Raw genomic sequence first — 57,671 nt, forward strand, 5'->3', positions numbered from 1 at the left:
CACCCTTGATGGTGAGCCATCGACGCTGGACGGCGTGAAAGTCACCTTGAGCCCTACCCGCGTGCTGATCGAAATAGCCGCTGCGGATGCGGATGCGTTGAATGGGGATGATTCGCTGGAGATCATTCACAGCACCGATGCGAGTGACCTGGCGGAAGTGGAAGAAACGTTGCAAAACATTCTCAAGGGAACTGGCACCTATATAAGCCGACTATGAATTTCAGCGCCTGTGCCGGCCTCATCGCGAGCAAGCTCGCTCCCACAGGGGATCTCCAGCGGGTGCAAAACGTTCATCCGAGACAATTCCAATGTGGGAGCGAGCTTGCTCGCGATGAGGCCCGAGAGACCACCGCCCTACCCCCGCCCTACAGATTTCAAACAATTTCGCTAATCAATTCCCACACTTTGCACAAAATGCCGTTAGTCGCCGCCCCCTGCGATGGATTAAAGTAACGCCCCCAGCCCTGGCGTTATTCGAACGTCTTCGGTCACCCTTTCCAGGAACAGTCATCGATGGAACATCGTGAAGCGCTGCTCGCGCTGCGAACCTTTCTTTCAACGCAGATTCTCGGCCAGGAAAAACTCATCGAGCGCTTGCTCATCGCCTTGCTCGCCGACGGCCACATGTTGGTCGAGGGCGCACCGGGCCTGGCCAAGACCAAGGCCATCAAAGAACTCGCCGAAGGCATCGAAGCCCAGTTCCACCGCATCCAGTTCACCCCCGACCTGTTGCCTGCCGACATCACCGGCACGGAAATCTATCGCCCGGAAACCGGCAGTTTCGTGTTCCAGCAAGGCCCGATCTTCCACAACCTGGTATTGGCGGACGAAATCAACCGTGCCCCGGCCAAGGTCCAGTCGGCGCTGCTCGAAGCCATGGGCGAGCGTCAGGTCAGTGTCGGGCGCAGCACCTACGAGCTGTCGCCGCTGTTCCTGGTGATGGCCACGCAAAACCCGATCGAGCAGGAAGGCACTTACCCACTGCCCGAAGCGCAGCTGGACCGATTCCTGATGCACGTGAAAATCGGTTTTCCGGACGCGGCGGTCGAACGGCGCATCCTGCAACAAGCCCGTGGCGAAGCCTTGAACGGCGAAACCAAACCCGAGCGCCGGGTCAGCCAGCAGGCCATTTTCGCCGCACGCAAGGAAATCCTCGGTCTGTACATGGCCGACGCCGTGGAGGAATACCTGGTGCAACTGGTGATGGCCACGCGCACCCCGGCCAAATTCGACCCAGAGATGGCCGAGTGGATCGCCTACGGCGCCAGCCCGCGCGGCTCGATCGCACTTGATCGGTGCGCCCGCGCCCACGCCTGGCTGGCCGGTCGCGACTTCGTCAGCCCGGAAGACATTCAAGCGGTGCTGTTCGACGTGTTGCGCCACCGCATCATTCTTTCCTTCGAAGCCGAAGCCGCGGGCATTGACCAGGACCGGGTGGTCCAGCGGATTCTCGACGTCGTAGCCGTCGCTTGACCCCGATGAACGCTTTCCTGCCGCCCGAACCGGGCATCCGTGTCAGCCTCGCCGAGCTGATCGAGATGCGCCATCGCGTGCGTGAAGTTCAATTGTTCTCCACGCCGAGCCAGCGCAGCCCGCTGATCGGTCTGCACCACTCCAAACTGCGTGGCCGTGGCGTCGACTTCGATCAGGTGCGGGTCTATCAGGCCGGCGACGACGTGCGAAGCATCGACTGGCGGGTCACCGCCCGAACCCAGGAACCTCACACCAAGCTGTTCCACGAAGAACGCGAGCGACCGATTTTCATCATGGTCGAGCAAAGTCGCCGGCTGTTTTTCGGTTCAGGGCTGATGTTCAAATCGGTGCTCGCTGCCCAGGCCGCCAGCCTGATTGGCTGGGCCGCGCTCGGCCATAACGATCGGGTCGGCGGGCTGGTGTTCGGCGACAACGAACACTACGAAATCAAGCCACGGCGCAGCAAACAAAGTCTGCTGCAGTTGCTTAACCGACTGGTACGCGTCAATCAATCGCTGCACACCGAAAGCGAGCAGAACCGCGATGCCCTCAACCTCGCCCTGCGCCGCGCCCGGGAAGTGCTGCGCCCCGGCAGCCTGGTGATCGTGATCTGCGACGAGCGCGCGTTGACCGAGGGCTCCGAGCAGCAACTGAGCCTGCTGTCCCGCCATTGCGACCTGCTGCTGTTGCCGCTGTCCGACCCACTGGACCACGCCCTGCCCGCTGCCGGCCTTTTGCGCTTTGCCGAACGCGGTGCGCAACTGGAACTCGACACGCTGAATTTCGACCTGCGCCAAACTTACCGCGCCCAGGCCGAAGCACGCATCGCTCACTGGGAACTGCTCGCGCAAAAGCTTCGTGTATTGCTAATGCCCCTGAGCACCCAGAGCGAGATGGTCGAACAACTGCGCGAGTACTTGAACCCGCAGAAACCGGGGAAAGGTCGATGAGCAGCCTCGATCAACTGCAACCGCTGATTTCGCCGCCACCGATTGGGTTCTGGCCCCCGGCGCCGGGCTGGTGGTTACTGCTGTTGTTGCTGCCGTTGATCGGCTTCGGCCTTTGGAAGGCGCGGCATTTGCTGCTCAACAAGCGCCCTGTCGTACGCACCGAACAGCCGCTGGACCCGGTGCGCCTCGCCGCACTGGCCGAACTGGCGCTGATGCCCAAACCGTACGACGGCGCACCGGCCGGTGCCTGGCTGCAGCAACTCAACGGCTTGCTCAAACGCCTGTGCCGCAACCATTATCCCTACAGCCAGAGCCACACTCTCAACGGACGCAAATGGCTGGCGTTCCTCGACAACCGCTGCCCGGCCGCCGGACTGACGCGCTGGATGGTGCTGGTGGAAGGCGCCTACAAACCCGAATGCAAACTCGACGACAAAGCCATCGCCGGCCTGACGCAAGCCGTCGACACGTGGATTCGCAAACATGTTTGAGTTCGCCTGGCCATGGATCTTCACCCTGCTGCCGCTGCCCTGGTTGATGCGCGTGGTGCTGCCAGTGGCCGACAGCGGCGAACCGGCGCTCAAAGTCAGCTTCCTCAGCGACCTCGAAGGCCTCGCGCGGCGCCGTGCTCGCGCCAATCTGCCTGCCTGGCGCCAGCAAGCGCCGTTCATGCTGCTGTGGCTGTTTTTGCTGATCGCCGCAGCGCGCCCGCAGTGGCTCGGTGAACCGTTGCCGATTGCCGCCAGTGGCCGTGACCTGCTGGTGGCGGTTGACGTTTCCGGCTCCATGGATTTTCCCGACATGCAGTGGCAGGACGAGGAGGTCAGCCGCCTTACGCTGGTTCAATATTTGCTCGGTGATTTTCTGGAAAGCCGTGAAGGCGACCGTGTCGGCTTGATCCTGTTCGGCAGCAGGGCGTACCTGCAGGCGCCGCTGACGTTTGACCGGCGCACCGTGCGTGTCTGGCTCGACGAAGCACGCATCGGTATCGCCGGCAAGAACACCGCCGTTGGCGACGCCATCGGCCTCGCGCTCAAACGCCTGCGCATGCGTCCAGCGCAAAGCCGCGTGCTGATCCTGGTCACTGACGGCGCCAACAACGGCGGCGAAATCGATCCGCTGACAGCGGCGCGGCTGGCAGCCAAGGAAGGCGTAAAAATCTACCCGATCGGCATTGGCGCCGATCCCGAGCAAAGCGGCACCCCGGGATTCCTGGGTATCAACCCGAGCCTGGATCTCGACGAGCCTGCGCTGAAGGCCATCGCCGCCGCCACGGGTGGACAGTATTTCCGGGCCCGCGACGGCAAGGAATTGCAAGCGATCAAGCAAACCCTCGATCAACTTGAACCCGTGACTCAGCAACCGACTCAGGCCCGCCCGGCGCAGGCGTTGTATCACTGGCCGTTGGCGGTGGCGTTGCTGTTGAGCATGCTGCTGGTCGTGCGCGAACGATGGCCGGACATCCCGTTGCTGCGCCTGTTTACCAAGGATCTGTTCTTGCAGACGCCACTGCCTGACTGGCGCCAACGGCTCAAACGCCTGCGCCTGCGGAGGCGCCGATGAGTGCACTCTGGCCGTACTGGTTCCGCCCGTGGTGGCTGCTGTTGTTACCGCTGCTCGGCTGGTTGCTCTGGCAACTCTGGCATCGACAGAAACGCGCCGGGCGCTGGCAGATGATTCTGCCGCCGGCCTTTCATTCCGCGTTGCTCAGTGGTGGAAACGGTCGCGACAGCAAACTGCCGTGGGTCGCGCTCGGTGTGGCGTGGCTGTTGACGATACTGGCGCTGCTCGGACCGAGCTGGGAGCGCGTTGAGCAAACCAGTCAGAAACCGGCTGATCCGATGGTGGTGATTCTGGAGCTGACTCCGGAAATGCTCGCCACCGACGTGACGCCAAACCGGTTGGAACAGGCCCGACGCAAGCTGTTCGACCTGCTGCAAAACCGCAGCGACGCCCAGACCGCCATCGTCGTCTACGCTGGCAGCGCGCACACGCTGGTGCCGCTGTCGGATGACCTCTCGACCAGTCGCAATCTTCTGGATGCGCTCAAGCCGTCGCTCATGCCCCAAGCCGGCCATCGCGCTGACCTCGCGGTGACGAAGGCCCTTGCGCTGCTGAATCAGGGCGCGCTGGGTGACGGCCGGATCCTGCTGATCGGCTCGTCCTTGACCGAACTGGAACGCGAAGGGATTCAGCAAATGCTCGACGGCAAGTCGACAGAGTTTTTAATGCTCGGCATTGGCACCGCCGAAGGTGCGCCCATCACGCAGGAGGACGGCAGTTTCCTCAAAGATGATCAGGGCGCGATTCTGGTGCCGCATCTGGACGAGCCGAGCCTGAAAGCGTTCGTCAACGGCCTCGACGGGCGTTATCGCCATGCGCGCCTGGACGATGCCGACTTACGCGCCCTCGGCCTGCTCGATGGCCCACGCCATTTGCGCAATGACGGCCAGACCTTGCGCCTCGATACCTGGGCCGATCAGGGTTACTGGCTGTTGTTGCCGCTGCTGCTGTTGGCGGCCTGCGCCGGTCGTCGCGGCTGGTTGTTTTGCTTGCCGTTGCTGTTCCTGTTTCCGCAACCGAGCTACGCCTTCGACTTCGAAGACATGTGGCTGCGTCCTGATCAGCGAGGGCTGCACCTGCTCAAGAAGAAGCGTCCCGCCGAAGCCGCGCAACACTTCGAAGATCGACAATGGCAAGGTGTCGCGCTCTATGAGGCCGGCGACTACAGTGGCGCCGCCCAGCGGTTCGCCGAGGGCAATGACGCCCACGCCCACTACAATCGTGGCAACGCCCTGGCCAAAAGCGGCGAGCTGGAAGCCGCGCTGGATGCTTATGAACAGGCGCTGGAACGTCAGCCAGACCTGCGCCCGGCATTGACCAACAAGGCCTTGGTGGAAAGTTTGCTCAAACAGAAAAACACACCGACACCCGCCAAGGACAAAACCGAAGGCGACGAAACGGGAAGCCCGCAGGAACCACCGCCCGGTGCGACCACCCAGCCGTCGAGCAATGGCGAACCGAAGTCCGACACCCAGGCGACTACGCCCGATGCGGATCAGTCGGATACGACATCACCGCGACCCGGCACCAATGAGGTGCCCGGCAGCGAGTTGGGCGACGAACAAAGCACCACACCGCCGTTGCGCCCGGCCAGCGATGCCATCGATGGCGAACAGCGTCAGGCGCTGGAGCAATGGCTGCGAAAGATTCCGGATGACCCGGGAGAATTGCTCAGGCGCAAATTCTGGTACGAACAGCAACAACATCAGGATCAGGAAAAAACTCAATGACCCGCTTCACCGCTTTCTTGCTTGCCATGTTTCTCTGGACCTTACAAGTCCAGGCTGCGGAACTGGTCGCCAGTGTTGATCGCAGTCGCCTGAACTCCGGCGAGACGGTCGAGCTGACTCTGCAATCCAACGACGTAACGCAGTTCGGCAAACCTGACCTGACGGCGCTGGAACCGCTGTTCGACGTACGCGGCAGCCGCCAGGTCAACCAGTTGACCACCATCAACGGCGACAACCGCGCCACCACCCGCTGGATCATTACCCTGCTGCCTCGCCACAACGGCAGCGTGGTGATCCCGTCACTGCAATTGGGGGACGTGCAGAGCCAGCCGATCACCTTGCAAGTGGTGGAAAGCGAAACCCAGAACAGCACCCGCAAATTGGCCCCGGTGTTCATCGAAGCCAGCCTCGATCAGAACAGTGTGTACGTGCAGGCCCAGGCGATCCTGACCTTACGTATCTACCATTCCGTTTCGCTGTACGACGACAGCAGCCTGACCCCGCTGCAGATTCCTGACGCACGCATCGAGCAACTGGGTGAGTCGCGCACTTACGAAAAAGACATCAACGGCCTGCGCCACGGCGTGATCGAACTGCGCTACGCGATCTACCCGCAACAAAGCGGTCAGTTGACCATTCCGGCGCAGATATTCAGTGCCACGCTGGTCGACGCCCAACCGGCCCAGGACGTCGAATCCCAGGTGCCAAAATCCGGCAAACTGATGCGTATCAGCTCGGTCGAACTGCCGCTGACCGTCAAGGCAAAACCGGCCACATACCCGGCTGACGTACCATGGCTCCCGGCCAGAAGCCTGAGTTTGAGCGAGAGCTGGAACCCGGAACCGGATCATGCGCAGGTGGGCGATTCGCTGACCCGCAGCCTGACCGTGAAGGCCGAAGGCCTGGCCAGTTCACAACTGCCACCCTTGCCAGCCACCGACGTCAATGGCTTGCGGCGTTATCCGGATCAACCGGTGCTGGTCAACCAGAACAGCGAGCGTGGTCTGATCGGCAGTCGTGAAGACCGTGAAGCGCTGGTGCCGGTTCGCAACGGTGACGTCGAATTACCGGCGGTGGACGTGGTTTGGTGGAACACGTTCGAGGATCATCTGGAGCACACCAGCTTGCCGGCGCGAACCCTGCAAGTGGCGAACAATCCAGGTTTGATGGTCGATTCCCCGGCGGGCATGCAGCCAGCCATTTCCGCTGCCGACAACGAAGCGCTCTGGTGGTGGAAACTCAGCACCGTGTTGCTGGCCTGCACCACTCTGCTGGGCTTCGGCCTCTGGTGGCGCGCCCGCTGGCAACCGGCAATCCTGCGAGCCGCGCAGACCGGCCCGAGCCCGCGCACCGTGCTCGACGACCTCAAGCGCGCCTGCCAGGCCAACGACCCCCACGCCACCCGCCAGGCCCTCGACGCCTGGGCCCGGCAACAACCGGAAACCCTGGCCGACATGGCGGCGCGGTTTGTGCCGCTGTCGGACGCGCTGGATGGTTTGAATGGGGCTTTGTACAGCGAAACGGGCCAGCATTGGCAGGGTGAAGAACTGTGGCGCGCTATTCGGGTAATCCCCATTGCCGAGCGAGTTCACGATCCGGTCGGCGACAGTGGACTGCCACCGCTCTACCCTAAGTGACAAAAAACCCCTGAACGACGCGGATCTCCAGTGAGAGCGGGCTTGTCCGCGAAGGGGCCATCACATCCATCATCAATACTGACTGACCCACCGTCATCGGTAGCAGGCTCGCTCACAGTAATCCGTGGTGAAGCTCGGATTTGCAGTGTGAGCGGTAGGTGTTGCTGCTTTTTTACCAGTAAACTCTTCCCCCTTTCGCCGCCTCTTTTCCCTCGCGGCCATCACCTATTCCCTACGGAGCTCGCCTTGCGTCTGTTTCACACCTCCGACTGGCACCTTGGGCAGAACCTGCACGGCCAGGATCGCGATTTCGAGCACGGATGTTTCCTCGAGTGGCTGTTGCGCCAGCTGAAGCTGGACCAGCCCGATGTGCTGCTGATCGCCGGCGATATCTTCGACACGGTCAATCCGCCGGTCAAGGCTCAGGAACGCCTGTACGACTTCATCGTCAGCGCCCACGAACAGCAGCCGAAGCTGACCATCGTGATGATCGCCGGCAACCACGATTCCGGTTCGCGCATCGAACTGCCCGCTCCGCTGATGCGGCGCTTGCGCACGCACGCATTAGGTCGTGTGCTGTGGCTGGATGACGGGCAACTCGACGCCGAGCGTCTGCTTTTGCCACTGCCGGACGCAAAGGGCAAAACCGTTGCCTGGTGCCTGGCGTTGCCGTTTTTGCGTCCTGCCGAAGTGACCGGCGCGCACCTGGGCGACAACTATCTGCGCGGGATCGGCCAGGTTCACGAATGGTTGATCGAAGCCGCCAACGCCAAGCGCAAGAAGGGCCAGGCGCTGATTGCCATCAGTCATGCGCACATGGCGGGCGGTTCGGTGTCGGAAGACTCCGAACGCAGCCTGATCATCGGCAACGCCGAAGCCCTGCCCGCCAGCCTCTTCGGCCCGAGCATCAGCTACGTTGCCCTCGGTCATTTGCACAAGCCACAGAAGGTCAACGGTGAAGAGCGCATTCGCTACAGCGGCTCGCCGATTCCATTGTCGTTTTCCGAAATCGGTTATCAGCATCAGATTCTCGACATCCAGCTCGACGGCGAAACCCTGGTCAGCGTTGCGCCGAAGTTGATTCCCCGCGCCGTGAACCTGCAACGTATCGGCCCCGCGCCATTGGCCGAAATCCTCCTGCAAATGGCCGACCTACCGAACATCGACCTGCTAGCCGATATTCAGCGTCAGCCGTGGCTGGAAGTCCGGGTTCGCCTCGACGAACCGCAACCCGACTTGCGCCATCAGGTCGAGACCGCCCTGCAAGGCAAGGCCGTGCGCCTGGTACGCATCGCCGCCGAATACGCCGGCAACGGCAACCGCGATGGCGTCGATGACGGCACCCCCTTGATCGAACTGGACCAACTCACACCTCAGGAACTGTTCAGTCGCGCCTGGCAGGACAACTTCGGCAGCGAGGTCGATGAGCAAACGCTGAAGGACTTTGCCGAGCTGTTGCAAGACGTGCAGATGGAGAGCGAGCAGCCATGAAGATCCTCGCGATCCGCCTGAAAAACCTCGCCTCGCTGGCCGGGCCGTTTGAAATCGACTTCACCGCCGAACCGTTGGCCAGCGCCGGTTTGTTCGCAATTACCGGGCCGACCGGCGCCGGTAAAAGCACCCTGCTCGATGCCTTGTGCCTGGCGCTGTTCGGCGCAGTGCCCCGGCTGAGCAACGCTCAGGTGTCGGCCAAAGCGCCGGACGCCGATGGCGAGATCAGCACCGGCGACCCTCGCACGCTGCTGCGTCGCGGCACGGGCGAAGGCTATGCCGAAGTGGATTTCGTCGGCATCGATGGCCGTCGCTACCGCGCTCGCTGGGAAGCCAATCGCGCCAGGGAGAAGGCTGGCGGCAAGCTGCAACACAGCCGTCAGAGTTTGCGCGACATCGATCTGGATCAGCTGCTGGCCAGTCAGAAAGTCGAGTTCAAGACCCAGCTAGAATCCGTCCTGGGCCTGAACTTCGAGCAGTTCACCCGCGCCGTGTTGCTGGCCCAGAGTGAGTTCAGTGCGTTCCTCAAGGCCAACGACAACGAGCGCAGCGAACTGCTGGAAAAACTCACCGACACCGCGCTCTACACGCGCTTGGGCCGTCGCGCGTTTGACAAAACCAAGGAAGCCCGCGAAGCCCACAAGCTGTTGCAGGATCAAGCGACCGGCGTCACACCGCTGTCGCCCGAAGCCCGAGCAGAACTGGATAAACGCTTCAGCGAAGCGCAACAGCACCTCAGGACCCAGCAAACGCAACTCAAGCAACTAGAACTGCAGCACACCTGGCTGAAAGAACTGCGTCAATTGCAAGACGAGCAGCTCAGCGCCACTGAACAACTGGCCAGCGCCCGGCAGGATTGGGAAAGCCTGGCCGGCGAACGCTTGACCTTGACTCGGCTGGAACAACTGGCGCCACAACGGCACCAGTTCGCTCGCAAGACCGAACTCACTGCCCGACTTACGCCGCTGGCGGCACAGATTCAGCAGCACATGCAGCTACAGCAAGATCTGCAAGCACGCCAGACGCAACTCGAACACGGCCTCGGCGCGGCACAGGTCGCACTGATCGAGGCGCAAACTCAACACACTTCAAGCGCGCCGTTGCTACGTCAGGCCTTTGAGGCGCAAAGCACCCTCGCCCGCTTGATCAAGGACACCGGCCTCAGTGCCGACCTCAAGCAGCAGGCGGAACTGGCCTGCTCCGAAGGCCAACATACGATTCAAGGTTTGCTTGAGCAGCAGAAGCAGGTTACCGCGCGTTTGCAACGGATTGCCGCCGAGCTTGAACAAAGCACGCACCTGGCGCCGCTCAGCGATGCCTGGAACGCCTACCGTGACCGCCTGCAGCAATTAATGTTGATCGGCAATCGCCTGAACAAGGGACAGGCGGAACTGGCCTCTCTGGAGCACAATGCCACCCGTGCCACCGAAGAATGGGCCACGCAAAAACAGAATCTGGAAGTGCTCTACAAAGAGGCCGGCGCCGAGCCTGAAGCGGTGGCCGAACAGATTCAGTTGCTCGGCACTCTGCTGCAGGACAACCGCAAGCAACTGCGCGCGTTTGAAGAGCTGACACGACTGTGGACCCACCAGCAAGAACTGGACAAGCGCATCACCGAACTGCAGCAGCGTCAAACCGTTGCCCAGCAGGAACGCGACCGTCTGACCCAGGACGGGGTGAAAACCAAAAACGAATTGACCATCGCCGAACAGACGCTGACGGTCACTCGCGAATTGCTCGAACGTCAGCGTCTGGCCCGTAGCGCCAGTGTCGAAGAACTGCGCGAGCAATTGCAGGACGATCAGCCGTGCCCGGTTTGCGGCAGCCCGGATCATCCCTATCATCAGCCCGAAGCGCTGCTGCAAAGCCTCGGCCGCCATGATGAAAGCGAACAGGCCAACGCGCAGAAAGCGGTGGACGTGCTCAAGGAAAAACTCACTGACCTGCGCGCTGAAGTCGTCGGCGTGATCGCGCAGCAGAAGGAACTGTTTCAGCAGCAGGAGCAACTCGTCGTTCAGCAGCAGAGCCTGGCCCCCAGCCTCGACGCGCACCCGTTGTCGGCGCAGCTTTTCACCCAGGAAGTTGCCAAACGCGATGCCTGGCTCACCCAGCAAAACAGCCAGTTGAACCAAAGCATCACGCAGGACGAACAGCGGCAAACCGCCCTGCTCACCCTGCAACAGGACGCCGCGCGCCTGCAACAGCAACTGCGAAACGCCGAAACCGCGAGTCAACAGGCGACCCAGCATCTGGCCAATCAGCAACGCGAGTTGAGCAATGATCGTCAGCGTCTGGACGAAGAGCTGATCGCGTTCAGCACCTTGCTCCCGGCGGACACGCTGGACGCTTTGCGCAACGAGCCGGCCGCGACTTTCATGCAGCTCGACCGGCAGATCGCCCAGCGCCTGGAACAACTCGACCAGCAACAAGACGAACTCAGCGAACAGCAACAACGCCAGCAGACGCTAGAGAAGGAACAGGATCGTCAACTGACTCGCATCCAGCAACTGGACGCGGCTCAGCAGCAGTTCACTGCCCTGGCCCAGCAGCAACAGGCTTGCCAGCAACAACTGACGCAACTGCTCGGTTCGCACAGCAACGCCGAACACTGGCAACAGCAACTGGATCAAGCCGTCGAACAGGCGCGCAATGCCGAAGCGATGGTCAATCAGGAACTGCAATCGGTGCGCACGCGCCTGGTACAACTGGCCGCCGAACTCAACGCGCAGCAAGAACGCCTGCTCGCCCTGGAAACCGAAGACCGCGAACTGAACGCGAAGATCGCTGACTGGCGCGCCTTGCATCCGGAACTGGATGACGACGGCCTGGAACAGTTGCTCAGCGTCGACGACCAGCAAGTCAGCGAATTGCGCCAACGGTTGCAGCACAACGAAAAAGCCATCGAACAAGCCACGGTGTTGTTGCAGGAGCGGGACAAGCGCCTGACCAGTCACCAAGCGCAGCACAACGGCAATCTCGATGCCGGGCAACTCGCTACCGCCCTGACCGAACTGCAAAACCAGTTTGCCGCCAGCGAGCACCGCTGCGCCGAACTGCGCGCCGAACAGGCCGAAGATCAGCGTCGGCAGAACGCCAACCATGCGCTGGCCCAACAGATCGCCGACGCCTACACCGAGTACCAGCGCTGGGCGCGTCTGAATGCGTTGATCGGCTCCGCCAGCGGCGACACCTTCCGCAAGATTGCCCAGGCCTACAACCTCGACCTGCTGGTTCATCACGCCAACGTACAGTTGCGCCAACTGGTGCGGCGCTATCGCTTGAAGCGCGGCGGCAGCATGCTCGGGTTGCTGGTGATGGACACCGAGATGGGCGACGAACTGCGTTCAGTGCATTCGCTCTCCGGCGGTGAAACCTTCCTCGTCTCCTTGGCACTGGCATTGGGTCTGGCGTCAATGGCATCGAGCACGCTGAAAATCGAATCGCTGTTCATCGACGAAGGCTTCGGCAGCCTCGATCCGGAATCCCTGCAACTGGCCATGGATGCCCTCGACGGCTTGCAGGCGCAGGGTCGCAAGGTCGCGGTGATTTCCCACGTTCAGGAAATGCACGAACGGATTCCGGTGCAGATTCAGGTCCACCGCCAAGGCAACGGCCTGAGTACCCTGGAGGTGAAATGAATACGCTGTACTCCTTCCGGCGCTGCCCGTACGCCATGCGGGCGCGCATGGCCCTGGGTTACTCGGGGGTTGCGGTGAACATCGTCGAGGTCAGCCTGAAGGCCAAGCCTGACGAGATGCTTGCGCTGTCGAGCAAAGGCACAGTGCCGGTGCTGAGTGTCGACAGTCAGGTGATCGATGAAAGCCTGTCGATCATGCGCTGGGCGCTGGCGCACAACGATCCGCAGGATTGGTTGCTCAAAGATGATTCGCTAGGGCAAGCGCATATCGCTGCGCTGATCGAAGAAAACGATCAGGTGTTCAAGGTACACCTGAATCGCTACAAGTACGCCGAACGTTACCCGGAGCAGCCGATGGAGTCCTATCGTAGCGAGGGTGAAGCGTTTTTGGGCAGGCTGGAGGAGTTACTGGAGGGGCGCGACTATTTGTTGGCGGACCATCCGAGTCTGGCGGATGTGGCGCTGATGCCGTTCGTACGGCAGTTTGCGCATGTTGATCGCGGGTGGTTCGGGCAGACGCGTTACGTGCGACTACAGGCTTGGCTGCAGCGGTTTCTGGAGTCGGATTTGTTCACATCGGTGATGGTGAAGTAGAACACGATCTCTGTAGGAGCTGCCGCAGGCTGCGATCTTTTGATCTTCAGCATCTTTAACATCAAAAGATCGCAGCCTGCGGCAGCTCCTACGAGATTCAGGCAAACACTTCACACATCTGCAGCACCGAGCAATCGACCTGGAACGGCCCGAAGAAATCGCCTTGACGTTTCATCGGCGGATTACCGGCCAGCAAGCCCATGGCTTTGTCGGTTTCGATGCTGCGAGCGAGGTTGTGGTTGGCTTCAATGGACCGTGCTACAGAACCTGCCGAGCCCTGGCCGATCCCCAGCAGGGAAGATCCATTGGTCATGAACGCCAGTAAGGCGATGACCCAGAGTTTGGCCCCTTTCATGCCCCTGCCACTCCCGCCACGTCTGCGTGATCGACCACGGCGTTTTGCGCGCGGTGTTCGAACTGGATGGCGGGATAAGCGACCTGAATCGGTGCTTCGATATCGTGTTGCGACTGCGCCGAAAGGCTGACCACCACCACCAGCGCCACGTCAAGACCGATGGCCAGGTAGGCGCCGTGTTTGGCAGAAGTGAGGATTGCGCTGGCCATGGTGTTCTCCGTGGGCATGTTTCAGTGCCCACAGAATCGATCAAAAAAGCCGTAACATCCACTCAGGGTTATCCATAGTAACCATCAGCTTCGTTGATCATTAAGCCAGTCTATTTCAGCCTTCAATAAAACTCATCATGCGTTCTCGCGCAGCGTCAGGCTCGCCTGGAACGGGCGTTGCAGCCGATAAAATGGGGGGCGAATAGAGGAACAGAAGTACCACGGCCAGACGCATCGCCATGCTGTCGATCCTTTTTACAAGAGAAGGAGTCAATAAATCAGCGTCAAATTTAAACGCATGGCTATGTGATATCAAGCGGTACATTGATAGCAATCTGATGCTGTCGTAAACGCGTTATGCAGGAGCGACATCACTCAGGCTTTCTCGAAGCTTTTCAGCTTGATCCGCGCAAGTGACTTCGCTCCTGCATAAAGGGTGCAGGGTTCAGAATTTCAGGCTTGGGTTTTGTGATCCAGGGCCGCATAGAAGTTGGCGCTCTGTTGCAGGTATTTCTGGGTGTAGCTCTGGGCGTGGGATTTTTTGTCGCTGATTTCAACGTTGGCGCTGGCTGGCAGAGCAACGGTGGCAGAAATAGCGGAAGCGGCGATTACAGAGAAGAGATTGAAGTTCATGGCGGTATTCCTCGAAGTCAGTTGGCTTGCTTGCCCGGTGGGGCCGTGAAGCAAACTTAATCGGCGAGGCTGGCGCCTTGAAATCTTTTGTAGCATTAGCAGATATCAGCGCCATTAATAGAAGGAGGCAGGCCCCATCAACCGAGGCCTGCGGCCTATTGACGCACCAGGAACTTGAGATCGCTCGGGGCATCCATCGGCAGTTTCTGCACGGTTTTACCCAGCAGACCGCTCTTGGCATCGCGCTCGACAACGACTATCTGGTTGCTCTTCTGATTGGCGATCAGCACGAACTTGCCACTCGGATCGAGGCTGAACTCGCGCGGGTGATCACCTTCCACCGAACGGCGTTGCAGCTCTTTGAGGTGGCCGGAGGCTGGGTCTATGGCAAAAACCAGCAGTTGATTGGCAGTGCCGCGATTGCTGACATAGAGGAACTTGCCATCTTTTGAAGCATGCAGCGCCGCGGCCGCTTTATCCGACGTCGGTTGCCCGTCTGCCAGATCGACCCTCTGAGTGTGCGCCAACTTGCCATTCTGGTAATCGAACACGGCGACCTGCGCGCTCATTTCCATGGTCAGCCAGGCGTGCTTGCCATCAGCACTGAACAGTAAATGCCGAGGTCCGCTACCGGGCGGCAACTGGACCGAAGCCGGTGTCGCGGCAGTTAATGGCAGATCCGGATTGGCGTCGGGATCGAAGCGGTAGATAAATATCTTGTCCGCGCCGAGGTCATTGGAGAACACAAACTTGCCGTCCGGCGAAGGCACCGTCGAATGCACATGCGCCGACATCTGCCGCTCGGCATTGACTCGGCTGGGTTGATGACTACTCAATTGCACCACGGTTTTGAGCTTGCCATCGGCGCCCACCGGTAACACCGCCAACGTGCCGCCCGGGTCTTCAGCCACCGAATAATTGCTGACGAACAAGTGGCTGGCATCGCCGCTGAGGCTTGAATGGGTCGGTTCGTTGCCCAGACTTTGAACCTGATTGATCAGGCTCAGCTCATGGGTCTTGGGATCGATCGTATAACTGCTGACGCGACCGACCGGGTCTTTCTGTCCCGGGCCGTTTTCATTGACCACGAACAGACGGCGCTGATCCTTGGAAACGGTCAGCCACGAAGGGTTTTCACTCTTGACCACTTGCAACGGTTTGGCCTCGATCTGTCCGTTGGCGCTGTCGAAACTCAGGCGATAAATGCCCTGACTCTGACCTGCCGTGTACGATCCCACCAACACCTGATAGTGATCGGCTGGCGCCGCCTGAACGCCCATGGCGCCGACGCTGCCAGCCACCAACAGTGGCCAGAAGTTACGCATCCTCATTCACTTCCTCATCGTCACCACCGCGAAACGCAGTCATGCACACCAACCGATGCTCGCCGGAATCGCCAGTGATGAGCCAGCTTTGCAAGGTCGGATCGAAGGTCGCAGCCTGGATTTGCGCCGGGGTGAATTCCCAGTGCTTGGCCGCACGGCCATCCATGCATTCGATGTGCAGGTTGTCGTCTTCGTCGAGCGAAAATTCAAAGGCATGCAGTCCGTCGATTTCCACCAATTCGCAGTGTTCGAGGGTAGCTAGCAAGGTGTCGGTCGCGGCAGTCATGGCAGTCAATCTTTGAAGGGGAAAGACGCAATGATAGCTCAATGTGGGGACGGGTCTGAATGAGCCACAAATCCTGTTCACAACACTGAACAACTGTGGGAGCGAGCTTGCTCGCGATAGCGATCCAGTATTCAACTTCAATATTGACTGTTACTCCGCTATCGCGAGCAAGCTCGCTCCCACAGGGGGGGGTGTTTAGCCGTCAGAGGGCGTCGCGCGACGGCTGGCCATCTACCAGGCGCTGAATTCGTAGCGGGTTGCCATTCTTCAACGCGTCCGGCAGCAAGCTATCGGGGTAATTCTGGAAGCACACTGGCCGCAGGAACCGGTCAATCGCCAGCGTACCCACCGACGTACCACGCGCATCGGACGTCGCCGGGTACGGGCCGCCATGGACCATCGAGTCGCAGACTTCCACGCCAGTCGGATAGCCGTTGAGCAGGATCCGCCCGACCTTTTGTTCCAGCAACGCCGTCAGCTCGCCGAACTGTTTGAAGTCGTCCGGTTCGCCAATGAGGGTCGCCGTCAGTTGCCCGCGCAGCCCATTCAAAGCGGCGCTGAGTTGCGCCTGATCCGCCACTTCGACAAACACCGTGGTCGGGCCAAAGACTTCTTCCTGCAGGACTTCATCGCCGTCGATCAACAGGCTGACATCCGCCTTGAACAACTGCGGCTGGGCTTGCTGCCCTTGTTGCGGAGTACCGGCCAGGTGCGTCACGCCTGGATGCGCGAGGAGTTTTTGCAGTCCTTTGCCATAGCTGCTCAAGGTCCCGGCATTGAGCATGGTTTGCGCCGGCTGATCGTTGATCAACCCCGCCACCTGCTGCACGAATGCACTGAACTGCGGCGAGCGAATGCCGATCACCAGACCCGGGTTGGTGCAGAACTGGCCGCAGCCTTGAACCACCGACGCCGTCAGGTCACGAGCGACGGTCTCAGCTCGATCCTCCAGCGCCTGTGGCAACACGATCACCGGGTTGATGCTCGACATCTCGGCGAACACCGGGATCGGCTGCGCACGGGCTGCGGCCATGTCGCACAACGCTCGACCGCCCTTGAGCGAACCGGTAAAACCGACGGCCTGAATCGCCGGATGCTTGACCAGCGCTTCACCGACCCCACCGCCGTAAATCATGTTGAACACACCGGCCGGCATGCCGGTTTTTTCCGCGGCACGGATGATCGCATCGGCAACCTGCTCGGCCGTCGCCATGTGACCACTGTGGGCCTTGAACACCACCGGGCACCCAGCGGCCAGTGCTGAAGCGGTGTCGCCTCCCGCAGTGGAAAACGCCAACGGGAAGTTACTCGCCCCGAACACGGCAACCGGGCCGAGGCCGATTCGGTACTGACGCAGGTCGGGACGCGGCAAGGGCTTGCGGTCCGGCAGCGCTTTATCGATCCGTGCACCATAAAAATCGCCGCGACGCAGGACTTTGGCGAACAGGCGCATCTGACCGCTGGTGCGCCCGCGCTCGCCTTGGATACGTGCGGCAGGCAACGCGGTTTCGCGGCAGACCACGGCGACAAAGTCATCGCCCAATGCGTCCAGCTCATCGGCGATGGCATCGAGAAATTGCGCACGACGTTCGGCGCTCAGGCTGCGATACGCCGGGTAAGCGGCTGCGGCAGCCTTGGCGGCGGCATCCACTTCTTGCGACGTGGCCTGGAGGAAATCGTGAGACAACGCTTCGCCGGTACTGGCGTCGACGCTCTGGAGTTTGACGCTGCCGGCCGCACTGCGCTGGCCGCCGATGTAGTTGTGACCAAGAATCCGGGTCATGGATTGCTCCTTAAAGAGTGCCTATGGTGCCGGGCTCGAACGCCGCGTCAACCCGTGCAATACCGTTGATCAACGGTGCGCCGAACTCGGCCTGACTGATCTCGAACACATCACCCGGTCGGGTGCGAATGCCGTTGGCAAAGGACAAGGTCGCGGTGCCGAAAAAGTGGATGTGCACGTCCCCCGGACGCAGGAACTGGCTGTATTTGAAATGGTGGTACTCGAGGTTTTCCAGGCTGTGGCACATGTTGGCCTCGCCGCTGAGAAACTCGTTCTGCCACAGCACCTCTCCGTCACGCAAAATGCGGCTGGTGCCCGCCAGATGTCGAGGCAATTCACCCACCCGAAGTTCCGGGCCATAGCTGCAACTACGCAGTTTGGAATGGGCGAGATACAGGTAATTCTTGCGCTCCATGACGTGGTCGGAGAACTCGTTGCCCACCGCAAAACCGAGGCGATACGGCTTGCTGTCGTGACCAATGACGTAGAGACCGCTGAGCTCGGGCTCTTCGCCGGCGTCTTCAGCGAAGGGTGGCAGCGGGAAGGGTTGGCCGGGGCGCACGACAATGCTGCCGTCACCTTTATAGAACCATTCTGGCTGCACACCGGCCTGCCCCGCCGCTGGCTTGCCGCCCTCCACGCCCCATTTGAAGATGCGCATGGTGTCGGTCATCGCGGCTTCATCCCCGGCCTGCTGATGCATCTTGTCCCGCGCCGAGGCGCTGCCCAAATGGGTCAGGCCGGTGCCACTGACGAGCAGGTGCGCAGGGTCCGGATGGTCCAGTGGCGGCAGGATGCGCCGTTTGGTCAGCAACTCTGCATAGTCATGGCGGATGCCCAGGCCCAGGATGTTCACCTGCTGCTCAAGATTGACGCCCGCCTTGATGGCTGCCAGCGCCAGATCGCGCACCGTGCGCGCCTCTTGCACTTCACGGACAAGACTGTCCTCGACAACGCCAACCCGGCGCTCGCCACTACTCAATTCGAATTGAACCAGACGCATGCTTTTCTCCTGTAAACAAAACTTGAAAATGACACAGAACCCCTGTGGGTCGGAGTGAATCCTCAAGTACGGGTTGCGCCCCGCGCACTCGCCGCAAACTGGTCAGCCGGCAGCACATGCTTACGCTCCAGCAACCGATAAACCACGCCCGTCAAAATCAGCCCGAAGACCATCACCCCCGAAAGGAAATACAGCCCCGAAGCCAGATTCCCGGTGTATTCCTTCAGCGCACCGATCACGAACGGACCGATGTAGCCGCCAAGGTTGCCCACCGAGTTGATCAAGGCGATCCCGGCCGCCGCGCTGGCGCCGGCAAAGAACCGACCCGGCAAGGTCCAGAACACTGCGGTGCAGGAAAACAGCGCGAACGCCACCAGGCACAACGCCGCCAGTTGCAGCACCGGCACTGTCAGCCAGGCGCTGAAGAACAGACCGATGGCTCCCAGCACATACAGCACCGCCAAGTGGCCGTAACGATCATTCAAGCGGTCGGAACTGCGCGGAATGATCAGCAAGCCGATGATCCCGAAAATGTACGGCACCGATGACACGAAACCGGTGACCAGGTCGGTGCCGCCGAACTGTTTGATCAGTGTCGGCAACCACAGACCCAGACCGTAAATGCTCAGGGTCACCGGCAGATAAAACAGCGCCAGCAGCAATACGCGTTTGTCCTTGAGCGCATGCAACGGATTGCCATGTCGGGTCTGGCCGTACGCCTCCAGATCCTTTTTCAGCTCGCCGGCCAGCCAGTCTTTCTCGGGCTGATCCATCCATTTCACTTGTTGCGGACCATCAGGTAGCCAACGCAGCACCGGCCAGGTCAACAGGATCGCCGGGGCGCCGATGACGATGAACAGCCACTGCCAGCCATGCAAACCAAGAATGCCGTCCATACCGAGCAGGCCACCGGACACCGGACCGGTGATCAGCATGGCAATCGGCTGTGAAAGGATGAACAGGCCGAGGATTTTGCCGCGATGGCGTACCGGGAACCATTGAGTGATGTAGTACAGAACGCCCGGGAAGAACCCGGCTTCGGCGGCGCCCAGCAGAAAGCGCATCACATAGAAGCTGTGTGGCCCCTGAACGAAAGCCATGCCGATGGTGATGGCGCCCCAGGTGACCATGATCCGCGCGAACCAGCGTCGCGCGCCAAAGCGATCGAGCATCAGGTTGCTGGGGATTTCCAGCAGGAAGTAACCAATGAAGAACAGCCCGGCACCGAGACCGTAAGCCGCGTCGCCGATACCGATGTCGGCGCCCATGTGCAGCTTGGCGAAACCCACGGCGGAGCGATCCACATAGGCGATCAGGTACAGCAGGATCAGGAAGGGAATCAGTTTTAGCGTAATGCGACGAATAAGCCGCAGTTCCTGGCTCATGAGATCGGTCTCCGATTGTTGTTGTTATAGAACCTCGGGAGACACCTCTCGCAAAAAAACCGCCAGGGCCATCCCTCCGTTGAATGCGACTATATAGTAATACTATTTAATCATGCAACACTTCCAAACCGATGAAATTGCGCTTATGTTACGCCTCAGTTGAATCAATATAGTCATACAATAAGAGAATCGATCATGTCTGATAAGAAACCCACCCTGCGCTCCGCCCAATGGTTTGGCACGGCCGACAAAAACGGCTTCATGTACCGCAGCTGGATGAAGAATCAGGGCATCGCCGACCACCAGTTTCACGGCAAGCCAATCATCGGCATTTGCAACACCTGGTCGGAACTGACCCCGTGCAACGCGCATTTCCGCCAGATCGCCGAACACGTCAAACGCGGCGTGATCGAGGCCGGCGGTTTTCCCGTGGAATTTCCGGTGTTCTCCAACGGCGAATCTAACCTGCGCCCGACCGCCATGCTCACCCGTAACCTGGCGAGCATGGACGTTGAAGAAGCCATTCGTGGCAACCCGATCGACGGCGTGGTGCTGCTGACCGGTTGCGACAAAACTACCCCGGCCCTGTTGATGGGCGCGGCCAGTTGCGACGTGCCCGCCATCGTTGTGACTGGCGGGCCGATGCTCAACGGCAAGCACAAGGGCAAGGATATTGGCTCGGGCACGGTGGTCTGGCAGCTTAGCGAACAGGTCAAGGCTGGCACGATTACCCTAGACGACTTCCTCGCGGCCGAGGGCGGCATGTCCCGCTCGGCCGGCACCTGCAACACCATGGGCACCGCGTCGACCATGGCCTGCATGGCTGAAGCACTGGGCACTTCCCTGCCCCACAACGCGGCGATTCCGGCGGTAGATGCGCGCCGGTACGTACTGGCGCACATGTCCGGCATGCGTGCGGTCGAGATGGTTCGTGAAGACTTGAGGTTGTCGAAAATCCTCACCAAAGAAGCCTTCGAAAACGCCATTCGTGTGAACGCGGCCATTGGCGGTTCGACCAACGCGGTGATCCATTTGAAAGCCATTGCCGGGCGCATCGGCGTCGAACTGGACCTGGACGACTGGACCCGCATGGGTCGCGGCATGCCCACCATCGTCGACCTGCAACCGTCCGGTCGTTTCCTGATGGAAGAGTTCTATTACGCCGGAGGCTTGCCTGCCGTGCTGCGTCGCCTCGGCGAAGCCAATCTGATTCCGAATCCCGATGCCTTGACCGTCAACGGCAAAACCATCGCCGAAAACACCAAGGACGCGCCGATCTACGGCGAGGACGAAGTGATCCGCACCCTCGACAACCCGATCCGCGCCGACGGCGGGATCTGCGTATTGCGCGGTAACCTGGCGCCGCTCGGTGCCGTACTCAAACCATCTGCCGCCAGCGCCGAATTGATGCAGCATCGCGGGCGCGCGGTGGTGTTCGAAAATTTCGACATGTACAAGGCGCGGATCAACGACCCCGAACTGGACGTGGATGCCAACTCGATTCTGGTGATGAAGAATTGCGGGCCGAAAGGTTATCCAGGCATGGCCGAAGTCGGCAACATGGGCTTGCCGGCCAAACTCTTGGCACAAGGCGTGACCGACATGGTGAGAATTTCCGATGCGCGCATGAGCGGCACGGCGTACGGCACGGTCGTTTTGCATGTTGCACCGGAAGCGGCGGCCGGCGGGCCTTTGGCGACGGTGAAGGAAGGCGACTGGATCGAGCTCGATTGCGCCAATGGTCGTCTGCACCTGGACATCCCGGATGCGGAACTGGCCGCACGCATGGCGGATCTGCAACCGCCGCAGCAACTGATCGTCGGCGGATATCGCCAGCTCTACATCGACCATGTGCTGCAAGCGGATCAGGGCTGTGATTTTGACTTCCTGGTCGGTTGCCGCGGGTCTGAAGTGCCGCGCCACTCTCACTAACACAACAATCCCCCTGTGGGAGCGGGCTTGCTCGCGAAAGCGGTTAATCATTCAACATCTTAGTTGTCTGACACCCCGCTTTCGCGAGCAAGCCCGCTCCCACATTTTAATCTTCATCTGATTCAGGACTGCGCTTGCTTGGGCGACCGTCCTCGCAGCGCCTGCTATCATGCGCGGCACCCCCACCGCACAGGATCGCGCCGTTTCCCATGGATTACCGCAAACCCTCCGACCGCAAAAGCATGCATTCGCGCATCGTCCAGGAACTGGGCATGCAGATTGTCTCGGGACGCTTCAAACCGGACGACAAGCTCCCCGCCGAGGCCTTGTTGTGTGAGGAATACGCGGTCAGCCGGCCGGTGCTGCGCGAAGCCACGCGCGTGTTGGTCGCCAAAGGCCTGGTGTATTCCCGTCCGCGAGTCGGCACGGTGGTGAAGCAGCGCAAGGAATGGCACATGCTCGACCCGGACGTACTGCACTGGTTGATGCAAAGCAGTCCGCAAAACCAATTCTTCGACCTGCTGACCAGTGTGCGCAGCATTATCGAACCGGCTGCCGCTGCCCTCGCCGCGCAGTTCGCTACCGATGCGGACATCGCCTCCATCGGTGAAGCCTACCAACGCATGGAAGCCGCACCGACTCCCGAAGCACTGCTGCAACCGGACCTGGATTTCCACAGCCGGATCGCCGATGCAACGCACAATGACCTGCTGGCGAACCTGTGCAACATGCTGTCAGTCGCCATTGCCGAAGCGTTGAAGCATTCCAACCAGCGGCCGAATCTGCATGAGCTGGCACTGCCACGGCACAAGGCGATTCTGACGGCGATTGAAAACCGCGATGCGCTCGGTGCACGTCATGCGACGCTGGTGCAGCTGGATGATGCGCGCAGTGCGTTGAATGTGGTGCTCGGCACTGATCCTTCCTAATCATCACAGATCAAAAAATGTGAGAGCGGGCTTGCTCGCGATTGCGGTGTGCCAGTCGACACGTGTTTTGACTGGCACACCGCAATCGCGAGCAAGCCCGCTCCCACAGGGACTGATGTGAATATCAAGTATAAAAAAAGCCGCGACCCTAAGGTTGCGGCTTTTGTGTTTCTGATCGGGGATCAGTGAGCAAACAGCGAGTTGCCCTTCTGGCCCGCCAGTTTCTCCGGCTTGATCAGGAACCGCGCCAACGCTGGCAGCAGCCATAGCGCGCCAAACATGTTCCACAGCAACATGAAGGTCAGCATCAGGCCCATGTCGGCCTGGAACTTGATGGCCGAGAAGATCCAGGTGCACACGCCGATGGCCAGGCACAAACCAGTGAACAGGACGGCTTTACCTGTGGACTTCAGCGTTTGGTAGTACGCCTCTTGCAACGGCAGGCCGGCACGCAGGAAGCTTTCCAGACGGCTATAAATGTAGATGCCGTAGTCCACGCCAATCCCCACGCCGAGCGCCACTACCGGCAGGGTCGCAACTTTTACGCCGATCCCCATGAACGCCATCAGTGCGTTACCGAGCACAGAGGTCAGCACCAGTGGCAACACGATACACAAGGTCGCCGCCCACGAACGGAAGGTGATCATGCACATGGTCGCGACGCAAATGTAGACCAGGATCAGGATGGTCAGCTCGGATTCCTTGATCACCTCGTTAGTGGCCGCCTCAATCCCGGCGTTACCGGCAGCGAGGATGAATTCCAGGCCTTCCTTGTTGTTCTCCTTGGCGAAGTCCTGCACCGCATGGACCGCGCGATCCAGCGTTGCTGCCTTGTGATCGTTGAGGAACACCAGCACCGGCGCGAGCGAGCAACTGTTGTTGTACAGACCGTCGGCACGGGCAATGGAGTTGTTAAGCACGTCCGGGTTGCGAGACAGGGTTTCCCATTTCAGGTTGCCCTCGTTCATGCCCTTGATCATTTGCTTGGACACGGTCACCAGGGAAATCGCCGATTGAACGCCCTCGGTGTTCTGCATCTTCCACATCAGCTCGTCGATCGGCGCCATGGCTTCGTAGCGCGAGCAGCCTTCGGACTTGGTCTTGACCATCACCACCAACACATCGGAGCTGGTGGAGTAGTTGCTGATGATGAAGTTGTTGTCCTTGTTGTAGCGCGAGTCCGGACGCAACTCTGGAGCACCCTGGTCCAGGTCGCCGATTTTCAGGTTCTGGCTGTACCAGAGGCCGCCACCGAAGGCCAGCAAGGCCAGGATGATCGAGACCGGTGCGACTTTCGGGCTGGCAAAGCTCGACAGCAGGCGCCAGAACGGATGTTCGCGATGTGCGTCTTTCTTGCTGCGCTCAACGGCGCGTTTGCTGATGCCAACATAGGAAATCGCGACGGGCAGCAGGATCAGGTTGGTGAACACGATCACAGCCACGCCGATGGACGCGCCGATGGCCAGCTCGCGAATCACGCCGATGTCGATGATCAGCAGCGTGATGAAACCCACCGCATCCGCGAGGATCGCGATCATCCCCGGCAGGAACAACTGACGGAAGGTGCGCCGCGCAGCAGTCAACGCGTTGTCGGCTTCGCTTGACTGCAGGGCGATACCGTTGATCTTCTGTACGCCGTGGGAAATACCGATGGCAAAGATCAGAAACGGCACCAGCATCGAGTACGGATCAAGCCCGAAACCGAAGAAGTGCATCAGGCCGAGTTGCCAGATCACCGCCACCAGTGTGGTGCTCAACACCGCCACGGTGCTGCGCATGCAGTTGGTGAACCAGTACAGCAGGATCAGTGTGATGACAAAGGCGACGCCGAAGAACATCACCACCATGACCAGGCCATCGATCAGGTCGCCGACTTTCTTGGCGAAACCGACGATGTGGATCTGCACGTTGGGGTTCTGTTTTTCAAACTTGTCGCGGATCTTGTCTTCCAGCTCATGGGAAAACTTGCGGTAGTCCAGCGCCAGCAACTTGCCCTGGTCCTGCGGGTCCGGGTAGGACTCCAGCAGCGGGATGTCGACGATGCTCGACTTGAAGTCATTGGCCACCAGACGCCCGACCTGCCCGGACTTGAGCACGTTGTTGCGCAGCAGGTCGAGGCTTTGCTGGGAGCCGTTGTAGCTCTGCGGAATCACTTCACCACCGGCGAAGCCCTCCTCCGTCACCTCGGTCCAGCGTACGCTCGGACTCCACAGCGACTTCAGGCCGGAGCGGTCGACACCCGAGATATAGAACACCTCGTCGTTGATCTGACGCAGGGTCTCCATGTACTCCTTGGAGAAGATGTCGCCGTCGGTGGCTTCAACCGAAATGCGAACGGTGTTGCCCAGGTTCGCCAGATCGTTGCGGTGCTCCATCATCTTTTGAATGAACGGATGATCGAGCGGGATCATTTTCTCGAAGCTGGTGGACGGCCGGATCAGCGTCGCCTGCCAGAACAGGAAAACACTCACCAGCAGACAGATCACGATCACTGCCGGGCGGTTGTTGAAAATCAGGCGCTCAAGAAACGTCGCCTTGTCTTGGTGATGGCTGCTCAAGGATGTCATAGACCCGCCTTCTTATTATTTGCCCGGCTCATTTGGACGACCCGTTTTTTCCATTCTCTGCGCCGGCGCCGGTTGGCGAGGTGACGCGGACGCCGCCCTGTCCTGCGAGGATCAGATTGCCGTTGCCTGCTGCGGTGACCGCCGCGACGGAAATGCGATCCGGGCGATTGAATACGCTGAAGGTTTCGCCATTATCGTTGCTGCGGATCACGCTGCCACCGTTGCCGACGATCACGATTGAGCCGTCGTCGAGCAACGTTGCGCCGGACAGACCGAACTCGAGTGCGCCGCGGGTCGCTTTCAGCTCGACCGGCTCCCAGGTGCTGCCGAAATCGGTGGAGCGAAACAGGTTGCCGCGCAGACCGTAGGCCAGCAGCGTGTTGGCTTGAGCGGTGCCGATCAGGCCGAACAGCGAACCTTCGTATGGACCTTCAAGCTTTTCCCAAGTCTGCCCCCAATCAGCGGAGCGGAACATGCTGCCCTGCTCGCCGACGATGAACAGTCCGGCATCCTTGACCGCGGCAATGCCGTTGAGGTGGTACTGGTCTTCGTTATCCAGGCGGTCGCTGGCATCTTCCCAGTTCTTGCCGCCGTCGGTGGTTGTCAGCAGTGCACCGTATGCGCCCACGGCGAAGCCCCTGTTGGCGTCCTGGAACCAGACGTCAAGCAGCGGCGATTCGCGTTTCAGGTCTTCGTATTGTTTGGTCCAGGTGACGCCACCGTCCTCGCTGGCGAGGATCTGCGCGTCATGGCCGACAGCCCAGCCATGTTTGTCGTCGACGAAATAGACCGAGGTCAGCAGTTGCCGGGTCGGCACCTTGGCTTGGGACCAGGTCGCGCCCTGGTCATCGGAATACAGAATGTGCCCGCGATCGCCGACTGCCACCAGGCGCTTGCCGGCGTGCACGACGTCGAGCATCAGGCTTTTGCTGGCCTTGGCGGATTCAACGGAATAAACAACGTCGGATGCTGGCGCCGCGGCGGCCAGCACAGGTGCCGACAACACGGCACAGCCCAACAGCGAGAGCGCTGTAGCCAGCAACGCGAATTTGCGCAGTGCCAGCGGGCGGCAGATACCCACACCCATGACAGGCTCACTCATAGACCTTCCCCCATTATTATTGTTCGGTCGTTCAACCTTTCAGGGCGCCGTTAGGGGTGCTCATCGGGATTGAATGGTTAGGAGCATAGTCCTGAAACCCGCAATCCAGAGCCCCTTCGGAAGCTGGCTTATCCTATCGGGGTTTGGAAAGGTCTGACAATCGACGCCACGTTATCTTTTGTTAACCTGGGGTGGATGTGTCTGGGGTGAATAAGCGGGTATTCCGCAGGATGATGGGTGAGCGGTTTTTGTGAGTTATCAACCTGCCAGTTCTCTAGAGTCAGAATTTACTCCTGACGAAGACAAGTAATGGTTCATTTAATAAGCGGCTCCTCATCCAGCCAGTCTCTTCAAATCAACACCCACACCCAGGCTTCGACGCCGATTTCAAAAGAAATGGAAACTGTTTGCCAAGGTAAAGCTGAATTCGTGCTGACCAAAGAAAACAGACAAGCCGAGTTCGCTACTTCAAAAGGTTTCGTCAAGACGTCTCAGTTCTTTGACACCGTACCGCGCTCTTACTCGAGCGCCACTACCGCTTCGATTTTGTCGTCCGATCAGATCAAGGCTAACGTAAAAAACAATCTGAACACCGCGCAGACCATGCACAACCTGATAAGAGAGGGATATCAACTCGCCCAACACAAACCTGAAAGCACCTCGCCGCGCATAGAACTCGCCACGCGCATTCAGTCCAGCTTGAGTGAGGCTGTCAACGATCGTCTGTCCATACTTGCCGGTCCGGTTGGCTTGGTCGTAGACAGCAGCAATATCACATCCTCCACCCCTGTTACATGCAGCGTGGATCAGTGGCTACAGCAACATGACAGACCGGATTGCTACATTGTCCTGAACGGCAACAACGACGAAACCTATGTCTCGTTCATCGCTGAAAAACTCGCGAAAAGCGAGCACATCAATTTTATTACCAGTGGATTCGGTGGCCACGGCACGACGGATCGTCATGCGATTGCGACCAACAAAACCGAAGGAGACCGCTTCAAAGAATTGCTGATGGAAAAAGGTATCGACCCACAGCGGATCACCGTTGACCCGTTCTCGACCAACAGCGGCCAGAATGCGATTAACGTCGCTGACATCATCAACCGTGACATTCAAGATGGAAAACCTTTAAGCACGGTGGTTGTCAGTGGTACGCCCGCCGCGGTCTTTCGACAAACCTATACCTACGCCCAGCAACTCAAGGTCAACAGCGAAACGTCGTATCAGATCGAATCATTCCCGTTCTGTGACGAGGCCAAGTACACCACGCTCGCGGATAATCTGGCGGTGATCAGAGAGTTCTCTAGCACGCTGAATTATTTGTTCAACACCCAGTACCTTCCGAGTAACGCGGGTGTATACCCTGATGGGTTTTTTACCTCGGCTCAGGACTGCCTGGCTACGTTCGCTGATAAATTGACGGCGGACTACCCAAAAGATGCTGCTGACAATGAAGAGGTTGTCAGCGCCATACGAACAATCGACCAATCGATGATTGAGCGATTCAAGTCGGGGCAGTTGACCTCGGAAGACAAAACAGCCGTACGTAAAGTCGACGACTTTTTCAGGTCTCTCTTCAATCCGCTGGAACTCACCTTCAATCGCGGCACCGTGTAACCCAAAAAAAATGCCCGTATCGAAAGAAACGGGCATTTCAGATTCAGCAGCCTTTGCGAACAAACTCGCTCACACCGGCATCACGCCAGGCTTTTGCTGACCACTTCAAACACATCGCTAGACAGCTGACCCGAAGCACGAATCCGCTCCAGCTCACCTTTCATCAGCGCCTGACGAACATCGTCATACTTGCGCCAGCGCGTCAGCGGCGCCAGTTGGCGCGAAGCGATCTGCGGGTTGAAGCCGTTCAACTCGATCACCAGATCCGCGAGGAAGCGATACCCGGAACCATCCGCCGCATGGAAGTTGATCAGGTTCTGTCCGGCAAACGCACCCACCAGCGCCCGCACCTTGTTCGGGTTCTTGAGGTTGAACGCCGGATGCTGCATCAACGCCTTGACCCGGTCCAGACCACCCGGCAACGTGCTGCCCGCCTGAACACTGAACCACTGATCCATGACCAGCGGGTTGTCCTTGAAGTGTTCGGCAAAACTGGCCAGCGCTCGCGCCTTGTCTTCTTCGAACGACGAGTTGACCACTACCGCCAATGCCGTCAGGCGCTCGGTCATGTTGTCGCTGGTCTCGAACTGCTCAAGCGTTGCCGCCAGAACTTCTGGCTTGCCACTCAACATCAGGTACGACAACGCAATATTCTGCAACGCGCGACGAGCAAAGTGCTCCGCCTCGGCCACATACGGGGTTTGTTTCGACAGATCGCGGTTGGCCTGGTAACGCAGCCACAACGCCTCGAACAAACCGGCTGCCAATTGCTTGCGGGCAAACTCGCGCGCGATGTGGATGGCGTCGACGTCTGCCACTTCGCTGATCTCGGTCAGATACGCCTCACCCGGCAGCGAGAGCATTTCGGCGACCATCGCCTGATCCAGCGTCTCGTCCGACAACACGGTGCGCAACGCAGAAACCAGACGTTGATCCATCACCAGCTTCTCGCCCTTCTGCTGCTGGGCGATCAGCTCCTGCAACACTTGAACCGACAATTGCTGACCCGCATCCCAGCGATTGAAGCCGTCGCTGTCGTGCTGCATCAGGAACATCAACTGATCGCGGTTATACGGGAAGCTCAATTTCACTGGCGCCGAAAAACCGCGCAGCAACGAAGGCAGCGGTTGTTCAGCGATGTCGACGAAGGTGAAGGTCTGTTCGGCTTCAGTCACCGAAATTACCCGCGACGTTCCCTTGGCGCTGGCTTCGCCGGACAGACGCAAGTCAATGGCTGCGCCTTTGGGATCCAGCAGGCCCAACTCGACCGGAATCACGAACGGCAGCTTTTCAACCTTGTCCGGGGTTTCCGGGCAGCTCTGGCGGAAGGTCAGGCTGTAGGTTTTCGCGGCGGCGTCGTAGGACTCGCTCACTGCCAATCGCGGCGTACCGGCCTGGCTGTACCAGCGTTTGAACTGGGTCAGGTCGACACCGTTGGCATCTTCCATGGCTTTGATGAAATCGTCGCAGGTCACGGCCTGGCCGTCATGGCGTTCGAAATACAGGTCGCTGCCTTTTCGGAACCCTTCGGCGCCGAGCAAGGTGTGGATCATGCCGACCACTTCCGAGCCCTTTTCATAGACGGTCAGGGTGTAGAAGTTGGAAATCTCGATGAAGCTGTCCGGGCGCACGGCGTGGGCCATGGGACCTGCGTCTTCGGCAAATTGGTGGGTACGCAGGTAAGCCACGTCCTGAATGCGCTTCACAGTGGCTGAGTTCATGTCGGCGGAGAAGCCCGAATCACGGAACACGGTGAAGCCTTCCTTCAGCGACAACTGGAACCAGTCACGGCAGGTCACGCGGTTGCCCGACCAGTTGTGGAAGTATTCGTGGGCAACGATCGCTTCCACACGCTGGTGCGCGGCGTCGGTCGCGGTTTCGGCGCGGGCCAGCACGGCGCTGGAGTTGAAGATGTTGAGGCCCTTGTTCTCCATGGCGCCCATGTTGAAGTCGTTGACCGCCACGATCATGAAGATGTCCAGGTCGTACTCGCGACCGTAGACCTCTTCGTCCCAGCGCATGGACTTCTTCAGGCTGTTCATGGCGTGCTGGCACTTGTCGATGTTTTCCGGTTCGACGTAGATGCGCAGCGCCACGGAGCGCTCGGTCATGGTGGTGAAGGTGTCTTCAACACACCATAAGTCCCCCGCCACCAGCGCAAACAGGTACGCCGGCTTCATGAACGGGTCTTCCCACGTGGCCCAATGACGACCCTCTTCGCCCGGACCGCTGGCAATCGGGTTGCCGTTCGACAGCAGCACCGGGTAGCTGTGCTGTTCAGCAACCACCGTGGTGGTGAACTTGCTCATCACGTCCGGGCGGTCGAGGTAATAGGTGATCTTGCGGAAACCTTCAGCTTCGCACTGGGTGCAGAACATGCCGCTGGATTTGTACAGGCCTTCCAGCGCTGTGTTGGTTTCCGGGTGGATCCTGACGCTGGTGTCGACCGTAAACGTGGTGCTGGTCGGGTGCAGGGTCAGGTGATTCTCGCTCAGTTGATAATCAGCATCGCTCAGCTCGCGATCGGCAAGGGTTACCGACAACAGTTCGAGTTGCTGACCGTCCAGCACCAGCGGCGGCAAGCCCGGGCCGCGTTCAGGGTTACGGCGCATCACCAGTTGCGCATGGACCAGGCTGTGGTCCTCGAACAACTCGAAGGTCAGGTGCGTCTCGTCGATCAGGTACTCGGGCGCCTGATAGTCTTTCAAATAAATCATCTTCGGTTGTTCGGTGCGCATGCTGGAGTCCTTACTGATGCACGGCGAGCTGATAAGCCGTGTACTTACGAATATTGATCACGCCAGTGTCGAAAATCAGGTATTGGCCCTTGATCCCCAGCAGCGTGCCTTCGGCAATCGGGTTCTTGTCCAGGTTGAAGCTGACAATCTTGGCCGGGTATTGATCGACCGGATAACGGATTTCCAGCGGTTCCACGTCGGCAATGGTCTGGATCGCCTGCAGGCCAAATCGTTCCTGCAAGGTTTGCAAGCCTTCGGCACAGCTTTCAAACAACTGATCTCGAACCTGCGCCAGATCGACCGAAATCGCCTCGCCCTTGAGTAAAGCACGCCAGTTGGTCTTGTCGGCGACCTGACTGCGGAACAGGTCTTCGACGAACCCCGACTGCTGGCGGGTAGAAACACGCATGATCGGCAACGCCTGACGGGCGCCCTGGTCGATCCAGCGGGTCGGCAGTTGGGTGGCGCGGGTAATTCCGACTTTCACCCCGGACGAGTTCGACAGATACACAATGTGATCGGTCATGCAGAACTTCACGCCCCACTCCGGTTCACGGCAAGTGCCAGCGTCGTAATGGCAACGCTCCGGACTCATGATGCACAGATCGCACTGCGCCAGTTTGGTCATACACGGGTAGCAGTAACCCTGGCTGAAACTGGTTTTGGTCTTGCGCCCGCAATGGGAACAAAAGATCGCCCCCAGGTATTCCAGACGAATTGTAGAACCGATCAACGGATTGACCGGCACCTCGACCTCGCCCAGACGAAACGCGTACTGCACGTCGGACCCGTCAAGGCGAGCCGACATTTTACTGATTGCACCGCGGCCGATCTCGATCAATGGATGGCATCCGACTTGAACAGGATATTCGGCACGGTGATCGACTTGGAGCTGCACTCCTGCGGGCCCATGTAGCCCGTACGCTCTTCTTCTGGAAGGTTCTGGACCTCCCAGGCGATCATCGCCTGCAGCGACAGTTCGCGTTGCTCGGCGGTGAGTTTGCCACCGTCCGACCACTTGCCGATTTCCACCGCCAGTTTCAGGCTCTGGTAGATGTCCGGGGTGATGTTTTTGATCATTTCGTTAAAAGAGGACATCAAGGTCTCCGCGCTCTTTGATTCACATTCGATTTTGGACGGCCAGTTTACGGCGGTTGTACAAACCACCCAACAGACCGGTCAGGCATCCGACGAGCAACCCACCGACGTGGGCGGCATTGGCGATTTCACCGAAACCGATCATCGAGACCAGCCCGGACAGGCACAGCAGCAGCCATATCAGCATCATCACCAGCACACCGCGCGGCAGGCGATAAGCCCGATTCGGCGACAGGATCTGGAAGATCCAGCAATGCCCGAGCAGGCCGTACAGCACCCCGGACAACCCGCCAAACAAGGTCGGGCCGCTAAAATAAAACTGGGCATAATTGGACACCAGGGCGAACAGCAAGGTCAGGCCGATCAGGTTGATGCCACCCTGACGCGACTCGATGCGCCGCCCCAGCTCCCAGTACCACATGCCGTTCATTGCCAGGTGCAGGAAACCAAAGTGGATCAGCATCGGCGTCACCAGACGCCACCACTGCCCTGCCGCCAGGCTATCGGCCAGTGGCGTGAAGTGGATGTACTCGCCCACCACCCGGAAATCGAGGAAGGTGAACCAGCGCATCGTGTCGAGGTTTTCGCCCAACAGCGTCACCGCACCTACGATCAGGCTCAGCAACAGCACCAGCGCCGTCGCTTTGGCGTGGCGCAATTGCTCGACGAAACCGGGGCCCTTCAAGGTGTTCGCCACCGGAATATCCAGTTGCTGATCGGGATCACCCGCCGGAAAACGCTCGTACAATGCACGCACGTCTTCACTGATGTTGTCTGGCACCCAAAGCACCTGCTCGCCCTGCTCTTCGCTGACCCGATGCGGCACCTGCATGCGTTGCAGCAGTTTGACGAACCCGCTCAGATCCACCGCCAGCGGCAGGCGTAATACGGCAACGGCGCTCATCGCAGCACCTCGGGCCGTTCGACATCGACCCAGACAAACTTGTGCGGATCAAGCCGGGTTTCCTGGTCCAGGCGATAGGCAACCAGTTTGCCGTAGAGCACAGCGCTGTAATCCAGGCAGGCCAGGTTCGGGCGGATCGGCGCCGGTTTACCGCTGCGCCAGTAGTGGCCGACGAACAACAAAGGTTCGTCGACGCCATAGCGCAACAAGGTGTTTTTCTCGGTGGACGACAGCGGCGTTCGGGCCACCGGGTCCGGTAAGGCGTCGGGCTGGAACACAATGTCTCCGTAGGTTTGCGGGTCGTCTTCCCAGAACTTGGTGCGGAAGAACGAGCGCGTCAGGCCATCGCCGCTGGTCATGGTCAAGCCGTCTGGCAAACGCATGTCGGTGCCACGCAGCAAGCGGTCGAATACGGTGCAGGCGAAACTGCCAGGAATTGCGGAGGCCTGGAGGAAATGCTCATCGACGCAACCATCGGGAAACAGCGCGCGCAACGGCTCGATCAGGCCCGCGTCCCAACAGGCATGCACCACGCGAAAGCGCCCGGCATCCACGAACAACGGCAACTCGTAGAACCATTGCTGGAAGTCATGCCAGTCGCCGGGGTGATCTTCAAACTGGGTCAGGGTTTCACCCAGCAGGCGCGCATGACGCGGGGTGTGTTCCCGGACGAACTGCTTGCCGCTGCCCGGAGGCGCCGGCGTGCTCCAGCCGAGCGCGTTGAATTCGTGGTTGCCCATGATGCACAAGGCCTGGCCGGCCTCGACCATGTCGTGGACGATGTGCAGCGCCTCGCGTATCCGCGGGCCACGGTCGATGATGTCACCGACGAACACCGCCATGCGCGACGCATGCCGCCAGACGCCACCTTGTTTGTGATAACCGAGCTGGTCGAGCAAGTGCTCAAGGGTCAGAGCGCAACCGTGCACGTCACCGATCAGGTCGTAACTTCGCGCGGGATCGAGCATCAGTCGCCTCCACCCCCCAGCTTGCTGCCCCAGCCGAGCTTGGTCCGGCAGACTTCGTAGTAGTTGTGGTCGAGCGGATGAATGAGCCGCAGCTTCTGCGCTTTCTTGCTGATGGTGATGGTGTCACCTGGCGCGCACGTGAAGTGGTTCTGCCCGTCACAGGAGACTTGCGGGTAGATCTGCATATCCTTGGACACGACGATTTTCAGCTCACTGTTGCCATCGACCACAATCGGCCTCCCCGACAAGGTATGGGGGTACATCGGCACAATCACAATAGCGTCGAGCTTGGGGTGCATGATCGGGCCGCCTGCCGACAGCGCGTAAGCGGTCGACCCGGTCGGCGTGGCGACGATCAGGCCGTCGGCCTTCTGGCTGCAGACGAACTGGCCGTCGATGTACAGCTCGAATTCGATCATGCGCGTCGATTTGCCGGGGTGCAGCACCACGTCGTTCAGTGCATCGCCCTGGCCAATGGCTTCGGCGTGGCGCCGGACTTCCGCCTGCAGCAGGAAGCGGTTTTCCACCAGGTAGTGGCCGTCGAGCACTTCGGCGACTTTTATTTCGAGCTCGTCCGGACGAATATCGGTCAGGAAACCCAAGCTGCCCCGGTTGATGCCGAGGACCGGAATATTGTGCCGGGCCATTGCGCGTGCGGCGCCGAGCAGGCTGCCGTCGCCGCCGACCACAATCACCATGTCACACACTTCGCCGAGCATCTTGCGCGAAGAGGTTTGCAAGCCATGACCCGGAAGTACTTCGGCGATGGTGTCTTCGAGGATCACGTGCAGGTGACGATCGAGCAGAAACCGTTTCAGTCGGCGGACGGTATCCAGCACCTGAGGGCTGCCCATGCGACCGATGATGCCGATATTACGAAATTGCTCCATGGGGCTCCTATTGGGACGCGGGGGCCTGCGACGGCGAAAAACACGATTATGGGCGAAAGCGCGGGATAGACAAAATCCTTTCAGCCACAAGGGTGTACTCATGTTTAGGGCTATGCTCGCAAGATGATCCTATTTCCCGATTTGCTGCCGTTACCCCACCAGTTGCGCCACCCGGAAGTGCGCGACCTGGCGTGGGTCATCCTCGCGCCGCCGATGCTCGAAGTCACGCCGTGGCCGCAACGCCATCCGCTGGCCGGCAGTGACTGGGTGCAGGCGCCGGAACGGCTGGAGCTTTGGCTGCGGCAACTGGACCGCGACAGTTATGACCTGCTGCACTGGCTGGCCCAGGCCCGGACCCGGCGCTTGGGTCTTTACTATGAACGGCTGTGGCAATACGCCGTGCACCATGCGCCGGGCATCGACCTGATTGCCGCCAACCTGCCTATCCGCCGCGAGGGCCACACGCTGGGTGAGCTGGACATGCTGCTGCGCGATCGTGACGGCGTCCATCATCTGGAACTGGCGATCAAGCTTTACCTCGGTCCGCAGCATGGCGACGGGCATGACACCGCGCAGTGGCTTGGCCCTGGCTGCCATGATCGGCTGGACCGAAAACTGGCGCACCTGAGTCAGCACCAACTGCCGATATCCGCGCGACAGGAGAGCCGTGAAGTGCTGGCAGCGCTGGACATCCAGCAATTCAGTGCGCATTTGTGGCTGGGTGGGTATTTGTTATATCCGTGGCCGGGAAAGTCTCATTCACCAGACGGCGCGCATCCGCAACATTTGCGTGGCAGTTGGCTGCATCAAAAGGACTGGAAGGATTTTGTCGCGCAGCGCCCGTTCGGACGCTGGCAACCCCTGCCCCGCCATGCCTGGCTGGCGCCGGCGCATTATCCGGTGGAACAGACCTGGAACACCGAGCAGTTGGAGGCCTGGCTCAGCGATCTCGAGCCGCTGGCGCCGGCGCAGTTGCTGGTGCGGTTGGTCGAGAATGCCGACGGGGACTGGGAGGAAGCGGAGCGGTTGTTTCTGGTAGCGGATCTTTGGCCGAATGTGCCGGGCGGTGGCTGAGCTCCGCGGCGTCTGGGCCGGCCAAACGAACAATCGCACCGTCAACGCAACCAGCAAAAGAGGCACCGTCAACAAAATCCCGACCACCACATAACCCGTCAAACCTTTTTGTGCTGCTCGACCCACTCGCCATAAGCGTTGATGAAGCTTTGCAAAAACGGCTTCACCGCCTCGGACAGCCTCCCCGTCTCGTCGAAGGCCGAACCGGCGCCGCTCAGGTAGGCTTCCGGTTGCTGCATGCACGGGACATTCAGGAAAACCATGGACTGGCGAAGATGGTGGTTGGCGCCAAACCCGCCGATGGCCCCCGGTGAAACGCTGATCACCGCCCCAGGCTTGCCACCCCAGGCGCTCTTGCCATAGGGCCGCGAACCGACATCGATCGCATTCTTCAGGGGCGCCGGTACCGAACGGTTGTATTCCGGGGTGACGAACAGCAACGCGTCGGATGAACTCACCTGTTGCCGGAAAGTGCTGTAGGCTGCCGGCGGTGTAGCGCCATCGATATCTTCGTTGTAGAGCGGCAGGTCGCCGATTTCGACGATGTTCAGTTTGAGATTCGCAGGCGCCAGATCGGCTAAGGCCAACGCGACCTTGCGATTGATCGATTCCTTTCTCAAGCTGCCGACCAGAACGGCGATCGTGTAGACGTTGCTCATGGAAGATTCTCGACTGTCCGATTAAAGAGCTTGTAGTTATAGATGATGATTCACACAGCGGACGGCTGAAAATGCCGCCCCTGACTATTTTTTTCCTGTAGGAAAACTTACCTCGCCCAACCACGGTCTACAGAACCGCAAATTGAGTGATTTATCTCCAGAGGTTCTAAGCAGATGGCAGCAGTACTCGTCGGTCAGTTCCATGCAAGAGACGCGGAAGGCCGTGTCTATTCCGTGCATGAGTTCCAGGAATCCAACCCGTCGGCAGACGGTCTCGCTGGCTCCGTGCCTGTCACCACTTACAAGCTGGCCATTGGCGATCGCGTAAAGAAGCTCGATGACAACCAGTTCTTGCTGGTGCAATCGGATGTCACCATCGTTCGCGAACCCGATACTTACATTGCCGGCGTGCCGGAAACCAACGTCGCTTCATAACCTTGCGTTATGAGCAGAAGTCTTATGCGCGGACTTGGGTTAGGATTCAGCCACTGACTCCCTTACCTGCTGAACATGGACTTCACGCATGCGTTTACGTCATATCGAAGTGATACAGGCGCTTCTGCAGACCGGTCACCTGGGCACCGCCGCCGAATGGTTGCAGCGGCCAGTGGCCGAGGTCGAAAGTATTCTGCGTGACGCTGAGAGTCAGTTGGGTTTCATGTTGTTTTCCAGCGTGCGTGGACGCTTGCAGGCCACGCGCGAGGCGCGGGAGTTGCAGGTCGAAATCGCCCACGTCTACGAAGCGCTCGAACCGGTACAGCGCCTGGCCAACAGCCTCAAGCAATATCAGGCCCCGCCCCTTCGCATCATTTGCACGCCGCCCCTGGCTCAACAGTTGTTGCCCCAGAGCATCGCGGCCCTGCGCCGGCGTCTTCCCGACGTGCCCTGCAGCCTTTTGAGCCAACCCACCCGTGACATCGTCAGAAGCCTGCTGCTGCGCGAAAGCGATCTGGGCCTGAGCCTGCACGATCCCGATCACGCGGACATTCATTGTCAGGTCATCGCCCAAGGCAAACTGCAGTTGCTGGCACCTCATGGCTGGCTACAACCGAAGCAGAAGTACATTTCGCTGCAGGACCTCGCGGGCCAGTCAATGGTCGGCCTGGAAGGTCATGATCCGCTGAGCCCGGCGCTCGATAACAAACTGCACGGCTTGCGCCCTGCGCCCGTCGTCCACACACGGGTTCAGACGCACCAAATGATGCGCAGCATGGTCGAGGCCGGGGAAGGTCTGGCCATTGTCGACCCGTTCACCGCGCTCGGCGCCAAATCCGCGGGCCTGGACGCCTGCCCGTTGGCGCCCGCCGTACCGATCAGTGTCTACGCCCTGAGCTTGAAGAACAGCGAGCCTTCCCCGGCCGCTCAGGCATTGCTTGATATCGTCACGGAACAAGCCGTGGCGATGTTGGCGAGCTGATCGGGTGTTCCAGCGGATTATCGAACAATCGATACCAGAATAAGGCGATCTCGGCGGTGTTGGGGTCGATGCCGCGATAGCGCAGGTGATCGATTCCGCCGATGACGTAACCGCTGCGCTCATACAATCGGCACGCCCCCAGGTTGTTGTTCTGGGTTTCGAGCATGATACCCGGCAGTTTTTTCTTGCGACTCCAGAACTGCGCCACGTCCAGCAGCGCCTTGGCCACACCATGCCGTCGGGCCGGTGCATGCACCGCCAACTCGTCGATATGGGCAAAGCCGTTCCAGTTTGTGCTGATCACCAGGTGACCCACTGGCTCATCATCAAGATAAGCCATGAAAATCGCGCTGTCGGCGGCATCGCGGAAACTGCTGAATTCCTCGGGATCAATGCCGTAGCACTTGCGGTAAGGCGTTATAGGCGTCACCGGCCACTGTTCCACCGATTTGCCAATTTCGGCAGCGCCATAGGCCGCGACTTCAAAACTGAAATCACTGCCCCAGATGTAGGCCGCGAAACCATCGTCGGCAACGCGCACCGACAGCCCTGGATATTTCGGATTCATGACCGGTTGCATACTGGGAAAGGTCCTCATTCCTTGATGCAATCGACGGTGTAATCCCGTCCATTGCCCTCATCTTCGTGTTGCAAGCCGTGCACATCGGCGACAAACCCCGGGAAACTGCTGTCAAACGTGCGGGCAAACGCCAGGTAATCGATAATCGAGCGGGTCGACTCGGTGAAGCGTTCGCCGGGCATGATCAACGGGATCCCCGGCGGGTATGGCACCAGCATCACCGCGGCGATGCGGCCGTCCAGCGCATCGATCGACACCGCTTCCACCTCGCCCCGCACCAGTTGATCATAGGCGTGCGCAGGCTTCATGGCGATTTCCGGCAGCACTGTGTACATGCGCTTGAGATGTTTGGCCGTGGCATTGCTGCGGTAACAGGCATGCAGTTGATCGCACAGATCTCGCAACCCCATGCCCTTGTAACGCGCACCGTCCTGCTGCGCCACGCACGGCAAGCAGGTCGAGAGGCTGACGTTGGCGTCATAGCTGCGCTTGAACTCCAGCAACTCGGTCAGCAGCGTGCTCCATTTGCCCTTGGTGATACCCATGGAAAACAGCACCAGGAATGAATACAAACCGGTCTTCTCGACAACGAGCCCGCGTTCCCAGAGGAATTTGCTGACCACCGCCGCCGGGATCCCCCGTTCACTGAGCGCACCGCCCGCCGTCAGGCCCGGCATCACCAGAGTGACCTTGATCGGATCGAGCAAAACATAGTCGTCGGTCACGCCACCAAAACCGTGCCAGTCGGCATCGGGCTGCAGCAGCCAGTCTTCGGTGACGACACGCTCGATACCTTCCACCGACGGTGGCTGCCAGATGGAAAACCACCAGTCATCCGCCGCTATGTGCTGCCTGAGGTTGGCCAGCGCCCGACGGAAACTCAAGGCCTCGTCGAACATTTCCTGTAACAAGGAACGACCGGCCGGGCCTTCCATCATGGCCGATGCCACGTCCAGCGAAGCAATGATGCTGTACTGCGGCGACGTGGAGATGTGCATCATGAACGCTTCATTGAAGCGGTCGCGGTCCAGTTGCCGCGCGCCGCCGTCTTGCACATGAATCATTGAGGCCTGACTGAACGCCGCCAACAGTTTGTGCGTGGAATGGGTGGTGAACACCAGCGGGCTGTCTTCGCTGCGGGAAGTGCCCATGCCGTAACGCCCGGCGAAGAACGGATGAAACGCCGCGTAGGCATACCAGGCCTCATCGAAATGCAGCACTTCGACACTGTTGCCCAGGCTTTGCTTGATCAGTTCCGCGTTGTAACAGAGGCCGTCGTAGGTGGAGTTGGTCACCACGGCCAGTTTGACTTTGGGCGCGCGGCCCTTGGTCAGCGGGCTGGCGTCAATCTTGGCCTGGATCGATTCGCGGCTGAACTCGCTCAGCGGAATCGGCCCGATGATCCCCAGTTCGTTGCGTTCCGGGCACAGGTACAGCGGAATTGCACCGGTCATGATGATTGAGTGCAACACCGACTTGTGACAATTGCGGTCCACCAACACCAGGTCATCGCGAGCAACCATGGAATGCCAAACGATCTTGTTGGCCGTCGAAGTGCCGTTGATCACGAAGAAAGTGTGATCGGCACCAAAGTTGCGCGCCGCTCGTGCTTCGGCCTCGGCCAGCGGGCCGGTGTGATCGAGCAGCGAACCCAGTTCCGGCACCGACACCGACAAATCCGAACGCAGGGTGTTTTCTCCGAAAAACTGGTGGAACGCCTGCCCCACCGGGCTTTTGTGATACGCCACACCACCGCCATGCCCGGGCGTGTGCCAGGAATAGTTGGAGTCGGCCGTGTGCTGCACCAGCGCCTTGAAAAACGGTGGTAGCAGACCATCCAGGTATTTTCGCGCCGCTCGCGCAACCTGCCGCGCCAAAAACGGCACGGTGTCTTCGAACAGATAAAGAATACCGCGCAGTTGATTGAGTTCGTCCATGGCGTCGGCCGGGGCGTTTTCCAGCGTCACTTGCTCGCCCAGGGCGAAGATCGGCAAGTCCGGCGCACGCACCCGCGCCAGGCCGATCAGTTCGGCCATGTTTTGCAGCAGATGGGAATTGGCGCTGGGGTCTTCGGCGGCGATCAACATGCACGAGAGACCGTGATGGGTCGACGCGACCAGCCGTCCCTCGGTGTAATCCACCGCCGAGACAATGCTGAAGCCTTCCTGCTCCAGCTCCCGGGCGATGCCACGCACGCGATCACCGGCAACGGTGTCGGCCTTGATGTCGCGATGGACGATCAGGACCGGGAATTTCAAATCTTTATACATGGGGCTCAGTGTCCTGAGGCGGCAGACCGTGGCCTGCCAATAACCTCAGGGTAGAGGGTTGAGGCGAATGTGGCGAGAGGGGATGCCCTGAAATGGGTCATTGGGGCGCGGTAGGCTTGATCAAGATCTTTTTCGAAGGACCTACGCCTGAGCTTCAGCCTCGGCGAGTTGAACCCACAAAGCCGGGGCGCCGGCAGATTTGGCAATGGCTTCCATCCGCGCCACGTGCCGGGCCAGATCGTCTTCGCTGGCGCGAATGATCCGCGTCAGCTGACGATCGAACGGCAAGCGGCGGATTTCGGTGGCGGAGTTGTCTGCACCTTCACCGGAGCCATTGCCATCAGATGCGTTGCCGGCCAGCGACAGGCTGGTCTGGCCACCGGTCATGGTCAGGTAAACGTCGGCGAGAATCTCGGAGTCGAGCAAGGCGCCGTGGAGTTCACGGCCAGAGTTGTCGACGCCATACCGTTTGCACAACGCATCGAGGCTGTTGCGCTGCCCGGGGTGACGTTCCCGGGCCATCATCAGGGTGTCGAGGATCGAGCAGTGCTGCGTGATGTCCGCACGATCGTGCTGGCCCATCAAAGCAAATTCGTTGTTGATGAACCCGACGTCGAACGCCGCGTTATGGATGATCAGCTGCGCGCCCTTGATGAACTCGAAAAACTCATCGGCCACTTCAGTGAAACGGGGCTTGCCCACCAGGAATTCGTTAGTGATGCCGTGGACGCCGATGGCGCCTTCGTCACTTTCGCGATCCGGTTGCAGGTAAACGTGGAAATGCCGGCCCGTCAGGCGCCGACCGATCAACTCGACACAACCGATTTCGATAATCCGGTGGCCGTCGGTCACCGGCATGCCGGTGGTTTCGGTATCGAGTACAACGGATCTGGTGGCCATCAGTGCTCAGCTCTCAACGGGTCAATCGTGCAAAAGCGGCGATATTAACACGCTCGCGGGGGTCTTTCAGGTACACCGTGTCGACCCATTCGCGAGCAAGCCCGCTCCCACACTAAAACGATGGCGCACCCACCTTTTGACTCCGTTGGAGATCGAATGTGGGAGCGGGCTTGCTCGCGAAGAACGCCACGCGGTGTAGCGGCGGAACCAGAATCAAGCCTGCTTATACCCGCGCACTTCATCCACGCCACGATTCGCCAACTGGTCCGCCCGCTCGTTGCCGTGATGCCCGATGTGCCCGCGCACCCATTTCCAGGTGACGTTGTGACGGTTGACCTGCTCATCCAGCAGCTTCCACAGGTCAGCGTTTTTTACCGGTTCTTTCGCCGCCGTTTTCCAGCCGCGTTTTTTCCAGTTGTCCATCCACTCGTTGATGCCTTTCATCACGTACTGCGAGTCGGTCACCAACAGCACGTCGCAGGAACGCTTGAGCTCTTCCAACCCGCGGATCGCGCCCATCAGCTCCATGCGGTTGTTGGTGGTATTGGCTTCGCCGCCCCAGAGTTCTTTTTCCACGCCCTTGCACACCAGCAACGCGCCCCAGCCGCCAGGGCCGGGATTGCCCTTGCAGGCGCCGTCGGTGAAGAGTTCTACGCTATCGCTCATGCCAATCTATCCAGAAAATGCGGTGGCTCGCCGATCAGCGATCGACGATGCCCGAGGCCGGGGTAAACCCGGCCGGGAATAAAAACAGCTGTTACGGTTCGATATTGCGCCGGTTAACCTTGGCCATCGGCAGGGGAATCAGCTTGCCCATCGGTTCGCGACGCTCCTGACGAAGCGGGCGCAGGCCCACCACAATCTTGCGCGCGACTAATAAATAGAAGCCGCCGCCAGACAATTGCCAATCACCGGCCTTGCGCTCCCAGCCGGCCAGACGGGCTTGCCAGGCGGGGGACGCAAGCGGCGGACGATAGCACCCGAAGCGGCGTTTCTCCAGCGCGAAGCCCAGCAGATTCAGCCAGTCGCCGACCCTCGACGGCGAAATGCAGCGAGCCTTGCGCAGGGCGTCATGGGCAAATACGTGGCGCAGACCCCAGGTGCTCCAGGGGTTGATCCCGACAATCAGCAAATGCCCGCCGGGACGGACGCTGCTTGCGGCCTCTCGCAGCAAACCGTGGGGCGAGAGGCAGAAATCCAGACCATGCTGCAACACCACCACATCGGCGGCGTGCTCGCTCAAGGGCCAGGCTTGTTCTTCACAGACAATCTCGACACCCGGCAATGGTGCGCCGAGCCGCACGTTTCGCTGGACCTGCGGTGCCGACGGCGGCGTCTCGGCCGAAGGACCGTAATGCACCAGATAGCCACCGAAAAAGCGCCCCAACTCGTCTTCGAGCATGCGACGCTCTTCGTCCAGCAGAAATTGCCCGAGGGGACCGGACAGCCATTCACGGGCCGCGCTGATCAAGGCCAGCCAGTCAGGATCAGCCTGAGCGAACGCTTCATCAATCATTGCATTCTCCAACGCGCCAGGAAGTTCTAAGATGCGCCATTGTTTTCCGCTTGGCGAATCCGACAATGATACAGATCACAGCCCTGCCCGCCTTCACCGACAACTACATCTGGTTGTTACAAGACCCCGACAACCGGCGCTGCGCCGTGGTTGACCCCGGCGATGCCGCGCCGGTTCAGGCCTGGCTTGCCGCCAATCCGGGCTGGGTGCTGAGTGACATTCTGATCACTCACCATCATCACGACCATGTCGGCGGCGTCGAGCAGCTGAAAAAAGCGACAGACGCGAAGGTCTACGGCCCGGCCAGCGAAACCATCCCTCTGCGGGACGTCGCGCTCAAGGACGACGATCGCATCAATGTGCTCGGCTGCGACTTTGAGGTGCTCGCCGTTCCCGGCCATACCTTGGGGCACATCGCCTTCTATCATAAAGGAACGCTGTTTTGCGGCGACACCCTGTTCGCCGCCGGTTGCGGGCGCCTGTTCGAAGGCACGCCCGAGCAAATGCACACCTCGCTGACACGCCTCGCCGCGTTGCCTGAAGATACGCTGGTCTACTGCACCCACGAGTACACTCTTAGCAACCTTAAGTTTGCGGTAGCAGTCGAACCCGGCAATTTGCATACCGCCGAACGTCTGGCAAAAGTCAGTCAACAACGGGAAGCCGGGATCATCACGCTGCCATCGACGATCGCTCTGGAAAGGCTGACAAACCCGTTTTTACGTACCCACGAAACATCCGTTAAAGAAAAAGTGGACGAACGGAACGGCCCTGACAACCGTGCTTCCGGTGCGGTTTTTGCTGCTCTTCGCGCCTGGAAAGATAAGTTCTGACAGGAACTGCCGAGGGCGCTGAAAATCTGAATGGTTGACCGCACGGGGTGCGCTTTCTAGAATCGCCCGACATTTTTGCCCGGAACATACTTCCAGCCAATGTCGTCATCCATACGTAAAGCCATCAATTCAGACGCATTGACCCGCTTGGCTCAAGCCATAGCGGTGGCTGTGTCCGCCACTCTGGCGGGCTGTTCCAGCCATGTGCCGCAGACCGACGCGGCCCACACCCCGAATATCGCCGCTCGAGCCAAACAGAAGCCTATCTGGCTCAGCGAAAAGCCGACCCCGCAAATTCCACAGGACGTCTGGGAGCGCATGCGCCAGGGCTTCCAGTTGCAGGAAGGCCTGGGCGTCAACCCGCGCATCGAGCAACAGCGCCTGTGGTTCGCCAGCAATCCATCTTTCCTTGAAAACGCCGGCGAACGCGGCAGCCTCTATATCCATTACATCGTCGAACGCCTTGAAGAGCGCAACATGCCGCTGGAACTGGCGCTGCTGCCAGTGATTGAAAGTGCCTATAACCCGATGGCCTACTCCCGTGCCAATGCGGTTGGCTTGTGGCAGTTCATTCCCTCGACCGGCCGTTACTTCAACCTGCGCCAGACCAACCTCTATGATGGCCGCCGCGACATCACGGCCTCGACCACCGCGGCAATGGATTACCTGACGCGTCTGCACGACATGTTCAACGGCGACTGGTTGCTGGCCCTCGCGGCCTACAATGCCGGCGAAGGCACGGTCAGCCGGGCCATCGAGCGTAACGAAAAGCTCGGCCTGCCAACCGACTACTGGAACCTGCCGCTGCCGGCCGAAACCCAGGCCTATGTGCCGAAGCTGCTGGCCTTGTCGCAAGTGGTTCTGGCGCCGGAAGCCTACGGCGTAAACCTGAACCCGATCGCCAACGAACCGTACTTCCAGGTCGTCGAAATCAACCAGCGCATGGACCTGTCCAAGGTGGCCGCGGTGGCCAACATTGACGAAGACGAGCTGTTCCAGCTCAACCCCGCCTTTAAGCAGCGCACCACCACTCTGGACGGTCCTCAACATTTGCTGGTGCCGACGTCCAAGGCGCAGCTGCTGACCACCAGCCTGTCGACCATGCGTCCCGAAGAGTTGATCAGCAAGAAGCCGCTCAAGCCGGTTTTCGAAGGCGCAGACGATGCCCAACTTGCCACCCTCAAACGCGCCTACCGGGTCAAACGTGGCGACAACCTCGGCACGATCGCAAAAGCGAACAAGGTCGAAGTCAAGGACCTGCAGCGCTGGAACCAACTGACTGGCAAGGACCTGAAAGTCGGCCAGACGCTGGTGATGCAGGACAAGACCAAACGCAGCACCGGGCGCGTCAACACCTTAGTGGCGGCCAACTCCAAGACGAAGACCCAGAAACCGCAGACTCAATACAAGGTCCAGCAAGGGGATTCGCTGTACATCGTGGCCAAGCGTTTCAACGTTGAAATGCAACACCTCAAGCGCTGGAATCCGCGTGTCGGTCAGGCCCTCAAGCCTGGACAGATGCTGACAGTCGCTTCGCCGCATTAAAACTGTAGGAGCGAGCTTGCTCGCGATGGACCCGAGAGCGCGGCGGGGTATCAGGCTACCAGCGTTATCGTCGACGGCCATAGCGAGCGAGCTCGCTCCCACAGTGGCCATCTTAACCCCGTCTTTTTCCTGTCCATACAAGCTGTTACTGTACGGCCCACAAAGCCCAAGCCGCCTGGATCGGATCTCTGACTTGAAGCGTCCCCTCCTCCTGTTCCTGATCAGCCTGGCCTTGAGCTCTTCCGCAAGCGCGACGATCAGCGAAAGCCATGGTTATGCGCAGTTCGGCACGCTCAAGTACCCGGCCAGATTTACCCACTTCGACTGGGTCAACCCGCAAGCGCCCAAGGGCGGCACGTTGCGGGTGATGGCGTTTGGCACCTTCGATACGCTCAACCCCTACACATTCAAGGGATCGAGCCCGGTTTCCACCGCGAATTTCCTGCAATACGGCATCAATGAGCTGAACGAACCGCTGATGGCAGGCACTGGCCAGTACGCACCGTCCGGCGACGAGCCCACCTCCAGTTATGGCCTGATCGCCCAATCGGTGGAATACAGCGAAGACCGCAGTTGGGTGGTGTTCAACCTGCGCCCCGAAGCACGATTTCACGATGGCACGCCGATCAACGCTTACGACGTCGCATTCTCCTACCGGTTGCTGCTCAAGGAAGGCCATCCGCAATACCGCACCAATCTTCAGGAAGTGTTGCGGGTCGATGTGCTCAACCCACAGCGCATCCGTTTTGTTTTCAAGCGCGCCGGTAATCCGCTGATGATCCTGCGCCTGGGCGAACTGCCGGTGCTGCCGCAGCATTACTGGAAAAGTCGCGATTTCAAGGCCACCACCTTCGAGCCGCCGCTAGGCAGCGGTCCTTATCGCATCACCTCGGTCACGCCCGGACGCCAGCTCGTGTTCGAACGGGTCAAGGATTACTGGGGCAAAGACCTGCCGGTCAATCGCGGCAAGTACAACGTCGACCGCATGGAAGTCGAGTTTTACCGAGACAGCGACGTCGCTTTCGAAGCGTTCAAGGCCGGCGAGTTCGACATCTACATCGAGCACCAAGCCAAAAACTGGGACAACGGCTACCGCTTTCCGGCGGTCACCCGCGGCGACGTGATCAAGGCGCAGATTCCACACCAGATCCCGACCCAGAGTCAGGGCCTGTTCATGAACACCCGGCGACCGGTCTTCTCCGACACCCGAGTCCGTGAAGCGTTGGGGCTGATGTTCGACTTCGAGTGGACCAATCGCACGCTGTTCAGTGGCGCCTATAAACGCGCCATGAGTTTTTACCCCAACAGCGAATTCTCCGCCACCGGTCTGCCCGTCGGGCATGAATGGCTGATGCTGAAGCCGTACCGCGAGCAATTGCCCGCCAAACTGCTCACCGAGCCGTTCAGCTTGCCGCAGACCCAAGGGCGCGGCATCCCAAGAGACACCATGCGCAAGGCCCTGAGCCTGCTCGCCGAGGCCGGCTGGAAGCTTGACGGCCAACATATACAGAACGTTGCCGGACAACCGCTGCGTCTGGAAATTCTGTTGGTCAACCCGAACCTGGAACGCATCCTCCAGCCTTATGTCGAGAACCTCGCCAGCATCGGCATCGACGCCCGGTTGCGTACGGTGGATCGCGCCCAGTACAAACAGCGCCTCGACCAGTTCGATTTCGACATGATTCTTATGACCCTCAGCCAGACCCTCAGCCCCGGACTGGAGCAATGGCAGTATTTCCACTCCAGCCAGGTCGGGGTCAAAGGCAGCAAAAACTATGCGGGCATCGCCAACCCGGTGGTCGATCATTTACTTGAACAATTGCTCGCCGCCCAGACCCGCGATGAACAGGTTGCCGCCGGCAAAGCCCTGGACCGGGTGTTGTTGTGGCAGCACTACATCATTCCCAACTGGTACCTCAATTATCACCGTTTGGCCTACCGCAATCGGTTCGCCTTCGTCACCACGCCGCCCTACACGTTGGGCCTGAGCGCGTGGTGGCTGAAATCTTCGGAGAAAGATCGATGAAACCCTTACGTGCCCTGCTCTTGCAGGCCAGCGGCCTGTTGTTCGCCGGGCTGGCCTGCGCCGCCCCGCAACATGCCCTGACCTTGTACAACGAACCGCCGAAATACCCGGCCGACTTCAAGCATTTCGACTATGTGAACCCTGATGCGCCCAAGGGCGGAATCTTTCGTCAGGCCGGATTCGGTGGCTTCGACAGCCTCAACCCGTTCATCAGCAAAGGCGTGCCGGCCGATGATGTCGGCATTATTTACGACACCCTGGCCAAACAGGGTCTCGATGAGCCGTTCACGGAATACGGGCTGGTCGCCGGCAAGATCGAAAAGGCCCCGGACAACAGCTGGGTACGTTTTTACCTGCGCCCCGAAGCGCGCTTCCACGACGGTCATCCGATCCGTGCCGAAGACGTGGTGTTCAGCTTCCAGACCCTGATCAAGGACGGTGCGCCGCTGTATCGCGGTTACTACAACGATGTCGACGAAGCGGTCGCCGAAGATCCGCTCACGGTGCTGTTCAAGTTCAAGCACAGCAACAACCGCGAACTGCCGCTGATCCTCGGCCAGTTGCCGGTGCTGCCGAAACACTGGTGGGCGAGCCGGGATTTCAACAAGGGCAACCTGGAGATTCCGTTGGGCAGCGGTCCGTACAAGGTCAGCGAAGTGAAGGCGGGCCGATCGATTCGCTATGAGCGGGTCAAGGATTACTGGGGCAAGGATCTTCCGGCCAACCGCGGTTTCTACAACTTCGACGTGATGAGCACCGATTACTACCGCGACAACACCGTGGCGCTGGAAGCACTCAAGGCGGGTCAATTCGATTACTGGCTGGAAATGAGCGCGAAAAACTGGGCCAACGCCTACAACATCCCGGCGGTCACCGAAGGTCGGCTGAACAAGGAACAGATCCCCAACGGCAACCCGACCGGCATGCAGGGTTTTGTGTTCAACCTGCGCCGTCCGGTATTTCAGGACGTGCGTGTACGTCAGGCGCTGACGCTGCTGCTGGACTTCGAATGGACCAACAAGCAACTGTTCAACGGCGCCTATGTGCGCACCCGCAGTTACTTCGAAAACTCGGAAATGGCTGCCACCGGCCTGCCCGACGCCGATCAACTCGCCATCCTCGACCCGTTCCGCGGCAAGATTCCCGAACAGGTCTTCACCGAGGCTTTCCAAAATCCGGTGACCGATGCCAGCGGCATGATCCGTACGCAGCAGCGCAAGGCTTATCAACTGCTGCAAGAGGCAGGCTGGCGGATCGTCGACGACAAAATGGCCGACGCCAACGGCAAGCCGGTGACCCTCGAATTCCTGCTGGCACAGACCGAATTCGAACGGGTGCTGCTGCCGTTCAAGCGTAACCTCAGCGACCTGGGCATCGACCTGGTTATCCGCCGGGTCGACGTCTCGCAGTACATCAACCGCGTGCGCTCGCGGGACTTCGATATGATCGTCGGCAGCTTCCCGCAGTCCAACTCGCCGGGGAACGAGCAGCGCGAATTCTGGATGTCTGCCGCCGCCGACAAACCCGGCAGCCGTAACTCCATGGGGTTGAAAGACCCGGTAGTGGACCAACTGGTCGAGCAACTGATCAACGCCGATTCGCGCAACAGTCTGGTGGCTCATGCCCGCGCACTGGACCGCGTGCTGCAATGGGGCTATTACGTGATCCCGAACTGGCACATCAAGACCTGGCGCGTGGCTTACTGGAACCACATCGGCCATCCGAAAATCTCACCCCGGTACGACATCGGCACCGCCACCTGGTGGATCAAGCCGAACGTGACACCGGCGATAGAAGTCGAAACCAAACTGCAAGCCGACCCTGCGGGCACGGAGTAATAGATGCTGGCGTATATTTTTCGGCGACTGCTGCTGATCATTCCGACATTACTTGGCATTTTGTTGATCAATTTCGTGATCATCCAGGCCGCCCCCGGTGGCCCGGTGGAACAGATGATCGCCAAGCTCGAAGGCTTCGAAGGCGCCACCAGCCGCATTGCCGGCGGCGGTGCCGAAGTGTCGGTGGCCGGTTCCGCCTATCGCGGCGCGCAAGGCCTGGACCCTGCGCTGGTGAAAGAAATCGAGCACATGTACGGCTTCGACAAATCCGCGCCGGAACGTTTGTGGATCATGATCAAGAACTACGCCACCCTGGATTTCGGCGACAGCTTCTTCCGTGACGCCAAGGTCATTGACCTGATCAAGGAAAAGATGCCGGTGTCGATCTCCCTGGGATTGTGGAGCACGCTGATCATGTACCTGGTGTCGATCCCGCTGGGGATCGCCAAGGCCACGCGACACGGCAGCCACTTCGATGTCTGGACCAGTTCGGCGATCATCGTCGGCTACGCGATCCCGGCGTTCCTGTTCGCCATTCTGCTGATCGTGGTGTTCGCCGGCGGCAGCTATTTCGACTGGTTCCCGCTACGGGGACTGACCTCGAACAACTTCGATGAACTGAGCATGGGCGGCAAGGTGCTCGATTACTTCTGGCACCTCGCGTTACCGGTGACGGCGCTGGTGATCGGCAACTTCGCAACCATGACCCTGCTGACGAAAAACAGCTTCCTCGATGAAATCAACAAGCAGTACGTGGTGACGGCGAAAGCCAAGGGCTTGACCAATCATCGGGTGCTTTACGGCCACGTTTTCCGCAACGCCATGCTGCTGGTGATCGCCGGATTCCCCTCGGCTTTTATCGGGATCTTCTTCACCGGCTCGCTGCTGGTGGAGGTGATCTTTTCCCTCGACGGTCTCGGCCTGATGAGTTTCGAAGCCGCGATCAACCGCGATTACCCGGTAGTGTTTGGCACGCTGTTCATCTTCACCTTGCTCGGTCTGGTGGTGAAACTGATCGGTGACCTGACGTACACCTTTGTCGATCCGCGCATTGATTTCGAAACTCGGGAGCATTGAGATGAACCTGTCCCCTCTCAATCGCCGACGCTTCGAACTGTTCAAGGCCAACAAGCGAGGCTGGTGGTCGCTCTGGCTGTTTCTGCTGCTGTTCGGCCTGAGTCTCGGCGCCGAGCTGATCGCCAATGACAAACCGCTGGTGGTCCATTACGACAACGGCTGGTATTTCCCGGCGCTGAAGCGTTACCCGGAAACCGCGTTCGGCGGCGAGTTTCCGCTGGAAGCCAACTACAAGAGCCCGTACATCCGCGAACTGCTCAAGGCCAAGGACGCCTGGGTGCTGTGGGCGCCGATTCCCTACAGTTACCAAAGCATCAACTACGACCTGAAAGTCCCGGCCCCGGCGCCACCGTCGACCGACAATCTGCTGGGCACGGACGATCAGGGTCGCGACGTGTTGGCGCGAGTGATTTACGGCTTCCGGATTTCGGTGCTGTTTGCCCTGACGCTGACCATTCTCAGTTCGATCATCGGTGTTATTGCGGGTGCCTTGCAGGGTTTCTATGGCGGTTGGGTGGATCTGGCCGGGCAGCGTTTTCTGGAGATCTGGTCCGGGTTGCCGGTGCTGTACCTGCTGATCATTCTCGCCAGTTTCGTCCAGCCGAATTTCTGGTGGCTGCTGGGGATCATGCTGCTGTTTTCGTGGATGAGCCTGGTGGACGTGGTCCGCGCCGAGTTCCTGCGTGGGCGTAATCTCGAATACGTGCGCGCAGCCCGGGCGCTGGGGATGCAGAATGGTGCGATCATGTTCCGCCATATCTTGCCCAATGCGATGGTCTCGACCATGACCTTCATGCCGTTCATCCTGACCGGTGCCATCGGCACGCTGACCGCGCTGGACTTCCTGGGTTTCGGTTTGCCGCCGGGCGCGCCATCGCTCGGTGAGCTGGTCGCCCAGGGCAAATCCAACCTGCAAGCGCCGTGGCTCGGCATGAGCGCGTTTGCGGTGCTGGCGTTGATGTTGAGTCTGCTGGTGTTCATCGGCGAGTCCGCTCGCGATGCCTTCGACCCGAGGAAGTGAAATGAATCAGGACAATCTGATCGAAGTGCGCGACCTGTCTGTCGAATTCATCGTCGGCGAACGTTGTCAGCGCGTGGTCGAAGGTGTCAGTTTCGACATCAAGCGCGGGGAAACCCTGGCGCTGGTCGGCGAAAGCGGTTCCGGCAAATCGGTGACCGCGCACTCGATCCTGCGCCTTCTGCCCTACCCGCTCGCCCGGCACCCGTCCGGCACCATCGAGTATTCCGGGCAAGACCTGCTGAGCCTGAAAGAGAAAACCATCCGCCACATTCGCGGCAACCGGATCGCGATGATCTTTCAGGAACCGATGACGTCGCTCAATCCGCTGCACTCGATCGAGAAGCAGATCAACGAAGTCCTCGGCCTCCACAAAGGCCTGATCGGCAAAGTCGCGACCCGGCGCACGCTGGAGTTGCTGGAGATGGTCGGCATTCCCGAGCCGCACAAGCGGCTCAAGGCCTTGCCTCACGAATTGTCCGGCGGCCAGCGCCAGCGGGTGATGATCGCCATGGCCCTGGCCAACGAGCCGGAGCTATTGATCGCCGATGAACCGACCACCGCGCTGGACGTGACCGTTCAGCTGAAAATCCTCGAATTGCTCAAGGAATTGCAGGCCCGCCTTGGCATGGCGTTGCTACTGATCAGTCACGATTTGAACCTTGTACGAAGAATTGCGCATCGCGTATGTGTCATGCAGCGCGGTTGCATCGTCGAACAGGCATCGTGCGAAGAGTTGTTCCGCGCGCCGCAGCATCCGTACACTCGGGAACTGCTGGCTGCGGAGCCCAGCGGCAAGCCTGCGACCAACGTTATCGGGCCGCCGTTGCTGCAGGTCGAGGACCTGAAAGTCTGGTTCCCGATCAAGAAAGGTTTACTGAAAAAGACCGTCGATCACATCAAAGCGGTGGACGGGATCAATTTCAGCCTGCCTAAGGGACAGACCCTGGGCATTGTGGGAGAAAGCGGTTCGGGCAAGTCGACACTCGGGTTGGCGATCTTGCGGCTGATCGGCAGCAAAGGCGCGATCCGTTTTGAAGGCAAGCAGCTAGACTGTCTGACGCAGCAACAGGTCAGGCCGCTGCGTCGGGAGATGCAGGTGGTGTTTCAGGACCCGTTCGGCAGCCTGAGCCCGCGGATGTGCGTGAGCCAGATCGTCGGAGAAGGCCTGCGGATCCACAAGATGGGCACTGAGGCGGAACAGGAACAAGCGATTATTGCGGCACTGAAAGAGGTAGGTCTGGATCCGGAAACCCGGCACCGCTACCCCCACGAATTTTCCGGTGGGCAACGGCAAAGAATCGCCATTGCCCGGGCATTGGTGTTAAAACCGGCGCTGATTCTGCTGGACGAGCCGACATCGGCCCTCGACCGGACAGTGCAGCGCCAGGTGGTGGAGTTACTGCGTTCACTGCAAACCAAGTACAACCTGACGTATCTGTTTATCAGCCATGACCTGGCTGTCGTCAAAGCGCTGAGCCACCAACTGATGGTGGTCAAGCAGGGCCAAGTGGTCGAACAGGGTGACGCGCAAAGTATCTTTGCCGCCCCCCAACATCCGTATACACAGCAGTTGCTGGAAGCCGCTTTTCTGGCACCAGCCACTGCGCAATAACCTGAAAGAGAGGAGCAACACATGGGTTTTCTCGCCGGTAAGCGCGTACTGATCGTCGGTGTCGCCAGCAAGCTGTCCATCGCATCCGGCATCGCTGCCGCCATGCATCGCGAGGGCGCTGAGCTTGCCTTCACTTATCAGAACGACAAACTCAAGGGTCGTGTCGAAGAGTTCGCACAAAGCTGGGGTTCCAACCCGGACCTTTGCTTCCCGTGCGACGTGGCCAGCGATGAAGAAATCGCCAAGGTTTTCGTTGAGCTGAGCAAGAAGTGGGACGGTCTGGACTGCATCGTGCACTCCGTTGGCTTTGCCCCGGGCGACCAACTGGACGGTGACTTCACCGAAGCCACCACCCGTGATGGTTTCCGCATCGCTCACGACATCAGCGCGTACAGCTTCGTGGCCCTGGCAAAAGCCGGTCGCGAAATGATGAAAGGCCGTAACGGCAGCCTGCTGACCCTGTCGTATCTCGGCGCCGAGCGCACCATGCCGAACTACAACGTAATGGGCATGGCCAAGGCTTCGCTGGAAGCTGGCGTACGTTACCTGGCCGGTTCCCTGGGCCCGGACGGCACCCGCGTCAACTGCGTATCGGCCGGTCCGATCCGCACCCTCGCGGCTTCCGGCATCAAGAACTTCCGCAAGATGCTCGCTGCCAACGAAGCGCAAACGCCGCTGCGTCGCAACGTCACCATCGACGAAGTCGGCAACGCCGGCGCCTTCCTGTGCTCGGACCTGGCGTCCGGCATCAGCGGTGAAATCATGTACGTGGACGGTGGCTTTAACACCACGGCCATGGGCAGCCTCGAAGAGTAATCTTCGGTAGACCAATTAAAAAACCCGCCTCGCCAGGCGGGTTTTTTATGCGTGCGATTTCCCAGGCAACTGCAATACCCAGTGGGAACGGGCTTGCTCGCGAAGCGCTGATATTCCACTGCAATTCCAGCCTACCGGTGCGATGCTCTCTCGACCTCACTCAACAGTTCATCGATCGAGTGGTGAAGATGCTTGTCGTACTCAACCTGGCCAATGCTGAAGCGGATGTCATAGCCACGACGCATCGTGGCGTTGCGTTCGTCGAGGATTTCTTCGAGCCGCGCCTTGATCGCGCTCAGCTCCACGGCGCTTGAACCGGTCAGCAAGGCGACAAATTCGTCGTCGTCGAGCCGGCCGATCACATCGCTTTCACGAAAGGCGATACGCAGCACGTCAGCGAAAGTTTTCAGCGCATCGTCACCTTTGGCACGACCGTACAGATAGTTGATATGTTTGAAGTTATCGAGGTCGAAATACAGCAAGGTGGCCGGTATTTCCAGGCGCTGACAAGCATCCAGCCCCAGTTGGGCCAGTGAAATGAAGCCGTGGCGGTTGGAGAGCAAAGTCAGCTCATCCATGCTCGCCATGGTCACGCCCATCACTTCCTGTTCGGCCTGGCGCGCCCTGTCGCGCAGCACTTCACGTGGCTGTTGCGGCGAGAGCGACGGTTCTGGGCTAACGCCATGTTTGACTGGTTTGCCTGGGATCAACACGACTCACTCCAGTGGCAGGTATGTTCTTTAGAGTCGTCACTACCGCTTTGACTCCGTGCTAACGGACCGCCGGTCAGGTGCCCGCTACCGGACAAGGCCCTCCAGCCTCCGCCCAGCGCTTGAATTGAGTCACGAAAACATCGTGCGGCACCGGTACCGGCGCCCTTCCCTCCCCCGGATTCCAGCCCCACAGCACCAGTTTGTCGTCGCTGACGTGCTTGATCAGCGCCGCGAAATCCCGGTCACCATTGCTGCTGCGGTTTTTGATCATCGCGCACAGCTTGTCGGCGGGCAGCCCGATCCAGGCCATTTTGTGTGCTGCGGGCGGCAGGCTCCAGTGCGGCGCACCCGGCGGAGCATGCGGGCCGTAACTGGCCGGCGGGTTGTTTTCGGCATGGCAGGTGGCGCAGGGCAAGCCCGCCGCACCCTTGCCGTCCATGCCCCGGACCACGCTCATCGCATGGGGCATCCCGGCGTCGAACTGCAACGGCGAATCGCCGGGAATATGGCAGTTCTGGCAACGCGGGTTCTGGAAGACTTTCTGCACGGTATCGAACGCCTTCAACGCTTCCGTGTCTTCAGCGAACAGGTCCGAGGCGTAAACGGCCAGGCCGACCAGCACCACTGACCCAAGCACGAGATGTCGTTTCATCTCACACCCCCGACAGCTGCAAGGGCAATTCGCGCAAACGTTGCCCGGTCAGGGCGAACACTGCGTTGGCCACGGCCGGTGCCGTCGGCGGTACGCCGGCCTCGCCGATGCCACCGGGTTTGTCGGTGCTGGGCACAATGTGCACCTCTACCACCGGCATTTCATTGAGCCGCAACACCTGATAGTCGTGATAATTGGACTGCACCACCTGCCCATTCTTGAAGGTCAACTTGCTGTGCAAGGTAAACCCGAGGCCAAAGGTGATGGCCGACTCCATTTGCGCCACAATGCTCATCGGGTTAACCGCGATGCCGCAGTCCACCGCACACACCACCCGATGCACGCGGATTGCCAGGTTATCCTGGGACACTTCGACGACTTGAGCGACATAACTGCCAAACGACTCATGCACCGCAACACCCAGCGCGTGACCCTCCGGCAAAGGCGCTGTCCAGTTGGCTTTCTCCACCGCAAGATTGAGCACACCCAGATGCCGTGGATGTTCCTTGAGCAGGGTTCGCCGATAGTCCACCGGATCCTTACCGGCCGCCTCCGCCAATTCGTCGATCAGCGACTCCATCACGAACGCGGTGTGGGTGTGCCCGACTGAACGCAGCCACAGCACGGTGATGCCGGTTTTCGGTGAATGCAGTTCCACCTGATAATTGGCCATCTTTGCAAGGTAAGGACTGTCGGCAACGCCTTCGACCGACGTTTTGTCGATACCGTTCTTGACCATGGTTGCCTCCAGCATCGTGCCGACCATGATCGACTGCCCGACCATCACGTGCTTCCACGCCATCGGCATCCCGCCGGCATCCAGCCCGATGCGCGCCTGGTGCAGGAACGCCGAGCGGTAGTAGCCACCGCGAATGTCGTCCTCCCTCGACCACACGGTTTTCACCGGTCCGCCCGCCGCCTTCGCGACCTCCACGGCCTCAGCGACAAAGTCCGAAGTCGGATTGGCCCGACGGCCGAATCCGCCCCCCAGAAACTCGGTGTGAATCTCGACCTGTTCGGGTTTCAGCCCGGTGATTTTCCCCGCGATCATCTGATCCAGAGTCTGAAACTGCGTGCCAGTCCAGATCTCGCATTTGTCCTGAGTGATTTTGACCGTGCAGTTGAGCGGCTCCATCGGCGCATGAGCTAGGTACGGCACGCTGTACTCGACGTCGATGGTTTTTGCCGCTTTGGACAAAGTGCCCTCGGCATCGCCCGCCTTGCTGGCTGGGGCGCCAGGCGTGGCCGCGAGTTTGCGGAAGCTTTCCAACAGGTTCTGACTGTCGAGCCCGGCATTCGGCCCCAAGTCCCAATCGACCTTGAGCGCATCACGGCCCAGCTTCGCCGCCCAATAATGAGCGGCAATCACCGCGACGCCGCTCGGCACTTGCACGACTTTGTGCACGCCCGGTATCGCCAGCGCTTCGCCCCCCTCAAAGGATATGACATGGCCGCCCAACACTGGCGAACGCGCGACCATGGCGGTCATCAGGCCATCGAACTGCACGTCCATGCCGAACCTGGCGCGGCCAGTTATTTTCTCGGGTGTGTCCAGGCGCTTTGTGGGTTTGCCGATGACCTTCCAGTCCTTCGGCTCCTTGAGTTTTATCGACGCAGGATCCGGTACCGGCAGTTTGCCCGCGTCATCGGCCAATTCGCCGTACGTGACGCGGTTGTCGCCGGCAATGACCACGCCCGACTCGGTGCGAAGGTTGGAAGGCGCGACATTGAAGCGTTTGGCGGCGGCATCGATCAGCATCAAACGCGCCGCTGCGCCGGCCAGACGGTAGCGGTCGAATTCCATCCAGGTCGAGGTCGAACCGCCAGTGATCTGCATCCCGCCAAACTTGGCCATTCCGTAATCGGCCGTCGATGCGGGTGAGTGTTCGACACGGATTTTCGACCAGTCGGCGTCCAGTTCTTCGGCGATCAGCATGGTCAGGCCCGTCCAGATGCCCTGACCCATTTCAGAATGGCCGAGCAACACGGTGACGCTGTTGTCGTTACCGATTCGTAAAAAGGCATTGGGCGCGAAGACGTTGCCCTGATCCTCCGCGCCCATGGCAAAACGGTGTGTGCCGGGGATGACAAACGCGACCACCAGCCCACCGCCCAGCAACGCGCTGCCCTTGAGGAAACCCCGGCGCGATAACGGGTTGATGCTGTTCATGGCCCAGCCCTCTCAACCGATGTCAGCGGCGCGTTTGACCGCGGCACGAATCCTTGGGTAAGTGCCGCAGCGGCAGATGTTGCCGGAGAGCGCCTGATCGATGTCGCTGTCCGTGGGCTTGGGGATCTTCGCCAGCAACGCCGCCGCCGA

51 protein-coding genes (2 of these 51 running past the window's edge) are annotated in these 57,671 nt (G+C 59.8%); 24 read left to right on the top strand and 27 right to left on the bottom strand.

All coding sequences use genetic code 11. The annotated features are described in order from the left end of the window. The 10 genes from ACYZT9_RS14670 to ACYZT9_RS14715 form a co-directional block, all read left to right on the top strand. On the top strand, window positions 1-217 hold the 3' portion of the coding sequence (locus ACYZT9_RS14670; RefSeq protein ID WP_462006157.1) for a hypothetical protein. It extends 137 nt beyond the left edge of the window; only the last 217 of its 354 coding nucleotides appear in the window; the start codon falls outside the window, past its left edge; the stop codon is at window positions 215-217. A 296-nt stretch (window positions 218-513) separates the two neighbouring features. Next, window positions 514-1,473 carry an AAA family ATPase gene (locus ACYZT9_RS14675; protein WP_008150800.1) on the top strand — a complete coding sequence of 320 codons (960 nt, stop codon included), beginning with the start codon at window positions 514-516 and terminating at the stop codon, window positions 1,471-1,473. A 5-nt stretch (window positions 1,474-1,478) separates the two neighbouring features. Beyond that, window positions 1,479-2,423: a DUF58 domain-containing protein gene (locus ACYZT9_RS14680; RefSeq protein WP_462006158.1), complete on the top strand. Its 945-nt coding sequence runs from the start codon at window positions 1,479-1,481 to the stop codon at window positions 2,421-2,423. Beyond that, window positions 2,420-2,914, top strand: coding sequence for a DUF4381 domain-containing protein (locus tag ACYZT9_RS14685; RefSeq protein WP_462006159.1), 495 nt, complete (start codon window positions 2,420-2,422; stop codon window positions 2,912-2,914). The genes ACYZT9_RS14680 and ACYZT9_RS14685 overlap by 4 nt, the downstream gene beginning before the upstream one ends. Further along, a complete protein-coding gene (locus ACYZT9_RS14690; protein ID WP_462006160.1) occupies window positions 2,907-3,986 on the top strand; it encodes a vWA domain-containing protein in 1,080 nt (359 codons plus the stop codon). The genes ACYZT9_RS14685 and ACYZT9_RS14690 overlap by 8 nt, the downstream gene beginning before the upstream one ends. Further along, window positions 3,983-5,716 (top strand): tetratricopeptide repeat protein, encoded by a 1,734-nt coding sequence (locus ACYZT9_RS14695; protein ID WP_462006161.1) that lies wholly within the window; start codon window positions 3,983-3,985, stop codon window positions 5,714-5,716. The genes ACYZT9_RS14690 and ACYZT9_RS14695 overlap by 4 nt, the downstream gene beginning before the upstream one ends. After that, window positions 5,713-7,353: a BatD family protein gene (locus ACYZT9_RS14700; protein ID WP_462006162.1), complete on the top strand. Its 1,641-nt coding sequence runs from the start codon at window positions 5,713-5,715 to the stop codon at window positions 7,351-7,353. The genes ACYZT9_RS14695 and ACYZT9_RS14700 overlap by 4 nt, the downstream gene beginning before the upstream one ends. Window positions 7,354-7,599: 246 nt before the next feature. After that, window positions 7,600-8,844 carry an exonuclease SbcCD subunit D C-terminal domain-containing protein gene (locus tag ACYZT9_RS14705; protein WP_462006163.1) on the top strand — a complete coding sequence of 415 codons (1,245 nt, stop codon included), beginning with the start codon at window positions 7,600-7,602 and terminating at the stop codon, window positions 8,842-8,844. Next, complete coding sequence (locus ACYZT9_RS14710; protein WP_462006164.1) at window positions 8,841-12,482, top strand: SbcC/MukB-like Walker B domain-containing protein; 3,642 nt, start codon at window positions 8,841-8,843, stop codon at window positions 12,480-12,482. Before ACYZT9_RS14705 ends, ACYZT9_RS14710 begins: the two co-directional genes overlap by 4 nt. Beyond that, window positions 12,479-13,075 (top strand): glutathione S-transferase, encoded by a 597-nt coding sequence (locus ACYZT9_RS14715; protein ID WP_462006165.1) that lies wholly within the window; start codon window positions 12,479-12,481, stop codon window positions 13,073-13,075. Before ACYZT9_RS14710 ends, ACYZT9_RS14715 begins: the two co-directional genes overlap by 4 nt. 97 nt (window positions 13,076-13,172) lie before the next feature. On the opposite strand, the gene ACYZT9_RS14720 is transcribed toward ACYZT9_RS14715, so the two are convergent. From ACYZT9_RS14720 to ACYZT9_RS14760, 9 genes are all read right to left on the bottom strand, one after another. Continuing rightward, on the bottom strand, window positions 13,173-13,430 hold the full coding sequence (locus tag ACYZT9_RS14720) for a hypothetical protein (protein ID WP_462006166.1): 258 nt from the start codon (window positions 13,428-13,430) through the stop codon (window positions 13,173-13,175). After that, window positions 13,427-13,639 (bottom strand): hypothetical protein, encoded by a 213-nt coding sequence (locus tag ACYZT9_RS14725; RefSeq protein ID WP_462006167.1) that lies wholly within the window; start codon window positions 13,637-13,639, stop codon window positions 13,427-13,429. Before ACYZT9_RS14725 ends, ACYZT9_RS14720 begins: the two co-directional genes overlap by 4 nt. A 115-nt stretch (window positions 13,640-13,754) precedes the next feature. After that, the gene (locus tag ACYZT9_RS14730) at window positions 13,755-13,880 is read right to left on the bottom strand and encodes a hypothetical protein (protein ID WP_462006168.1); all 126 of its coding nucleotides are present in this window, start codon (window positions 13,878-13,880) and stop codon (window positions 13,755-13,757) included. 212 nt (window positions 13,881-14,092) lie between these two features. Continuing rightward, window positions 14,093-14,272 carry a hypothetical protein gene (locus ACYZT9_RS14735; RefSeq protein ID WP_008030101.1) on the bottom strand — a complete coding sequence of 60 codons (180 nt, stop codon included), beginning with the start codon at window positions 14,270-14,272 and terminating at the stop codon, window positions 14,093-14,095. A gap of 155 nt (window positions 14,273-14,427) precedes the next feature. Continuing rightward, window positions 14,428-15,603, bottom strand: a complete 1,176-nt coding sequence (locus ACYZT9_RS14740) for a lactonase family protein (RefSeq protein ID WP_462006169.1) — start codon at window positions 15,601-15,603, stop codon at window positions 14,428-14,430. After that, window positions 15,590-15,883: a DUF5629 family protein gene (locus ACYZT9_RS14745; protein ID WP_462006170.1), complete on the bottom strand. Its 294-nt coding sequence runs from the start codon at window positions 15,881-15,883 to the stop codon at window positions 15,590-15,592. The genes ACYZT9_RS14740 and ACYZT9_RS14745 overlap by 14 nt, the downstream gene beginning before the upstream one ends. A gap of 202 nt (window positions 15,884-16,085) precedes the next feature. Next, window positions 16,086-17,666 carry an aldehyde dehydrogenase (NADP(+)) gene (locus tag ACYZT9_RS14750; protein ID WP_462006171.1) on the bottom strand — a complete coding sequence of 527 codons (1,581 nt, stop codon included), beginning with the start codon at window positions 17,664-17,666 and terminating at the stop codon, window positions 16,086-16,088. Window positions 17,667-17,676: 10 nt separating this feature from the next. After that, window positions 17,677-18,669 carry an AraD1 family protein gene (gene araD1, locus ACYZT9_RS14755; RefSeq protein ID WP_462006172.1) on the bottom strand — a complete coding sequence of 331 codons (993 nt, stop codon included), beginning with the start codon at window positions 18,667-18,669 and terminating at the stop codon, window positions 17,677-17,679. A gap of 62 nt (window positions 18,670-18,731) precedes the next feature. Next, a complete protein-coding gene (locus ACYZT9_RS14760) occupies window positions 18,732-20,054 on the bottom strand; it encodes an MFS transporter (protein WP_462006173.1) in 1,323 nt (440 codons plus the stop codon). 195 nt (window positions 20,055-20,249) lie between these two features. Between ACYZT9_RS14760 and ACYZT9_RS14765 the strand changes: the two genes are divergently transcribed. Further along, entirely contained in the window at window positions 20,250-21,986 is a 1,737-nt protein-coding gene (locus ACYZT9_RS14765) for an IlvD/Edd family dehydratase (protein ID WP_462006174.1), read from the top strand. Between the two features lie 209 nt (window positions 21,987-22,195). After that, complete coding sequence (locus ACYZT9_RS14770) at window positions 22,196-22,915, top strand: FadR/GntR family transcriptional regulator (protein WP_084320617.1); 720 nt, start codon at window positions 22,196-22,198, stop codon at window positions 22,913-22,915. 182 nt (window positions 22,916-23,097) lie between these two features. Here the strand turns inward: ACYZT9_RS14770 and ACYZT9_RS14775 are convergent, their stop codons facing one another. Together ACYZT9_RS14775 and ACYZT9_RS14780 are read right to left on the bottom strand one after the other, a co-directional pair. Next, a complete protein-coding gene (locus ACYZT9_RS14775; RefSeq protein WP_462006175.1) occupies window positions 23,098-25,482 on the bottom strand; it encodes an efflux RND transporter permease subunit in 2,385 nt (794 codons plus the stop codon). A 28-nt stretch (window positions 25,483-25,510) separates the two neighbouring features. Continuing rightward, window positions 25,511-26,584: a WD40/YVTN/BNR-like repeat-containing protein gene (locus ACYZT9_RS14780; RefSeq protein WP_462006176.1), complete on the bottom strand. Its 1,074-nt coding sequence runs from the start codon at window positions 26,582-26,584 to the stop codon at window positions 25,511-25,513. A gap of 309 nt (window positions 26,585-26,893) precedes the next feature. Here ACYZT9_RS14780 and ACYZT9_RS14785 point away from each other — a divergent pair, with 309 nt between their 5' ends. Next, on the top strand, window positions 26,894-28,204 hold the full coding sequence (locus ACYZT9_RS14785) for an ElyC/SanA/YdcF family protein (protein WP_462006177.1): 1,311 nt from the start codon (window positions 26,894-26,896) through the stop codon (window positions 28,202-28,204). Between the two features lie 80 nt (window positions 28,205-28,284). On the opposite strand, the gene pepN is transcribed toward ACYZT9_RS14785, so the two are convergent. From pepN to ACYZT9_RS14815, 6 genes are read right to left on the bottom strand one after another with little or no spacing between them, the layout of a single operon-like run. After that, entirely contained in the window at window positions 28,285-30,942 is a 2,658-nt protein-coding gene (gene pepN, locus ACYZT9_RS14790; RefSeq protein ID WP_462006178.1) for an aminopeptidase N, read from the bottom strand. Between the two features lie 10 nt (window positions 30,943-30,952). Continuing rightward, window positions 30,953-31,783 carry a DUF2797 domain-containing protein gene (locus ACYZT9_RS14795; RefSeq protein ID WP_462006179.1) on the bottom strand — a complete coding sequence of 277 codons (831 nt, stop codon included), beginning with the start codon at window positions 31,781-31,783 and terminating at the stop codon, window positions 30,953-30,955. After that, window positions 31,780-32,040, bottom strand: coding sequence for a YeaC family protein (locus tag ACYZT9_RS14800; RefSeq protein ID WP_253427769.1), 261 nt, complete (start codon window positions 32,038-32,040; stop codon window positions 31,780-31,782). The genes ACYZT9_RS14795 and ACYZT9_RS14800 overlap by 4 nt, the downstream gene beginning before the upstream one ends. 22 nt (window positions 32,041-32,062) lie before the next feature. Next, window positions 32,063-32,944: a rhomboid family intramembrane serine protease gene (locus ACYZT9_RS14805; RefSeq protein WP_462006180.1), complete on the bottom strand. Its 882-nt coding sequence runs from the start codon at window positions 32,942-32,944 to the stop codon at window positions 32,063-32,065. Continuing rightward, a complete protein-coding gene (locus tag ACYZT9_RS14810) occupies window positions 32,941-33,915 on the bottom strand; it encodes a metallophosphoesterase (protein WP_462010226.1) in 975 nt (324 codons plus the stop codon). The genes ACYZT9_RS14805 and ACYZT9_RS14810 overlap by 4 nt, the downstream gene beginning before the upstream one ends. Beyond that, window positions 33,912-34,802 (bottom strand): NAD(+) kinase, encoded by an 891-nt coding sequence (locus ACYZT9_RS14815; protein WP_462006181.1) that lies wholly within the window; start codon window positions 34,800-34,802, stop codon window positions 33,912-33,914. Before ACYZT9_RS14815 ends, ACYZT9_RS14810 begins: the two co-directional genes overlap by 4 nt. Before the next feature lie 123 nt (window positions 34,803-34,925). Here ACYZT9_RS14815 and ACYZT9_RS14820 point away from each other — a divergent pair, with 123 nt between their 5' ends. Continuing rightward, a complete protein-coding gene (locus tag ACYZT9_RS14820; RefSeq protein WP_462006182.1) occupies window positions 34,926-35,876 on the top strand; it encodes a DUF1853 family protein in 951 nt (316 codons plus the stop codon). A 98-nt stretch (window positions 35,877-35,974) separates the two neighbouring features. On the opposite strand, the gene ACYZT9_RS14825 is transcribed toward ACYZT9_RS14820, so the two are convergent. Continuing rightward, complete coding sequence (locus tag ACYZT9_RS14825; RefSeq protein ID WP_462006183.1) at window positions 35,975-36,535, bottom strand: NADPH-dependent FMN reductase; 561 nt, start codon at window positions 36,533-36,535, stop codon at window positions 35,975-35,977. Window positions 36,536-36,709: 174 nt separating this feature from the next. Between ACYZT9_RS14825 and ACYZT9_RS14830 the strand changes: the two genes are divergently transcribed. Together ACYZT9_RS14830 and ACYZT9_RS14835 are read left to right on the top strand one after the other, a co-directional pair. Then, window positions 36,710-36,970 (top strand): hypothetical protein, encoded by a 261-nt coding sequence (locus tag ACYZT9_RS14830; RefSeq protein WP_462006184.1) that lies wholly within the window; start codon window positions 36,710-36,712, stop codon window positions 36,968-36,970. A gap of 88 nt (window positions 36,971-37,058) precedes the next feature. Further along, window positions 37,059-37,952, top strand: a complete 894-nt coding sequence (locus tag ACYZT9_RS14835; RefSeq protein ID WP_462006185.1) for a LysR substrate-binding domain-containing protein — start codon at window positions 37,059-37,061, stop codon at window positions 37,950-37,952. Here the strand turns inward: ACYZT9_RS14835 and ACYZT9_RS14840 are convergent. The 5 genes from ACYZT9_RS14840 to ACYZT9_RS14860 form a co-directional block, all read right to left on the bottom strand. Further along, entirely contained in the window at window positions 37,918-38,532 is a 615-nt protein-coding gene (locus ACYZT9_RS14840) for a GNAT family N-acetyltransferase (RefSeq protein WP_462006186.1), read from the bottom strand. The two genes, ACYZT9_RS14835 and ACYZT9_RS14840, sit on opposite strands and share 35 nt — an antisense overlap. 14 nt (window positions 38,533-38,546) lie before the next feature. After that, entirely contained in the window at window positions 38,547-40,802 is a 2,256-nt protein-coding gene (locus ACYZT9_RS14845; RefSeq protein WP_462006187.1) for an Orn/Lys/Arg family decarboxylase, read from the bottom strand. Window positions 40,803-40,943: 141 nt separating this feature from the next. Then, window positions 40,944-41,702 (bottom strand): DNA polymerase III subunit epsilon, encoded by a 759-nt coding sequence (gene dnaQ, locus ACYZT9_RS14850; RefSeq protein WP_462006188.1) that lies wholly within the window; start codon window positions 41,700-41,702, stop codon window positions 40,944-40,946. Between the two features lie 213 nt (window positions 41,703-41,915). Further along, a complete protein-coding gene (gene rnhA / locus ACYZT9_RS14855) occupies window positions 41,916-42,368 on the bottom strand; it encodes a ribonuclease HI (RefSeq protein ID WP_008028618.1) in 453 nt (150 codons plus the stop codon). A gap of 91 nt (window positions 42,369-42,459) precedes the next feature. Further along, window positions 42,460-43,218 (bottom strand): methyltransferase domain-containing protein, encoded by a 759-nt coding sequence (locus ACYZT9_RS14860; RefSeq protein WP_462006189.1) that lies wholly within the window; start codon window positions 43,216-43,218, stop codon window positions 42,460-42,462. 65 nt (window positions 43,219-43,283) lie between these two features. Here ACYZT9_RS14860 and gloB point away from each other — a divergent pair, with 65 nt between their 5' ends. The 8 genes from gloB to fabI all read left to right on the top strand — a co-directional run bounded on the left by gloB (window position 43,284) and on the right by fabI (window position 53,986). Further along, a complete protein-coding gene (gene gloB / locus ACYZT9_RS14865) occupies window positions 43,284-44,051 on the top strand; it encodes a hydroxyacylglutathione hydrolase (protein WP_462006190.1) in 768 nt (255 codons plus the stop codon). A gap of 99 nt (window positions 44,052-44,150) precedes the next feature. After that, a complete protein-coding gene (locus ACYZT9_RS14870) occupies window positions 44,151-45,596 on the top strand; it encodes a transglycosylase SLT domain-containing protein (protein WP_462006191.1) in 1,446 nt (481 codons plus the stop codon). A 211-nt stretch (window positions 45,597-45,807) separates the two neighbouring features. Further along, complete coding sequence (locus ACYZT9_RS14875) at window positions 45,808-47,622, top strand: extracellular solute-binding protein (RefSeq protein ID WP_462010227.1); 1,815 nt, start codon at window positions 45,808-45,810, stop codon at window positions 47,620-47,622. Continuing rightward, window positions 47,619-49,460 (top strand): extracellular solute-binding protein, encoded by a 1,842-nt coding sequence (locus tag ACYZT9_RS14880; RefSeq protein WP_462006192.1) that lies wholly within the window; start codon window positions 47,619-47,621, stop codon window positions 49,458-49,460. Before ACYZT9_RS14875 ends, ACYZT9_RS14880 begins: the two co-directional genes overlap by 4 nt. A 3-nt stretch (window positions 49,461-49,463) precedes the next feature. Then, window positions 49,464-50,537 carry a microcin C ABC transporter permease YejB gene (locus ACYZT9_RS14885; RefSeq protein ID WP_462006193.1) on the top strand — a complete coding sequence of 358 codons (1,074 nt, stop codon included), beginning with the start codon at window positions 49,464-49,466 and terminating at the stop codon, window positions 50,535-50,537. A 1-nt stretch (window position 50,538) separates the two neighbouring features. After that, on the top strand, window positions 50,539-51,558 hold the full coding sequence (locus tag ACYZT9_RS14890) for an ABC transporter permease (RefSeq protein ID WP_150817216.1): 1,020 nt from the start codon (window positions 50,539-50,541) through the stop codon (window positions 51,556-51,558). Window position 51,559: 1 nt separating this feature from the next. After that, on the top strand, window positions 51,560-53,170 hold the full coding sequence (locus ACYZT9_RS14895; RefSeq protein WP_462006194.1) for an ABC transporter ATP-binding protein: 1,611 nt from the start codon (window positions 51,560-51,562) through the stop codon (window positions 53,168-53,170). A 21-nt stretch (window positions 53,171-53,191) separates the two neighbouring features. After that, window positions 53,192-53,986, top strand: coding sequence for an enoyl-ACP reductase FabI (fabI, locus tag ACYZT9_RS14900; RefSeq protein WP_462006195.1), 795 nt, complete (start codon window positions 53,192-53,194; stop codon window positions 53,984-53,986). Between the two features lie 131 nt (window positions 53,987-54,117). On the opposite strand, the gene ACYZT9_RS14905 is transcribed toward fabI, so the two are convergent. The 4 genes from ACYZT9_RS14905 to ACYZT9_RS14920 form a co-directional block, all read right to left on the bottom strand. Next, window positions 54,118-54,699 carry a GGDEF domain-containing protein gene (locus tag ACYZT9_RS14905; RefSeq protein WP_462006196.1) on the bottom strand — a complete coding sequence of 194 codons (582 nt, stop codon included), beginning with the start codon at window positions 54,697-54,699 and terminating at the stop codon, window positions 54,118-54,120. A 73-nt stretch (window positions 54,700-54,772) separates the two neighbouring features. Beyond that, window positions 54,773-55,351: a hypothetical protein gene (locus tag ACYZT9_RS14910; RefSeq protein ID WP_462006197.1), complete on the bottom strand. Its 579-nt coding sequence runs from the start codon at window positions 55,349-55,351 to the stop codon at window positions 54,773-54,775. A gap of 1 nt (window position 55,352) precedes the next feature. After that, the gene (locus ACYZT9_RS14915; RefSeq protein WP_462006198.1) at window positions 55,353-57,521 is read right to left on the bottom strand and encodes a xanthine dehydrogenase family protein molybdopterin-binding subunit; all 2,169 of its coding nucleotides are present in this window, start codon (window positions 57,519-57,521) and stop codon (window positions 55,353-55,355) included. A gap of 12 nt (window positions 57,522-57,533) precedes the next feature. Then, window positions 57,534-57,671: the 3' end of a (2Fe-2S)-binding protein gene (locus ACYZT9_RS14920; protein WP_462006199.1), read on the bottom strand. 318 nt of this gene lie beyond the right edge of the window; only the last 138 of its 456 coding nucleotides appear in the window; its start codon lies beyond the right edge, outside the window; it ends in the stop codon at window positions 57,534-57,536.

The sequence above is a fragment of the Pseudomonas sp. ZT5P21 genome (assembly GCF_054897785.1).

What these genes read in the sequence shown, in the direction of transcription:
- ACYZT9_RS14675 (WP_008150800.1), top strand. Translation starts at nt 514, where the DNA reads ATGGAACATCGTGAAGCGCTGCTCGCGCTGCGAACCTTTCTTTCAACG.
- ACYZT9_RS14680 (WP_462006158.1), top strand. Translation starts at nt 1,479, where the DNA reads ATGAACGCTTTCCTGCCGCCCGAACCGGGCATCCGTGTCAGCCTCGCC.
- ACYZT9_RS14685 (WP_462006159.1), top strand. Translation starts at nt 2,420, where the DNA reads ATGAGCAGCCTCGATCAACTGCAACCGCTGATTTCGCCGCCACCGATT.
- ACYZT9_RS14690 (WP_462006160.1), top strand. Translation starts at nt 2,907, where the DNA reads ATGTTTGAGTTCGCCTGGCCATGGATCTTCACCCTGCTGCCGCTGCCC.
- ACYZT9_RS14695 (WP_462006161.1), top strand. Translation starts at nt 3,983, where the DNA reads ATGAGTGCACTCTGGCCGTACTGGTTCCGCCCGTGGTGGCTGCTGTTG.
- ACYZT9_RS14700 (WP_462006162.1), top strand. Translation starts at nt 5,713, where the DNA reads ATGACCCGCTTCACCGCTTTCTTGCTTGCCATGTTTCTCTGGACCTTA.
- ACYZT9_RS14710 (WP_462006164.1), top strand. Translation starts at nt 8,841, where the DNA reads ATGAAGATCCTCGCGATCCGCCTGAAAAACCTCGCCTCGCTGGCCGGG.
- ACYZT9_RS14715 (WP_462006165.1), top strand. Translation starts at nt 12,479, where the DNA reads ATGAATACGCTGTACTCCTTCCGGCGCTGCCCGTACGCCATGCGGGCG.
- ACYZT9_RS14720 (WP_462006166.1), bottom strand. Translation starts at nt 13,430, where the DNA reads ATGAAAGGGGCCAAACTCTGGGTCATCGCCTTACTGGCGTTCATGACC.
- ACYZT9_RS14725 (WP_462006167.1), bottom strand. Translation starts at nt 13,639, where the DNA reads ATGGCCAGCGCAATCCTCACTTCTGCCAAACACGGCGCCTACCTGGCC.
- ACYZT9_RS14730 (WP_462006168.1), bottom strand. Translation starts at nt 13,880, where the DNA reads ATGGCGATGCGTCTGGCCGTGGTACTTCTGTTCCTCTATTCGCCCCCC.
- ACYZT9_RS14735 (WP_008030101.1), bottom strand. Translation starts at nt 14,272, where the DNA reads ATGAACTTCAATCTCTTCTCTGTAATCGCCGCTTCCGCTATTTCTGCC.
- ACYZT9_RS14740 (WP_462006169.1), bottom strand. Translation starts at nt 15,603, where the DNA reads ATGAGGATGCGTAACTTCTGGCCACTGTTGGTGGCTGGCAGCGTCGGC.
- ACYZT9_RS14745 (WP_462006170.1), bottom strand. Translation starts at nt 15,883, where the DNA reads ATGACTGCCGCGACCGACACCTTGCTAGCTACCCTCGAACACTGCGAA.
- ACYZT9_RS14750 (WP_462006171.1), bottom strand. Translation starts at nt 17,666, where the DNA reads ATGACCCGGATTCTTGGTCACAACTACATCGGCGGCCAGCGCAGTGCG.
- araD1 (WP_462006172.1), bottom strand. Translation starts at nt 18,669, where the DNA reads ATGCGTCTGGTTCAATTCGAATTGAGTAGTGGCGAGCGCCGGGTTGGC.
- ACYZT9_RS14760 (WP_462006173.1), bottom strand. Translation starts at nt 20,054, where the DNA reads ATGAGCCAGGAACTGCGGCTTATTCGTCGCATTACGCTAAAACTGATT.
- ACYZT9_RS14765 (WP_462006174.1), top strand. Translation starts at nt 20,250, where the DNA reads ATGTCTGATAAGAAACCCACCCTGCGCTCCGCCCAATGGTTTGGCACG.
- ACYZT9_RS14770 (WP_084320617.1), top strand. Translation starts at nt 22,196, where the DNA reads ATGGATTACCGCAAACCCTCCGACCGCAAAAGCATGCATTCGCGCATC.
- ACYZT9_RS14775 (WP_462006175.1), bottom strand. Translation starts at nt 25,482, where the DNA reads ATGACATCCTTGAGCAGCCATCACCAAGACAAGGCGACGTTTCTTGAG.
- ACYZT9_RS14780 (WP_462006176.1), bottom strand. Translation starts at nt 26,584, where the DNA reads ATGAGTGAGCCTGTCATGGGTGTGGGTATCTGCCGCCCGCTGGCACTG.
- ACYZT9_RS14785 (WP_462006177.1), top strand. Translation starts at nt 26,894, where the DNA reads ATGGTTCATTTAATAAGCGGCTCCTCATCCAGCCAGTCTCTTCAAATC.
- pepN (WP_462006178.1), bottom strand. Translation starts at nt 30,942, where the DNA reads ATGCGCACCGAACAACCGAAGATGATTTATTTGAAAGACTATCAGGCG.
- ACYZT9_RS14800 (WP_253427769.1), bottom strand. Translation starts at nt 32,040, where the DNA reads ATGTCCTCTTTTAACGAAATGATCAAAAACATCACCCCGGACATCTAC.
- ACYZT9_RS14805 (WP_462006180.1), bottom strand. Translation starts at nt 32,944, where the DNA reads ATGAGCGCCGTTGCCGTATTACGCCTGCCGCTGGCGGTGGATCTGAGC.
- ACYZT9_RS14815 (WP_462006181.1), bottom strand. Translation starts at nt 34,802, where the DNA reads ATGGAGCAATTTCGTAATATCGGCATCATCGGTCGCATGGGCAGCCCT.
- ACYZT9_RS14820 (WP_462006182.1), top strand. Translation starts at nt 34,926, where the DNA reads ATGATCCTATTTCCCGATTTGCTGCCGTTACCCCACCAGTTGCGCCAC.
- ACYZT9_RS14825 (WP_462006183.1), bottom strand. Translation starts at nt 36,535, where the DNA reads ATGAGCAACGTCTACACGATCGCCGTTCTGGTCGGCAGCTTGAGAAAG.
- ACYZT9_RS14830 (WP_462006184.1), top strand. Translation starts at nt 36,710, where the DNA reads ATGGCAGCAGTACTCGTCGGTCAGTTCCATGCAAGAGACGCGGAAGGC.
- ACYZT9_RS14835 (WP_462006185.1), top strand. Translation starts at nt 37,059, where the DNA reads ATGCGTTTACGTCATATCGAAGTGATACAGGCGCTTCTGCAGACCGGT.
- ACYZT9_RS14840 (WP_462006186.1), bottom strand. Translation starts at nt 38,532, where the DNA reads ATGCAACCGGTCATGAATCCGAAATATCCAGGGCTGTCGGTGCGCGTT.
- ACYZT9_RS14845 (WP_462006187.1), bottom strand. Translation starts at nt 40,802, where the DNA reads ATGTATAAAGATTTGAAATTCCCGGTCCTGATCGTCCATCGCGACATC.
- dnaQ (WP_462006188.1), bottom strand. Translation starts at nt 41,702, where the DNA reads ATGGCCACCAGATCCGTTGTACTCGATACCGAAACCACCGGCATGCCG.
- rnhA (WP_008028618.1), bottom strand. Translation starts at nt 42,368, where the DNA reads ATGAGCGATAGCGTAGAACTCTTCACCGACGGCGCCTGCAAGGGCAAT.
- ACYZT9_RS14860 (WP_462006189.1), bottom strand. Translation starts at nt 43,218, where the DNA reads ATGATTGATGAAGCGTTCGCTCAGGCTGATCCTGACTGGCTGGCCTTG.
- gloB (WP_462006190.1), top strand. Translation starts at nt 43,284, where the DNA reads ATGATACAGATCACAGCCCTGCCCGCCTTCACCGACAACTACATCTGG.
- ACYZT9_RS14870 (WP_462006191.1), top strand. Translation starts at nt 44,151, where the DNA reads ATGTCGTCATCCATACGTAAAGCCATCAATTCAGACGCATTGACCCGC.
- ACYZT9_RS14880 (WP_462006192.1), top strand. Translation starts at nt 47,619, where the DNA reads ATGAAACCCTTACGTGCCCTGCTCTTGCAGGCCAGCGGCCTGTTGTTC.
- ACYZT9_RS14885 (WP_462006193.1), top strand. Translation starts at nt 49,464, where the DNA reads ATGCTGGCGTATATTTTTCGGCGACTGCTGCTGATCATTCCGACATTA.
- ACYZT9_RS14890 (WP_150817216.1), top strand. Translation starts at nt 50,539, where the DNA reads ATGAACCTGTCCCCTCTCAATCGCCGACGCTTCGAACTGTTCAAGGCC.
- ACYZT9_RS14895 (WP_462006194.1), top strand. Translation starts at nt 51,560, where the DNA reads ATGAATCAGGACAATCTGATCGAAGTGCGCGACCTGTCTGTCGAATTC.
- fabI (WP_462006195.1), top strand. Translation starts at nt 53,192, where the DNA reads ATGGGTTTTCTCGCCGGTAAGCGCGTACTGATCGTCGGTGTCGCCAGC.
- ACYZT9_RS14910 (WP_462006197.1), bottom strand. Translation starts at nt 55,351, where the DNA reads ATGAAACGACATCTCGTGCTTGGGTCAGTGGTGCTGGTCGGCCTGGCC.
- ACYZT9_RS14915 (WP_462006198.1), bottom strand. Translation starts at nt 57,521, where the DNA reads ATGAACAGCATCAACCCGTTATCGCGCCGGGGTTTCCTCAAGGGCAGC.